The sequence below is a fragment of the Methylobacterium sp. Leaf104 genome (assembly GCF_001422885.1).
GTDB lineage: Bacteria > Pseudomonadota > Alphaproteobacteria > Rhizobiales > Beijerinckiaceae > Methylobacterium.
The window spans coordinates 1-57671 of the sequence record NZ_LMMZ01000008.1; the positions used below are offsets into that span (position 1 = coordinate 1).

Consider the following 57671-nt stretch of genomic DNA (forward strand, 5'->3'; position numbering starts at 1 on the left):
TGTCCGTCGTCAGATGATTTGGGACATTCAGCGGTGTTCAGGAGCGGAGGCTCTGGTCCATCTGGGGTGAGAGGTTAGGCGGCCTGCGCGTGGTGGCGCAAGCGTCGTTCCATGAGGGTCTGGCGCTTGATGCGTTCCCGCTCGGCCAGGATCCCTTCGCCGCGTCCGAAGTAGACGTCAGCGGGCGTGAGGTTGCTCAGGCTCTCATGGGCTCGGTCATGGTTGTAGTGTTCGACGAAGTCGGCAACCTGCGTCTCCAACTCGCCGGGCAAGTAGGCGTGTTCGAGCAGGATGCGGTTCTTGAGCGTCTGATGCCAACGCTCGATCTTGCCCTGCGTTTGCGGATGGCATGGCGCACCGCGGATGTGGGTCATGCCCCGAATGCCGAGCCAGTCAGCCAGGTCGCTGGCGACGTAGCTCGGTCCGTTGTCGGAGAGCAGGCGGGGCCGCGGCATCACCCGCGCCTGATCGAGCCCCGCCGCACCCAGCGCCAGGTCGAGCGTGGCGGTGACGTCGCTGGCCTGCATCGTCGTGCACAGCTTCCAGGCAACGATGTAGCGTGAGAAGTCGTCCAGGACCGTCGACAGGTAGTACCAGCCCCAGCCAACGACCTTCAGGTAGGTGAAGTCCGTCTGCCAAAGCTGGTTGNACGATGTAGCGTGAGAAGTCGTCCAGGACCGTCGACAGGTAGTACCAGCCCCAGCCAACGACCTTCAGGTAGGTGAAGTCCGTCTGCCAAAGCTGGTTGGGCGCGGTGGTCTTATCGCGGAACTCGTCGGCGGCCTTGATGACGATATAGGCCGGGCTTGTGATCAGGTCCTGAGATTTGAGTAACCGGTAGACGGTCGCTTCCGAGACGAAGTAGCGCCGCTCGTCGGTGAAGCGCACCGCCAGCTCACGCGGACTGAGTTCAGGCTGCTCCAAGGCCAGGGCAACGATCTGCTCGCGGATCTCCGCAGGCAGGCGGTTCCAGACCCGGCTCGGCTGCGAAGGATGGTCCTTCAATGCCTCTGGGCCGCCGCGCTGGTAGGCGTCGTACCAGCGGTAAAACGTCGAGCGCGTGATGCCGAGCTTGTCCAGGGTGGCACGCACCGGCAGGTGGGATTGCTCGACCAGCCGGATGATCTCCAGCTTCTCGGGGGCCAGGTACCTCATGCCTCGTCGCCCCCAGCCCCGCTCATACTTTTTTTGAGCAGGCGATTCTCCAGCACGAGATCAGCCACGACCTCTTTGAGCGCCCCCGTCTCGCGGCGCAGATCCCGCACCTCGTCCGTCGTTGCCGCACGCGCCGTGTCGCCGGACAGGCGCTTCTTGCCAGCCTCCAGGAATTCCTTCGACCAGCCGTAGTACATCGAGGCGGCGATCCCCTCGCGCCGGCACAGCTCGGCGATGCTGTCCTCGCCGCGCAAGCCTTCCAGCACCACGCGGATCTTCTCCTCGGACGAGAACTGCCGACGTGTGGCCCGGCGGATGTCCTTGATCACCGCTTCTGCCGGCTTCTTGGCCGGTCCGGATGGCTGCTTCATCTTCGCTCCTCAGGGGCTACGATGAACCAGCCATCCTCCGTTCGGGAAGACCCTCATTCTGTCCCACAGGTGCTGACGTCGGACAGNCGGATGGCTGCTTCATCTTCGCTCCTCAGGGGCTACGATGAACCAGCCATCCTCCGTTCGGGAAGACCCTCATTCTGTCCCACAGGTGCTGACGTCGGACAGGTGCGCTGCGGGCGATCACCGACGACCTGCGCGGCCGGCACGGGCTGCAGGTCTACGCGGTCGGCCGGCCCAGCGGACGGACGAGTGCTGCCTTTCGCCGGCCGTCCGACCCAGTCTGAGAATTGCGGCTCGGGAAGGGGTGCGACCGCCGGCCGCGGCAGGAATCTGCGTCCATCTGTAAATTCGCGAAGGGGCAACGGGAATACCTCTCCTCAGCTCCGCCGGAGCGTCCGCGAGACCCCTTCGTCATGTCCACTCTACCCCGTCATGCTGCCCAGATCCGTCGAGTGCTGCACCTTCACCGGCCCGTGCACTCGATCCCGACCATGATGTGCCTCGGCGTCCTCCTCGCGATTTCGGTGACACCCATACAGGCGAACCCGTCCTTCGAAGGACATTACCAGGGGCGAGGCGAAGGTCGCCTCACCCTCAAAGTATCTTCGGTCCATCAGGCAGGATCGGCTGCCATGTACTCGGTCGCGGCCTTCACCGGCATCCCCAACGCGTGTTCGGGCACCGTCTCGGGCGTTGCCCGCCGGATCAATACCGACACGTTACGGCTCAGCCTGAAGGAAGACGAGGCAGCCTGCGAGCTCACTCTGCGCTTCGGCGCAGACCGTAAGCGCGTGCGGATGGAGGAGCAAGGCTGCGGCGATTTTCATGGGCCTGCCTGTAGCTTCGACGGCGCGCTGACGCGCCGCTGACCGCAAGCCGTGTCGGTCCGCCGCCTTAGCGCCCGGACCACATGCCTTTCCTCTCCCCCTTCGACGGACCACCCCCATGATGCGCGCGATCCTGCCATTGTCCCTCGTTCTTGCCATCTCGCCGGCTTGGGCAAACCCGCCGGTCGACGAGACCAAGACCGGTGGGTGCCTCGAACTCAAGCTCGACGGGAGACCTGCCCCCTGCAACCAGGACTTCCGCTTCGTCGACGACGGGCAGGGCAAGGTGAATTTCGTCACCGGCTACCGGGAGGGGCAGGCGAAGCCGGAGATGGTGGTCAACTTCGCGACCGCCCAGGCGCCAGATATGCAGAACGCCTACGGCTACGCGCTCCGCCTGACTCACGTGACACTGATGACGGTCGGCTCCCCCGACCAGCAGCGGCATTGGCCGGCCAAAGGCCTGTGCTTTCTGGTCAAGCCGAACCCAGTACGGGCCGGCGCGAAGGCGGTGCGGCAGGACATCGTGGTGATGTGCTCCGCGGCCCTCGCCGACGCCGATGCACCGATGCGGCGGATCGACTGGAAGTTCGTGTTCTGACGATGCCCGGCCAAGCCCCCAGAACCGTGATCGGAGTGGCTCCATGCACAGACTGAGAACCGGAAAGCTCGCGACTCTCCTCGCCTGCCTGACCTTGACGCCTGCGACGACCAACGCGGCCGAGTTGATCCCCGGGCGCTGCCACATGGACACCTGCAACTGGTTCAGTATTGAGGAGAAGGATCTGGCCGGCACCGCGAAGGCGGAGGCTTTGTTCAAGGTCGTGCTCAAGCGCTGGCAGTCGCATCACCCGGACGGCAACTACGGCCGCAAGACGCCGCGACAGGGTGGGCAGGCGAGCATCAGCTACGCCTTCTGCTCGAAGACCAAGCCGGCATTGATCGACCGCGATGGACAGGGTCGCTGGACGGCAGAATACCTACCCATCAACGCCGCGTTCGGGCCACCGGGCGCGCTAGAGACGGCGACGACGATCTACTTCGCCGCCTGCCATGCGATCGGCGCCGGAAATCGAGAGAGCGCCACCGACCTCGCCCGCCGCTTCGGCTACCCGGAGCAGGAGGAGGAAGGACCAGCGGACAAGCCGATCACAAGGCCCGAGGACATCCTGAAGCCATGAGTACGACCCGCCTCCCGGAAGAACAACCTATGCACCTCGCGGATGGACGTGGGCTGAAGTGCCCTAAACACGAGCCAGCGACCATGCCGTCGGTCGGCATCTTCTGGGGCGTGCCGGATGGTGAGCACACAGTGCTGGTCACCGACCGCACGACCCTGGCAGAGGCGGAGCCCTACGGCGACTGCCTCACCCACCCGCGCGGGCACCACAAGGTCTGGGAGGCGTGGCGCCGACTCGGGGCGACCGCTCTGCGCCGCCGCGGCCTGCCGCCGGCCATTGCGGGTCACGAGTATGAAACGTTCCCGCGTGGGCGGGTGGTCTACATGCGCGGACCAGCGCTGTTCACCCTCTATGCCGACCGCCGCCTGCAGCGGCCGGACATGATCGCCGAAATGCTGAGGCTGTTCGGCCTGACCGGGGAGCATCACACGGTGCGCTCGGACGCCCACTACCGCACGCTCGCCTGAGACGAAGGACACGCAGCATGGGCGGCTGCTGGGCCGACATCAAGGCGCTGCTGGTCGACGTCACCGACCCGGGCAACCCGACGCCCGGGATGTTGCCGGCGATCTTCTGCGACGTCATTGGGCGGCTTGACGCGGCCAGGCTCGCCTACGCCGTGGTCGGCCGCATCGCCCTGACGCTGCACGAGCAGGCCCGCTTCGTCGGCGAGATCGAGATCGTCGCCGACCTCGGAGCGGATGGGGGCGAGCGCGCCACGGAGTTCGTACGAGCGACGCGGGCTCGCTTCGCAGCACACATGGACCCGCACCAGTGCCGGCGACCCATCACCCTGACGCTGGGGCCCTGCACCGGTGCGACTGAGACGATGCTGCTGGCCGAGGCAATCACCTGCCCATGGTTCGGCGTGCCGACGCGGTTGGCGAGCGCAGAGCACCTGCTTTGGCTATGGTGCTTCACCGAGGCCCCCGACCATGCCATGAACGCCGCGGCGCTGATCGCGGGCGGCACGGTCGACCTCCACCGAGTGCAGAGCCTGCTGCGCAAGACCGACGACATTGAGGAGAGCGGTCAGCGGCGGCTACGGCTGGCAATCGGCGACGCGGTCCTGTCAACAACGTCTTCATTCAGCCGGTTCATGATGGAGCGGAGTGCCCGGCTCGACCCAAACCAAGTGCCGGCCTGGCGCCTGCAACGGGCACAGGCCACGGATGGCGGCGACCGCTGAGAGCGCGGCCGTTCGACATGCCGCAACTCCGTATCGCTGAGTAGGGCGACGGGGTCGACGCCTGCCGCGCGGCCATCACGACCCCTACATCAGAGCGAGAATTACCCCAGCCGGCGGTAGAGAAGGTGGCCCGGCAGGGCCGCCCCCAACTGCTTACGGCGTCCCCACGGTGGGCGCCGCCGAATGCCACGGCGGGCGGATGAGTTACCCCCTGGCCCCGTGACCTGCCACCACGACCATACGGCTGGGTGCCCCTGAGCACTACGCCTCAGCTGACTTCAGCACCGACCACCCGACCCGGACCATCGCCGTTCTCCACACCGATCCTGGCCTTGCCAAGTATTTGAAACTTGGCACCACTCGCCGGGTTAGTTCTGGCCACATGACACCTTCGATCTCGCCTGCGACCTGTAGCTCGCCCCCGCGAGAGAAGCGCATTACCACCCCGCCGAGTTGAGCAAGGCTGACGCGAACTCGTGACCCGTTGCGGACCTCCCGCCCCGCCTATTCAAATGTCCGCTCGGAAGGCGAAGCGGCCCTGGAAGCTGACGCTACGCCTCGGACCAAACGGACCTGTTCTGGAATCGCGGACGGGACCTATGGAGCCACGGGCATGTGCATCACACGCGTCGGCGTGTTCTCGTTGGCCAGGTAGCGCAGGGTCCGCGTGTCCTGGGGCGTCCAGGGTTGCCCGGACTTCGGCGGTGTATTCGCCATCATGCTATCCTGCGTTTCCTTACGCCGCGGCCTTCACGGCTGGCAGCCGGTGGAAGGGTTCGAACTCCGGGGCGACCTCCCCGAAGAAGTGACGGCGTAGGTCGGGAAGCTGCTCGCGCGCCTCGACGACGGCCCGATTCTTCATCTCGGCGATGCGCGAGACGTCATCGAGCGTGTAGCGGTCCAGCGGGACGGTCTGGTCGATCCGCCAGATCGCCTTGCGGTCGTGCACGTCGCCCGTGATGATCTTCGCGGCGCCGAGGGCGCTGTGGGACTGACCGGCCATGAAGAGTCGGGCGAGGTTCGGCGCTGCACCGAGCTTGCCTCCAATCCGGCTAGGTGCCTTCACGTCGTTGGTCGTTCCAATGCTTAGGATCTTGAGCCGGTCACCCGGCCACTGCAGCACACCCACCGCCTCGACCGCTGCGACGCCGATGGGATTGTTTGCCCAAACGCCGCCGTCGACCAGTTCGATCTCCTCCTTCGTAAGATATGGGTCGAGGAAGGTCGGCGCCGCGGCGCTCGCCATTGCAGCGTCGACCGCCGGCTGGCGGTAGTCGGTCTCGAAGCGTGGGTGATGGGCGGTCTTGTAGAGGTAGACGCGCTCCAGAATTGGATGCCAGGCCGGGATGACGAGGCGGGTATGGCTTTCGCCGATCAGGCGACCGCCAATCACCTCGTCCAGCGCCTCTCGAAGGCTGGCGTTGGAATATTTCGTACCCATCCAGTGGCGAGCCGACCGCGCCCGCCTCGTGAACCAGTTCGCGATCGGGCCGCGGTGCTGGTCGAAGATGGCGGGACCCTTTTCCTCGTAGAAGCGAAGGATCTCCCCGGCGCTGAGGCCGAGGCTAAGCCCCGCAGCGATGATCGCGCCGGTGCTGGTGCCGACGATCAGGTCGAAGTAGCGGCCGATGGGCTGGTCGAGATGCTCTTCGAGCTTGGCGAGGAAGGCGGCCGGGAAGACGCCGCGGATGCCGCCGCCGTCGAGGGTGAGGATCTTACGGAATTCGGGAGCGTCGATGCCGGCTTCCATCACGCGGCCTCCTTTTCGGGCTGAGGGACCTCGATGAGGCCGGGATTGTTGGCGATGATCTCGGCCTCGACATCGGGGGAGACATGGACGCCTCCGCCCCGCCACTCTCCGGACGCCAGCCAGTCCTCAAAGTACCAGAGCCAGAGGACCGCCCAGGGCACGATGGTGCGGTCCAGCAGCATTGAGGGCCGCCACTCGTAGGCGCTGGGAAGGTACAGGCAGAGCCGCGCCGGCCGCTCGGAGTAGAGATGCGGAATCCTCGCTCCGCTCGCGAGGGAGGTCAGGTCGGGCTGATCGACGAAGGTGGCCGGCACCCCGTTGACCCGATACATCAGGCGCAGATCGTACATGCGCGAGATAGGCGACGGGGAGGCCTTGAACCGCCATGTCAGCGCGCCGCCCGCGATGCCGCCATCGCCCCGGGTGATGGGGCTGCCTTTGAGGTTGACGTGCTGCTGGGCGAGCGTGAGGCGCCGCGGACGGGAGGGGGCGCTCATCCGCAGTCCCGCCCGAAGAAGGTGTTGTTCCTGACGGGGACTGCGGCCGCGATGGCCGGCGCGGCGGTCAGCCCGACGAGCGGCGCTACCCCCAGCAGACCGGAGCGGCGGGCGCTGGCGATCTCGTTGTCCAGCGCGGTGAAGGCAGCGTCGACCGGACGGGGGCCGAACGACTCGTCCATCCGCTTCCGCACCTGGTCGGCGCCATCGACGTGCGCGAGGTTCTCCATGTCGGCGACCGCCTTGGCGTGCCAGGTGAAGAAGGCATGCGCCTTGTCCGGGTCGTCGTTCCAGCGCTCCGCGAAGTTCTCGTCGACGGTGGTCTCGTTCGGGATGTGCCAGCCCGGGGATCCGTCCGGTAGCGTCCGGCCGATGAAGTCCGGCATCCCCCGCAGCACGGCGATTATGAGGTCGAACTCGGTGTCGTAGACCCCCGCCCTGACGCAGCGCTCGTAGCTCCACGCGATCAGCGTAGTGAGGATGACGGAGATCGGCCAGAGGGCGAGATCCCGAGCCTCGAAGTGGACGTCGCGGTGCCGCTTGGCCACCTGCACGATCCTGCACAGGATGCTGCGGCCACTGGAGGTGACGGGGAACGGCTCAATGTCGGCGCGGCTCTTGATCGATTCGTCGAACGCCTTCGTAAGCATGATGACCGGCACCAGCGCCGCACGCGTCTCGAACGCCTTGCGGTACCCGCGCGGGTTGCTGCCTTTCCACTCCCGCAGGCTCTTGTCGGGGACGAGTTCACCCTGGTTGCGGCAGGCGATGTTCAGGATCGCCGGCGTGATGTCGAGATGGAACTCGTTTGCGTAGACCAGCCGCCAGCACCGGATTTTCTCCTCCAGCAGCCGGGCGTAGGTGGCGTGCGCCTTGAGGCGGTCGCCGATCACCTTCTTGATGTAGGCGGGCGTCCACACGGTGGTCCCCGCGGGCATGAACGCGACGAGATCGACGTCGTGTTCGTTCTTGCCGATGGGACGCACTGACGTCCCGAGGGCGGTGGAGCCCTGCAGGTAGATGGAGAGGTCGTGCAACAGGAAGTGCTCGCCGTCGGCGAGCCACCGGGCGACGCCCTCGTATCGCTCCTTGGCCTGTTGTAGCCGGCTCTCGGTGATGTCGAGCTCGGCGCACATGCGCGCGAGCAGGTTGATGAGGTAGGCCTTGCGGTGGGCCAGGCGGTGATCGAGGAACATGCGCATCTCCATCGAGATGGGCAGCGCGCCAATCTCCATAAGTTAAGCCATTTATGGGGACGCGGCCGAACGTCGTCAAGGGCCCGTTTGCCACGGTCCTCGATGACCTAGGCGATGCGCTGGTAGATGAACTCGACGCCGCCTGTATCGGCGACGCTTTCCCGCCGAAGCAGGAAGCCGCTCGACCAGAGCTGCTTGAGCTTCATGGAGGCGTTCGCCACCGTGACGTGGATAGCGTCCGCAATTTCGGCGGCACGTGCGTGCGACCGTGCCACGACGAAATCAAGGGCAGCCTTCGATCCGGCGCTGGGTTCGGAACCGATGAACCGATGGCCCTTCGCGTCGGCGATGACCAGCGGCTGCTCGACACGCCGGGCGGCCGCGTCGACGTTTTCCTCGATGTAGGGCGTGGCGATCTCGAAAAGGTAGAACCCCTTCTCACCCTTGTAGCGGCGGGCGAGCTGAACGACCGTCTCTGACGCGAAGGAGTAGTCGACCTGCTTCACGCCCTTGAAGGAGATCGGGAAGATCGTCTGATCGGGATTGCGTTCGACATGCTCGACGAGCTTCGAGAAAACCGGTCGACCCATCTCCCGGCCCCAGCCCTCGGACTTGGGCATCATATCGCGAAGCACGATCATCTTAGCACCTGGTTCATGTCCGTCATTTAAGCGGTGATGATGGCGTCAGACAAGAGACAGCTCAAAAGCGATGTGGGTTCCAGCGAGCTCCGGCAACTCCGATGAGAGGATGGCGGTGTTCGGAAGGTACGCCTGCCCCGATGGCACCAGCGTCACCGCTTGCGACCTGAGCCGCACGTCGAGCGTGGCTCGATACTTGATCGCCTTGGTCGCGCACCCCTTCAGCCCATTTCCGTGGGAGGGGTCGTCGAAACGCGACAGGCCATCGCGAAACATCTCCACAAGCAGGTCTACGTCCCGAACGTGGCGATAGCTCGGGTCTCGATCTTCCAAAGGGGGCCGGATGGTTTGCATCAGCCCCCGCCCATTATCGGAGACCACGACACGCGCCTTGTTGGAGGCAGTGTACGATTGGAAGGCTGCATGCCCGGTCGCACCGACACCACCGTGCAGGTACACGTTTCCGATGAGCTCCGAGAGGATCGTCGTCATCGCATCCTCAAATTGCGGAAAATCGGTCCGACCTCCGCAGGTCGCGCCAATGGTCCCCTTCAGCTTGAGGATCAGGTCGTGGGCATCCATCCCCGGGCGGATGGCACAGATTTCTACGAGACCCCGATTGTTGCCCCCGAACACATAAGCGCCGGACACGGCAGGGCGATCCGGCGACACCTCAACCGCAGGCGAGAGGTGATCGAAAAACCCCATCCGGTCGAGGTACCCCATCGCAGGACCGTCTTCGAACAGGAGCCGGACTGGGATGCCTTCCGCGATAAACTGATTCGAATAGGCAAGGAGGCGGACGCAAGCGTCGAGCAGCATCTTGGTCCCGCTCGTCACCTGGAAGGTGACTAGCGCAGGCGAGGCGACGGGATTTCTCGCCGAACGTACCGCCCTGTCGACATCACTCGCCCTGAGCCAATTCCCCCACAGTCGGATCAACATGCTCGACGGCGCTCTCGGAGACGAATCGGCGATGATGCCTGGGCGGCCGGGATGCCGGCAGCTCACCCACGCCACAGCTACAACTAGGCGCTAAGCCCAAGGTTCGTGAGGCTCTCGTCGATCACGAGCCCCTTCTCGGCCGCCCACTTATCTGCGGCCTCGCGCTGCCGGGGGAGGCTTTCGCCACGCATCTGCCCCGGGCGCGGGAAGCGGATGTATGAGTATGCCCTGGCCATGACGGCGACCGTATCGACACCCAAAGGTCAGGGTCAACTTTATGTGGCACGACATGGGGACATTGTGGTCGCCGGACTGACCATTCCATTTCAACGGCAGCTGTCGGACTCCAAGCGGCGATTCAGATGATTTCGCCCGAAGGTCCGCTGATGGCGCATCTCGGAAGGCGCGACGGCGCTTTGACGCACGGTAGCAAGTGCATCCCGGCTATCGAACCCGCTATCTTCGCGAAAACATCAGCCAGACCAAGACGAGGCGTACGCAGCCGGCCGAGCGGTGGCGGTGGTAGTGCACTACCTGCGCCTACCTTCCCTACGCCCCCTGCCGGCATTCTGCCGTACCGCCGCCGACGCGGACGACGGCGACTGCGCCCCCCTGGCGGACTAGCACCTCGACCGGCGACGACGCCCAGGCACCCGCCCGGCTACACCGATGCGCGCCGGCCGTTTGGCAGGAGTCCAAGCCGCACTTCCTCCTCCATCGTTAATCGCGCTGCCCCGTCCGGGAACCCAGTCCAGCCGCACCACCGCGGCCGTGACTCAGGACCACCCCAATGGACATCACCGCCCCCCTGCCGCCCGTTAGCGCCAACGACCCCACGCCCGTCGCGGACGCCGCCCGCGCACTCCTCGACCCCAGCGGCCTCGGACCGATCGAACGCGTGCCCCTCATCCCCGAGGCTCAGCGCCGCCAGCACCATGTCTTCGTCCCCGCCGACCACCGCTTCAAGGCCGCCGCCCGCTTCATGCAGGCGCTCTGGCGCGAGGACCGCGGCCTGGCGATCGGCACTCACTTCGACCGCCGCGAGCCGCATCGCCCCCGCCGTCTCGGCTCACGCATCTCGACCGCAGCTGGCACCCTCGGAGCCAACTTCCTTCATCCGGACATCGTCCCGGTGGTCAACCGGGCGCTCGCCTACCGCGAGCCAGGCGCTGCCTACGACATCGACCGCCTCAGGACCAACCTGCTGTCCTCGCAGCCGCTGGTCTTCAACCTGTTCGGCCTGCTCGCTCGCGACCTGCAACTGGCCACTCGGTTCGTCGCTGAGCTGTTCCCCAAGACTCTGACCGAGGTCCAAGACATCCTATTCGAGCACTCGCCCGGCCGCGGCGACCACCACTTCACCGCCGACCGCACTGCCTACGACGTCGTCCTGCGCGGCCGGGACGCGACCGGGGCGAGGGCGCTACTTTGCGTCGAGATCAAGTACAGCGAAGCCGGTCACGAGCCCGCGCCACCGCCACACCCTCAGCACACACAGATCGCCCGCACCACCCCCGGCCTGTTCGTAAACCCGGACGACCCGACCCTCACAGGCTCTTCCTGCCAGCAACTCTACCGCCAGCACTGCCTCGCGAGCGCCATGCTCACGGCCGGACTCGCAGACACGGCGACGCTGGCCTTCGTTGCCCCGACCCACAACCAGCTCGCGCACTCAGCGGCGGCAACTTACACGCACCAACTCATCGACCCGCAGGCCGGCCCGATCCCGTTCGTCCCGTTGACCCTGGAGCACGCGTTCGCGGCCATAGCGGCAGCCGGCGTCCCGGACCACGCCCGCGCACTGCACCGCCGCTACACCGACCTGTGGCTCGTCGACGGCGAACTCGACCTCGTCGCGGCGACCGCGCCCGCACCCGTGCCCGTCCCCACCCCGGTACCGAGCGCACGGACCATGACCAACATACCCTCCGCCCCATCGCGGCCGACGCGGCCACACGCGACCCGCCACTTCGTCAAGCGGGTCGCTCACGCCGCCTGACACGGCCCGACTATAGCGGTCGCCCGCCCTAAGCGGGCGGGCGACCGCACCCCGCTTCATCCCCGGCACGGCAGACGAACCGCGCCGGGGCTTCCGCAGTGGACCACTGCCACCCGCGCTCACCACAGAAGCATATAGATTTCGGTTCAGGCAGCGAGCTCAGCACAGACCTGCCACAGTCCCCCACCTGGCACAAAACCTCGATAGCTTCATCAGAGTTCTGCGAAGCTGCTCTATATCAAAACGAATCACTGTAGTTTAAAACAGGACCTGTCGATCGACGGCGCCGCACCGGAACCCTGCTGCAGGCACGACTTACCTGATCTGCACTTATACGCCTGTTCACAACGAGCGCCACCTCCTAGCACCCTTACCCAGAACCGTCGCCGCAGTCCCGGTGCGGCGTCCCTTCAGCGGGCGCCCCTTCATGCTCACCCACCACCAAATCTATCACCGCCGCGCCGTCGCGACGTTCACGACGAGCCGCCTGATCGACACCGCCCCACGCCACCTCGCGCGAGCCCTGCAGCATCCATGGCTGTTCAGGCCACCAGCGGCGGAGCCGCAGCGGCCACCCCCGATCGCGATCGACCTCAATCCTGCTCCCGACAGATGCGGCGCACTTACGCTGCACAGTCAGTGCGGCTACATCAGCGAGCGCCGCCCGCTCCGGACCCGGCATGACGCGAGCACCCGCGTCACGGCCGCAGCCGACGACGAGGCGGCCCTTCCTGAGGGGGACGAGACACCCGTCCTGGCGCTCACCATCGATCTGACGCCGCAGATCCAGCCGGGGCCGACGATCTCCACCCGCGCGACCCTGTCCGTCCACTTCGTGCGCTCCGGCGCTTGGCGGAACTGCCGACAGCTTGATGCTGACAAACGTACTGCAGACGGGAGAGGACGCCCAAGTAGGCACCTCGCTGAAGTCGCGCCCTTACGCACCCTGCCAAGTGTTTGAACCTTGGCACGTCTGACCACGGGCATTCTGCCGACAAACCGCCTCGAATGCATCCAACGAGCTACAGCTCGCCCCCGCCGATCCACCGACACAACATCGACGACCCAATCCGTTCGCCGACCCGTGTCTAAATGGCCATAGACAAACTAGGCCGGAATATCGTTCAAGTTCCTCGACGGAGGAAAAAATGGCGGGAACGGCGTCAGCTATGAAGGACGATAGCTCCGGGTCAGTCTTCCAGTCAGATCTGCCCGTAGACGCCAAGGTCGAGCGGGCGCGCGCCGAGCTCCTCGACCTCTCCGCGCGCAACCGTCTGCTCAATATGCCGCGCTCAACCAAGAGCGTGAAATCCCTTGAGATCGTCGACGAGAAGGCGTCCGAGGTGTTTCGGATGCTTCTGCATGATGGCAAGACCTTTACCTTTCTACCCGGCCGCGTCAGCCGGACGAAGGCCGAACCAGACGCTTCTGACATCCCCGAGGCCGAGGCCGAGCCGGACGAAGTCGATGCGCTGCCTCAGCCCGAGACCGACACCCTCAATGAGCGCGGCGTCTACAGTCGCCACGCCGACACCAAACTACAGACCCGCCTGACTTCGGAGGGGCTGCAGAAGCGCCTGCTCGACCTCTACGTTGATGCACGCACGCTCGAAGAGGAGCAGGGCGTCAACGTCCTCTACCTCGCGCTCGGCACGCTGAAGTGGATCGACCCGAATAATGCGGCCAACGTCCGGTACGCGCCCCTGACCCTGCTACCAGTCAGGCTCGAGCGTGGTTCGGCCGCCGAGCGCTTTCGCCTGCGGTGGCGTGGCGAGGAGCAAGCTCCCAACCTCTCGCTCGAAGTCTATCTCGAGCGCGTTCATACGATCCGCTTGCCCGGGATGGAGCTTGGCGAGGACTTCGACCCGACCGCCTACGCCGCCAATGTGGCGCAGGCGGTGGCGCTGAAGCCGGGCTGGGAGGTCTTGCCCGACGACATCGTGCTCGGCTTCTTCTCGTTTGCAAAATTCTTGATGTACCGCGACCTCGACCCGGCCAACTGGCCAGTGGGCGCCCGCTTCACGGATCGCGCGAACATCCGGGCACTTCTGTCCGATGGCTTCCCGGCGGCCGAGGACCTCATCAGCGAGGACGCGTCGATCGACCCGCACATCGGGCCGGCCGACCAACTTCACATCGTCGACTGCGACAGTTCGCAATCGGTGGCGGTGCACGAGGTGCGGCGCGGTCGCGACCTCGTCATCCAGGGACCGCCCGGGACCGGCAAGTCACAGACGATCGCCAACATCATCGCGGCGGCGGTCGCCGACGGGCGCAGCGTGCTGTTCGTCGCCGAGAAGATGGCTGCGCTCGAGGTGGTCAAGCGGCGCCTTGACGGTGCGGGGGTCGGTGACGCCTGTCTCGAATTGCACTCCAACAAGGCCAACAAGCGCGCAATGCTCGACGAGCTGCGCCGCACATGGGAGCTCGGCGCCCCCCAATCGGGTGCCGAGGCGAACCTGATCGCCCGCCTGACGGAGGCGCGCGATGCGCTGAATGCCCATCCGGCGAGGCTCCACCAAGAGCACACCCCCTCAGGTCTCACTCCGTACCAAGTTATTGGGCACCTCACGCGCCTGCGCCAGGATGGCGAACGCCCGTCGGATCTCGAACTGTCCGCGGCGCCGTCCTGGGACGCGGACGGGGTACGCCGGCGCGACGATCTACTGACCGAGCTCGCCCAGCGCGTCTCCGACATCGGCCGGCCGGACGACCACCCCTGGCGCGGTGTGGGCCTCGAGGCGATCCTGCCGACCGACGTCGAGCGGCTGAAGCTCCGCCTCGCCGACCTGCGGGGGACTTTGGCGGCAGCGCGCGACGAGGCTGAGGCTGTATGCGGCCCGCTCGGGCGACCGGGGCTCGCGTCCCTCGGCGACCTTGAGCTCGCCGCCGCGCTGGCCGAGCGCTTCGCCGGGGCACCGACGGTTCTCGGCGACGCAGCCCTCGGCTGCGACGCGTGGAGTACGCATCGACCCGAGCTCGCCACGCTGCTCGAGCGCGGGAGTGCCCACGCCGCGCTCGTCGCCGAACTCTCCGGCGTAGTACGGGCAGAGGCCTACGGGATCGACCTCACAGGCCTGCGCGCCGGGCTCGAGACCCTGCCGAAAGCCTTCCCGGCCGAAGGCTTCGCCCGCGCGGCCGCAATCGAGGCGCAGGTCCCGCGAGTGCTGACCGCCGCCCGCGACCTGAAGGGGCGGCTCGGGTCCGCGGGAGCCACCGAGACCCTAAATGACATCGAGCGGCTTGTTGCCACCGCGCGGCGCGTGGCGGATGCCCCAGACGCGAGCCCCGAGGCCTTCGCCGCGACCGTCTGGGAGCGGGGGATCGATCAGGCAGAAGACCTCGCCAAGGCGGCGGTCACGCTCGCCCAGAACCGTGCGGCGACCGCGGGCGTCCTGACCGAGGCCGCCTGGACGACGGAACTCGCCGTGGTTCGCCAAGTTCTCGCAGCCAAGGGTACGGGCCTCACCCGGTTCCTATCGGGCGAGTGGCGCGCGGCCAACCGCCTCGTGAAGACGGTGCTCGCTTCGCCCAACACCCCGCTGCCCGCTGTGCTCGCCGCCCTCGACGCGCTCCAGGCCGGCAAAACGGCGGTCGCGCTCCTGAAGGCCGAGGACGCCTTTGGACGGGCGGCGTTCGGCGCCGACTGGCGAGCCGAACGGTCCCGGCCCGAGCCACTCCAGGCCCTCGTCGCCTGGATGCGCAGCCTGCGCGGCCTCGGTGCCGAACCGCGCCTGATCGCGAGCCGCCTACCCGACCGTGCCGACCTCGAGGCGCGAGCCTCCGCCCTCGCGCGACTGCACGAGGAGCTCACCCCGCTCGCACTCCGCCACTGGGCGGACCTCGGCGATGCGAACGGTTCGGCCTTCCCGGACGTGACGGGCGTCGACCGGGCTCCCCTCGCGCGGCTGGCCGATCGCGCGGGGGCCGTCGCCGCCCTCGACGTGGGGTGCCGTGCGGTGATGATCGCGGCCGACACGACCGTTGCCCACCGCCTCGCCCTGCTCGCGCGCCTAGCCGCCGCACAGGAGGCCGCCGACGCGCTCGAGGCGGCGGACGCCCTCGGCCGCACCGCATTCGGGCCTGCTTGGCGCGGCCCGAGTTCCGACTGGCCTGCCCTCAAAGCCGCCGCAGCTTGGATCTGGGACAACGCCGAGATTCGCGAGCAAGCCGCCCGCGTCCCGGACCGGGCCGCACTGGCTAGGCAGGCGGAGGCGGCCGCGGCTGAGGCCAACCGCTTGGCCGCCAGCCTCGACGCGCTCTTCGTGGAGCTGAGGCTCGACGTGGTCGCGCTGTTCACCCAGGCAGGTGCTACCACAATCCCGACGGAGGCGCTGGCCGCCGGTCTTGCGCGCTGGAGCGTGGGGATCGAGGGTCTGTCGAAATGGGTCGCCTATCGCGAGCGCGCCAATCGCGCCCGAGAGCTCGGGCTCGGCGAGCTTGTCGACCGACTCGCCGACGGCCGACTCGCGCCGGATACCGCCCGACCCGCCTTCGAGATGGCCTACTTCGAGGCACTGTTTCGCAAGCTCGCGAAGGACGATCCGGCGCTCGTCCGCTTCGACGGCGAGCTGCACGGGCGACTGGCCGCCCAGTTCGCCGATCTGGACCGGCAGCGTATCGCCCTAGCCCGCGTCGAGGTTGCCCGCGCTCACCACCGACGTATTCCGAAGGTCGCAGGCGGGGTCGGGCCGCTCGGTGTCCTGAGGGCCGAGATGGCGCGGAGACGCGGGCACATGCCGATCCGGCAGCTCGTGCAGCGCGCCGCTCCCGCAATCCAGGCGCTCAAGCCTGTCCTGATGATGAGCCCGCTCTCGGTGGCGCAGTTCCTGCCGCCGGGGGTGATCGAGTTCGACCTCCTCGTGATGGACGAGGCGAGCCAGATCCAGCCGGTCGACGCGCTGGGCTCCATCGCCCGCGCGCGCCAAGTCGTCGTGGTCGGTGACGAGAAGCAGCTGCCGCCGACCCGCTTCTTCTCCAAGATGACCGGCGGCGCGGGCGATGAGGACGACGATGGCACTGCCCAGGTCGCTGACGTAGAGAGCGTACTCGGCCTGTTCACCGCCCGCGGGCTGCCCCAGCGCATGCTGCGCTGGCACTATCGCAGCCGACATCAGTCGCTGATCGCCGTCTCGAACAGCCAGTTCTACGAGAACAAGCTGTTCATCGTGCCGAGCCCCTACACCGGCGAAGCTGGGATGGGCCTGCGCTACCACGAAGTGGCCGACGGGGTGTTCGACAGCGGCAACACCGGCACCAACCCGGTGGAGGCGAAGGCCGTGGCCGAGGCCGTGCTCCGGCACGCGCTAGCCCACCCGAAACTCAGCTTGGGCGTCGTGGCGTTCTCGGTGCGTCAGCGCCGCGCCATTCAGGACGAGGTCGAGCGTCTGCGCCGGCTTAACCCAGAGACGGAGGCGTTCTTCCAGGATCACCCGAACGAGCCGTTCTTCGTTAAGAACCTCGAGAACGTACAGGGCGACGAACGCGACGTCGTAATGATCTCGGTGGGCTACGGGCGCAACGCGCAAGGCTACATGGCCATGCGCTTCGGGCCCTTGAGCGCGGAGGGAGGCGAGCGGCGACTTAACGTTCTGATCAGCCGAGCAAAGCGGCGCTGCGAAGTCTACGCCTCGATCACCGATGAGGACATCGACCTCGAACGCGCCAAGGGCCGGGGCGTGCTAGCCTTCAAGCTGTTCCTGCATTACGCCCGTACAGGGCGGCTCGGAGTCGCGCAGACGACGGGGCGAGACCACGACAGCGTGTTCGAGGCGCAGGTCGCACGCGCCCTGCAGGCTCGCGGCTACCAGGTTCACCCACAGGTCGGTCTGGCGGGCTTCTTCATCGACCTCGCCATCGCCGACTCAGAGCGGCCGGGGCGTTATCTCCTGGGCATCGAGTGCGACGGGGCGGCTTATCACGCGTCCCGCTCGGCGCGCGACCGTGACCGGCTGCGCCAAGCCGTGCTCGAGGACCACGGCTGGATCATCCACCGGATCTGGAGCACGGACTGGTTCCAGCGCCCCGAGGAGCAGCTCGAGCGGACGGTCGCGGCGGTCGAGGCTGCCAAGATCGAACTCGACGCACGCCTGGAGTTCGGCGGGGCGCACACCCGAGCCGTCCCTATCGAGGTCGTAACGATCGAGCGGGCCGATGTCATCGAAGTGGGTCTGAGCGAGCGCACAGACGAGCAGCCCAGCCGCCTCTACGTCGAACTGGTGCCCAACGCCCCGCGCGGCCAGCCCGAACTGCACGAGACGCCCACGGGACTGCTGGCCGGCCTCGTTGAGCAGGTTGTGGCGGTCGAAGGGCCGGTACACGTCGACGAAGTGACCGCCCGCGTGCGTCAGGCCTGGGGCCTGCAGCGCAGTGGCCCCCGCATCCAGGCAGCCGTCGAGCGCGGCATCGAGGCGGCGCGCGCGCGCGGGGGAATCGAGCGGGACGGCCCGTTCCTCGCGCTACCAGGCCAGGCGATCACCGTGCGCGACCGCAGCTTGGCGGGGTCCGGCACGCTGCGGCGGCCGGAGATGCTGCCGCCGTTCGAGCTGCGCGCGGCGATCCAGGAAATCGTGGCGGGGAGTTTCGGGGCGAGCGCCGAAGAAATCGTCCCGGCGGTCGCGCGGATGCTCGGGTTCAAGGCGACGAGCGCGCAGCTGCGGGAGATCATTGGAGCGCAAATCGAGGGGCTGACGCGCGACGGCGCGCTCACTGCTCAGGGACCGCTGTTGACGGTAGCGAGCACGTCACCGGCGTCGCGGACGGTGTGAGCGCCGATAGTAATTGGTGAGCCGGAGAGACCATTGATGTCCATAGCTTCCGCGGCCGGAGGAACTGCAGCGCCCTTCACGGGGCTCAGAGCCGAAGCGGCCTTGCACCGGCTCGTTCTCGACGAGTGCCTCGACGACGAGGTGGTCGCCTACTTGCTCCCTCAGGGGCGACCCCACGCATGGGAGGCATGCCTGTGGGATTACAAGCGGGAGCTGCCTTCGACATCCGGGCGCGGAACGCCCGAGCAGAGGGCAGCCGACCAGGACGCTCTCGCTGAACTCGTGAAAGATGTAGTCGCTTTCCACAACTCGTACGGGGGTTACATCGTGGCTGGGATCGACCAGTACGCGCCCGCCGCGGTGGTCGGCTGCCCCAACCTGGGCGCCGAGGGTTTCACGGTCGAGAAGCTGAACGAGCAGCTTCTCGCCTACACTAGGACCAAGATTACCTGTCGCTTCCGTGCCTTGCCTACGGGCCCAGACGGCTCCGGGCCCTCTATCGGCCTCCTATTCATCCCCATGCGCCGCGCCGGAGACCCAGTCCTCAAGATGGCGCGGGGTGCGCCGGAGCGCCCCAAACGGTCGCCCGCGTTCAGGAAGAACGACATCCTGGCCCGGATCGACGACGCGTGCGTGCCGGTGCAGGCGGACCTCCAAGGCCTCCAGTTCGTTTGCTCACAGCGCCGTTTTAAAGACGCGGAGGAGCGAACGCCCTACCTGGAGAACAATCTCCCGGTCAAAGATCCTCATCTGATCAGGTTCGTCGGCCGAGCGGGTTACCTCCTGCAGCTTTGGGGCTGGCTCACGGAGCGGCATACGCCGGTGAAGGTTCTGACGGCGCTAGGCGGGACCGGCAAGACCAGTATTGCGTTCGAGTTCTGCAAGCAGATCCTGTCCGGTCCTCCGTCGTGGCTCTCGAAGGTCGTGTGGCTTACGGCGAAGAAGCAAGCCTATTCGGCGGTCCTGGGCCAGTGGGTGGGCGTCACCCGGACTGACTTCGATACCGTCGACGGCTTCTTCGGAGCGCTCGCGCGAGAACTTGGAGCGACGGCCGAGGAAGTCGAGGAAGCCCACGATCGCACCGAGCTGTTGGACCTGGTGCTCCCCGGCCTGCGTATGTTCCCGCCCCTGGTTGTGATCGACGACATCGACAGCCTTGATTTAGACCAGCAAGCCGACCTGTTCTCGACGGTGCAAGTCCTCGCGGGTCGCGCCTTCGACGCGGGCGCGCGGTTCCTGCTCACCTCCCGGCTTGAGCTTAGTGCCGGTGACGACCAGCGCGTCGTGGTGGGCGGCTTCGACGAAGCGGAATTCGCCGAGTACGCGCGCATGACGGCCCTCGAGCGAGGCCTGCCGCTCGACGACGGCGTCCTGCGTCGCCTCCACCGCGTCTCATTGGGTTCGCCGGTGTTCTGCGCGTCGATCCTGCGGCTGGTCAGCCTTGGAGCCGACATCAACACAGCCATCAATCAGTACAAGGACCAAGCCGGCGAGGACGTTCGCCGCTTCGCTTTCAAACGCGAACTCGACCAACTGACCGACCCGCAAGCGCGCACCCTCTTTGCCCTGTCGGTTCTGGGTGAGACGACGCAACTGGAGCTGAAGCAGGTCTTGCTAGTCGACGACGAGCAGATCACCAGGGATCTAGCGAAGCTGCGGGAGTACCATCTATTCGCCAGTCGAGGTGATCCGAGCACTGGAACGAAGCTGGAGGCGCCGGAACCTCTACGGTTAATGAGTCGCATACTGCGGGACCGCGTCCAGGACCCCGTCCGTATTGAAAAGGAGTGCGCGCGCACGCGGTCTCAGGTCCCGAAGGTTCAGGACAAGGTGGCGGTCGCCATCGCGAGCATCCTGGCTTTGTGGAAGGCCGACGACTATGACGCCGCGCTTTTTAAGGCGCAGCAGTCGCGCAAAGAGAACCCGAAAAGCGGTGACCTGAACTGCGTCCTCGGACAATGCCACCTCAAGGTCAAGCCCGCGAAGCCCGACGAGGCGGATAAGGCGTTCCGGCAGGCACACGCGAACGGTTGCACTCGGCCAGAACTTGTGCCGAATTGGCTCGAGGCGAAGCGCCTCGCGCGGGATTGGAACGGAATCGTCGACCTCACCAATACGGTTCCTCCCCCCGAGATCAGGGGACGTTCAGCCGTGATCGCGGTCGATGCGATGCTGGAACTGGCCCGCCAGGTATCCGGGCGCGGCGACGGTCCGCGTGCTCTTGAGCAGATGCGCGATGCGATGCTCGCGGCAAGCCGTGCGATCGCCCAGGGGCGGGCCGGAGACATGATCGTCGAGTTGCGGGAGAGGTGCCGCTCTGCGGCGCAGTATTACGTTCAGATCGCGGCGACGGTTAACGCACGTCCGGGCGATAAGATCGACGTCTTCAACGCGGTCATTGATGCCTTCCACTGCCACGTGACCGAGACTTGGATGATCCATGTAGCTCTCGACAGCCTGAAGTCCTGGTTCGCAGACGTCGAGAGACGATCCCAGCGGGACGAGTCGGCTCACGACATTCTCGAAAGGCGCCTTCGAGACCTCGCCGAAGTGCGCGATCATGTCGAGAAAGCCGCCCTGCCCCGTCACCAGCTAGCGCAGGATATCGCGGCCGTCGAGACGGGCATGCGAGCGAAGCTGAACCGGTCCTCGGTCCCGCAACGAGTGTGAGCGCGCCCCTCCGGGGCAAGTCGTCGGAGATGGCAGCGCGGCGTCTTTACGGAAGGCAATGCGCCGCCGGATCTACCGCTTGGTCGCGCTTCGTTTGCGGCCGGCATTGTGTGGCAAGTGTCAGATGACCCCCACCTCCGACCGGGGCGTCCCGGCACGCAACATAGTGATGACTACAGCCTCGAGCTTGGTGCCTCTAAGGACTATCTGGCACCGATTACTGCTGTGAACTGCCGCTGCCCTGGGAAACACAGACCGTGGCGCCGATATCCACAACGCCAGCGAGACACCCGTCCTGGCGCTCACCATCGATCTGACGCCGCAGATCCAGCCGGGGCCGACGATCTCCACCCGCGCGACCCTGTCCGTCCACTTCGTGCCGCCCTCGCCGACCTCTGGCTCCGGCGCTTGGCGGAGCCAGGCACACGCGACAGCCCCGGACCACCGGAGCCGTCGGACACAGCACCACCCGACCCGGACCATCGACGTTCTCGCGCCGATCCCGGCCACGCCAAGTGTTTGAAACTTGGCATGTCTGACCACGGGCATTCTGCCGACATGCGGTCTCCGGCGCGGCCCGCGAGGTGCAGCTCGCCCCCGCCGGTCAGACGGCCCTTCCGTCGAGTCCGAACGCGGCCGGCCCTCGACCACGCCCGGACGCGGGCACCCGTATACGGACGCTCTTGCTGGTGGAGAACAGATCGGCGTCCGACTCGAACACTACCTCCAGCTTCTCGCGGAGGAGGGTGGTTTTCAGGCCGCACTTCACGCACTCGATCTTGACCTCTTAGAGGGGCCAGTCGGCGATCCTCACGCTGCACACCCGCAGAGCTGGGTTGGATCACTGACTCTGTCGGACGCTCCCTCGATCCAGAGATCGCCCGGCGATTCCACGGCCCGCCACATTCCCAGGGACGGGCTGTAGAGATCGATGGCGATGCCCTTCTGAAGCATGCTCGCCGAGGCCCAGCGCGCTGGCACGAGCCGGTTGTGTGCGACCACCCGGCTGATGCCCTTCTAGATGATCTTCGAGGCGAAGCTGCAGCACGGCGGCAGGCCGGAGACGTAGAGGGTGTAGCCCTCTAAGCTGTACCCCCCGGCTGTTCAGGGGCGCGTTGCCCTCAGCGTGGACCATCATAGCTGAAGGGAGCCATGACCGTCCGCCCCGGCCGACCGCTACTCAATCAGCTTTGGCCAATTGTACGAGTTCCGTTTCTATACGCGGCAGACCGTATCGCTGCGAAGGGTAACGATCTGTCCTACTGTGTGCGAGCGTCCTGACCGACTATAAAAGTATCACCCCCCTGTACGCACCCACTCCCCCTGTCCGCCCGCACGCCCCCGCTCCAGCTACGGCCACCTGCCGGCCGACACAGATCAGCCGGCCGAGCTCCAAGCCCCCCTGCGGCCGACTCCGCCTACGACCTCGATGACCAAAGCAATGAGTACAACGTGGCCGTATGGGTCCACCTTACAGACGCGCTCGACTGACACCTTGCAGGTGCACGACGAAATTGACCCTCGTTGCCATCCCGAAGGCCCTGCTGCTGATCTAATCGCGTTCAGTTCTTCGTCCCAGACGGGAACCCTGACTTGACCGCAAACCGCGGCCGCATGTCAGGACTTCATTATGGCCACCAATGCCCTCATACCGTTGCCCGCTGCCAGCGACCTCGCTGCTTCATCTGCTGCCCTGGCACTACTCGATCCCAGCAACCTCGGAACACTGCCTTGGGTACCGCTCATCCCCGAGCGTCAGCGCCGCCAGCACCATGTCTTCGTCTCCGCTGATCACCGTTTCAAGGCAGCGGCCCGCTTTCTTCAAGCACTGTGGCGCGAGGACCGTAACCTCGCCATCGGCCGCTATCCCGACAACACCACTAGCCGACGCCGACGCTTAGGCTCACGCATCAGCATGTCTGCCGGCGGGGACGGCGCGAACTTCCTTCATCCCTGCATCATTCCGGTCGTGGCGCAGGCCCTTCACTACCGTGAACCCGGGGCGGTCTATGACGTGGACCGGCTCAAGACAAACCTGCTTTCGTCTCAACCCCTGACGTTCAACCTGTTCGGCTTGCTCGCCCGCGACTTCGACCTTGCTACCCGCTTCATCGCCGACCTTCTGCCAGGGGCCATGGCCGAAGTGACAGACCTTCTCTTCGAGCACAGTCCAAGCCGCGGCGACCCACGCTTCACCGCCGATGGCACTGCCTTCGACCTTGCCATCCGCGGCCGCTCAGCCACAGGAGAGCGCGTCTTCATCGGCATCGAGGTGAAATACAGCGAGAGCGCCTACGAACCAGCCCCGCGTTGCAACGAACGATACGCGACCCTCGCACCGACCACCGACCTATTCATCGACGCAGCCGACCCCGGCCTTGTCTCCAATCCCTGCCAACAACTCTACCGCCAGCACTGCCTCGCCGCCTCGATCCTCGACCAAGGCCTAGCGGACCACGCCATCCTCGCCTTCATCGCGCCAAGCCACAATCACCTGGCCCAAACCGCGGCCACGACCTACGTCCGCCACCTCCACTCAGCCGCGACCGGCCGCATCCCCTTCATTCCCCTGACGTTGGAACGCACAATCGCAGCCTTGGCCACTGCTGGGCTCCCTGACCACGCCCGTGCGCTTCACCGCCGCTACCTCGACTGGTGGCTTGTGGACGGCGAACTTCACCTCGACGACGTCTCGGCCGCGGCCAGCAACCTATTCACCGCCGCTGCTTTCGCCGACCGAGCGACACGGCGGTCCGCACGCGCCGCCTAAGCCGCCCCAACCTCCTTCATTTCAGCAGCACGGTCTCGGCTTAGGCACATCACACCCACCGGGCCGAGGCCACGCGCTGTCGACGCAACCGAGGCTATTGCCATGACCGTTTTGCAGCTCACCGATCACGACCGCGCCCAGCTCCTGGCCCACGGCTGTGCATCCCAACGCGATCCTGATTTCGACCCACCTCCGGTACTGAAGCTATTCATGCCCGACGGTCCCGGCACTTGGCTCCTGACCTAACTCGATCCACACGAGCCCGAACGCGCGTTTGGCCTCTGTGACCTCGGCCATGGCACGCCAGAACTCGGCTATGTCGTGCTCACAGAACTCGCGATGATTCGCGGCTGCTTTCAGCTTCCCATTGAGCGCGACGCCTACTTCGAGCCAAGCGAACCCCTATCTCACTACGCTCGGGAAGCTACGGTAGCCGGCGGTACCACCGCCTGACCACCGGCCCCTCAACGCCATCACTTACCGAGCCGACGCTGCCCCTACGCCGGCCCACCACGCCACCAGACGCTCACCACCCAGATAACCACATCTCAGGATTCTCGCGAAATTGGGCACGGCCAAGTGTTTGAAACTATGGAGCCGTCGACCCAATCCTTCTGCCGACATTCGGCCTTCTTTGCCTCCAGCGAGCTGTAGCTCATCCCACCGAGAAGCCAGCAACAGACCGGGCAAATTGCAGCAAATATGTACCGAGGCCCGCTGCGTGAAATGACCAGACTTAGCTATATAAAAAATACAGCCACTGAGGCCGGTCAGTAACAATGGATCCATATAGCAAATAAGTCTCCGAATAAGATTTAGGTCAGGAAGCAAAGATGAAAAATACGAATAGCACGTTCGTGCCGTTGGAGCCCATCGACGCCGACAGGTACCAGAGGCCTGACCCTTCTATCTTGTTCAGAATAGAACGGAAAATCCATGCTCGGAAATGCGAGGTCTTTCGATCGTGGACTGAGGAAGAGACATTCAAGCGCTGGATCGCGCCTCCCAATCATCAACTGGTTTTCTGCTCTGTCAGATCTAGAGACAAGAGTGTCTGGAAAGTGAAGAGCCAATCTGAAGGCGCCATATGCGTCGAGCACATTTTGGACTGCCAAACAAATCTCGAAAATAATTGTCTTGAGTTTCAGTATTCAATGTCGCAAGTTCCTGACACAGAAAATTCGCACCCTGTTCATATAATGTTCGAATTAGAAGAAATACAGTCGCCTTATAATCAAGAGGCAACTAAATACACAATGGATTTGCATTTTCACACCGCGAAACTATGGAGGCTCACGAGCAGCGTCGACATTCACACCTTTTGGATTGATGCCACCGAACGTATGGCCCTGCTTGTGGAGCGACAGAACATCCTATCGCGCTCATAGGGGCTGTATGCCCTTCCCCGGCGTCGGGCACGTTCGAGCGGCAGGGCACGGATTTACCTGGGTGCCTGAGGATTACGGCAACCGCGACATCAAGTAGACACCTTTCGGGACCAGAAGCTCTGAGGATTAAAACTCCTTCTACCATGGCCTGATTATAGGTAGGCGCCCCAAAGCTCGGACGGACCTTCTATAGGTGTCCGCTTCCGCAAGACTGTTTGCGGAAGCGGACAGGCAGTGAGTCACCCGACTCGCTAGTAGAGCGGGCAGTCCGCGTCCGACCCAAGCTCGTCATAGCGGGCATTCAATCGCATTCTCCAAAGCGGACGCTCTTCGTACCGCCGATCAAACATGCGAAATGTAAGCTCGACCATACGGGGGAACGCTTTACCCTCGTCCAGCCCATAATGCTTCATTGGAAAGATATCCGGTGGCTTAAATAGAAAGTGCTGACGGTCGTTACTCTTCGGTTGCACCGCCCTCGACCATTCCGGACCACCGCACTGAAGCATCCCGGTCGAACTCTGGAGACGTCGCAGCAAAGCTCGTCGTAGGTTCGCGCGCCGAAAACATCATGGATGCTCCGATGGCGACGAGACCTGCCCTCGCTCGGAGATCGTCCCGCTGGCGAGGATCATTCGAGACCGCTTCCGCTTCCCGCTGAAGCCGGAGATTGGACGGCGAACGTCGCCGCCACGATCCGTTTCCAAGACGGTATGGCAATCGCGCTGACGGAGTCTGTCATGGGTCACCCGTGGATCGATGGGACGGCGGCCGTGGCCGCCCTGTAGATATCGGAAGCTTCCATGACCGCACGGCCCTGGCCGCGGCGCGCGACGGCGAGCATGGCGCGGCCGATCACCTCGGTTGTCAGGAGTTGCGAGGGGGCGATGCGGCGCAGCAGATGCAGCACCGGGCCGGCCAACCGGTAGAGAAGACGGTAGGACGTGGTCTTCGAACGTTCGCCGTGCATCGGCAGGATCACGGCCGGCCGGAACATGAAAGCCCCCGCGAACGGCAACGCTTGCAGCGCATTCTCGGTGCGTCCCTTGACACGCGCCCACATGCTCCGCCCGCGTCCGCCACCATCAGTGCCGGCCCCGGACACGTATACGAAGGTCATGTCGGGATCGAGCAGGGCCATCCTCTCCGCCACGGCCAGCGTCAGGTCGTGGGTCAGCCGGACGTACTCGGCCTCGGTCAGGCCGGAGGACGTCACCCCGAGGCAGAAGAAGCAGGCGTCGTATCCCATCATCTCCCGCCATGCCGTCGGTCCGGGATCGAATAGGTCCTGGACGATGGTCTCGTGCAGCTTGGGATGCGCGCGTCCGGTCGGGGTGCGTCCGACCGCCCTGACCTCGGTCACGTCGGAGGCGAGCAGGCATTCGCGTAGGACGCCCGCACCGACCATGCCGGTGGCGCCGAACAGCAGGATTCTCATGGGGCCGATCCTAGTGCAGGGAGCGCCAGCGCGCCGGCGTCGTGCCCTCCAGGCTCCGGAAGGCGCGGTAGAACGAGTTCGTGTCGTCGTAGCCGAGCAGGTAGGCGACCTCGTTCATGTCGAGGGCGGGATCGGCGAGGTATTGGCGCACCAGCTCCCGGCGAACGTCGGCGAGGATTTGTCGGAAGCTGCCGCCCTCCTCGGTGATGCGCCGCTGAAGGGTTCGGGCGGTCAATCCCAGTTCCTGCGCCACCGCGCCGACGTCGGGCGCCTGACCGGCCAGGAGCCGCTTCAGCACCCACTTCACCTGCTCAGTGATCGAGACTTTGGACAGGTGCTCCTGCCTCTGACGTGCGAGATGAGGGTCGAGCACGTCGAGCATCTCGGGATTGTGCGAGACCATCGCCACATCGAGGTCCGACCGGTTCAGGACGAGCACGCTCCGGTCCGCGCCCTGCACCACAGGACAGCCGAGGTATTCCGCATGCCGAGCCACGTCCCGGCCGGTCCCCGACAGTTCGAGGCGACGGGGCCGGATATCCCGGCCCGTCCCACGTCGCCCGAGCTCGACGAACGCGGCGAAGGCCGCGTCGATGAGCACAGGCGGCGCCTCCTCGCTGGCGAGCGGCCAGGCGAGAGTGATGCTGAATGTGTCGCCGTCCTCTTCCAGGATCATCTCCTCGGGCGAGCACAGTGCCTTGAAGCGGGCGACCCGCGTGAGTGCATCGCGGAGGTCGCGCGCGTAGTACGCGGCGAGGAAGGCCGGCGGTAGGGTGCCAGGCTCCATGCCGGTCACCAACCTCAACCCGACGCCGGAATCCGACGACAGCGCCTGCAAGGATCGCCACAGCGAGAAGTATTGCGCTGTGGTGACCTGCGCGCGGGCATCGGCGGCGAGGGTCGCCGGAAGCCGCGCATGTCGTAGTACCGCGGTCGGGGTGAGCCCGACGGCGTCGAGCCCTTGCCAGAAGGCCGGGGCGACCTTGAATCGGTCGGGGGGACACGACGCCATCTCAGGTTTCCCTACTTGGCCTGGAAGCCGCCATCGATGTTCAAGACGTGCCCGGTGACGAAGGACGCCTCGTCGGAGAGCAGCCAAACGATACCGTTGGCGATCTCCTCGGGACGGCCCATCCGGCCCATCGGGTGCATGCCGGAGATCATCGTCTCGTCGTACTGCCCGAGCTCGATCTGCTTCTCGATCAAGTCGGTCTTGATGGCTCCGGGCGCGACGGCGTTGATGCGGATGTTCTTGGTTGCGTAGTCGAGGGCGCCGGACTTCGTCAGTCCGACCACCGCATGCTTGGTCGCGGCGTAGGTGCCGGCCCAGGGAATGCCGTTCAGGCCGGCGATGGACGCCAGGTTCACGATGGCGCCACCGCCCTGTCGCTCCATCTGATGGATCTCCTGCTTCATGCAGAAGTACAGGCCCAGGACGTTGGTCTGCAGCATGCCGTTGAAGGCCTCGGTGTCCGAAGCGCCGATGGTCTTGTTCTCGTTCGAAATACCCGCGTTGTTCACCGCGAGGTCGAGCCTGCCGTAGCGGGAGACGATGTCCGCGATGGTCCGGCCGACGGCCTCCTCGCTGTCCACGTCGCAGGTGACGAAGGAGGCCTCGCCACCGGCGGCCTCGATCTCCTGGACGGCCTGGCGTCCGCGGTCATCGCGACGGCCGGTGAGCACGACTTTGACGCCGCGACGCGCGAGGATCAGCGCCGTCGCCTTGCCGATTCCGGTCGCTCCACCGGTGATGAGCGCGATCTTGTCGGTCATGAATGGGTCCGTTCGTGTCTGAGCCATGGATGCCGCCTCCGAAGTGCCCGGGGCGATCAACCAAGACATCGACGGTTTGCATCGTCTTCGAACTAGCGCGTCATGCCAATCGACTTGCAATAATTGCCATTCGGTATGCGCGATCCGTGGGAGGTCGACGTGGCGCAGGCTGGCTTTCGGGGAAGGCGAGCATCAAAGGCCATTCGGCCGTTCGAAATGGGTCAGATCCCCTTTTGAGCAAATCGCCTCTCGCCGAATGTCTGCTTATCCGTATCGTGATCCGAAAGCAGATCGTCGCAAAACCACCCCGAGCGGTCTCTCGGCTTTCGACCCAACCCAGCCGTCCATCACGGTGCCGCTATCCCTCACCGTTCATGATTCTTAAGTCGTATTCGTCCTGCGTGATGGTTCCAACCGCCGCCACGTTCTCGCGATCAGGCTGCGGCAGGTCCTCCTGCAAAAAGTCCAGCCGCTTCCACTCGGCTACGGGTGCGTTTCCCAGCGCGTCGGGCACGTAGCGCGAGCTGGCATCACGTCGGTAACGGTGAACGTAGCGCGGGCAGTTCAAGAAGATCTGGGTTGGACGGATCCGCATGACGATGTCGGCGCCCGGAATCGGGACGGTCTCTTCCAGCCTGGCAACCCCATGCACCCGCAGACGTCGCGGTGTCTCGAAGTCGATGAAGAGGAGACCCACGCGGACCTCCCCCATGACATTGCCCATCGACAGGAACATGCCGTTTCCATCGTAGCAGGGTAGCAGCAAGTCATCGCCTTGGAGCAACACAAACCCCGGTGCACCGCCCTTGTAGGAAACGGTTGGCTGGCCGGTGGCATCGATGGTCGACAGGAACACCATGTCGCGCGACGCGATGAAGGTCCGGTCGGCCTCCGAGAGCCGGTCGCCGACGATTGCGCGCTCCTGTGCGTCAGCCAGCCGGCGCGTGCCGAAGCGGTCCTGCAACGCCCGGTGTTGGGCCGTGTAGAAGCTGCCCATGACGGTTCTTCTCAGGCTACGACCGGTTGGGCTTGGGAGCCGACGCCCATCCGACCGTCCCTCCTGGCCCGAACGATGGCGAACAGGTCCTCGATCCGCTGTCGTTCCTCGACCGAGTGCGGAAGTAGATAGGCGCAAGAGACGTAGACGATCAGATTGACGACCAAGCCGAAGCAGCCGGAGGTCAGGCCGAAGCCGAAGGGCAATTGACCACCATGGATGACCTCCAGCCCGACCGCTGTGACGAAGCCCAGGATCATGCCGGCGAACGCACCCTGCCGGTTCCCGCGCTTCCAGAAGATGCCAAGAAACTGCGGGACCGAGAGCTGGATGATGCCCTGGTAGGCCAGTACCGCCAGCGAGAAGAGCGCCGGCAAGGTCAGGGTCGCCAACCAGGACGCCAGGAGTGTCAGAAGGAGCATGCCGACCTTGGCGATGACGATCATCCGCTTCTGGTCGAGTTCGACGTAGTTGCCGACGAGGTCGTTGGCGAGTTGCGCGCCGTAGGCCTGGATGTTGCCGTCCGTGTGCCCCATCGAAGCGGCGAGCAGCACGACGCCGGCGAGGCCCAGCAACACGAGACCGCCAGCCTGTTGGGAGACGATGAACCAGACGTCGTCGGGCTTGGCCACCGCTTCCGGCACCTTGGAGGCGAGCATGCCGAAGATCAGGAGCGCCACCCCGAACAGGAACGTCAGCGGCACGGCGAGGGCGGCCGATTTCTTCAGGCTGTGCACGCCATCAGCCGTGAACAGCCGCACGAAGATGTAAGGCCAGCACCAGCCACCGAGCGCGCCGGTGAACATCAGCGCGAACAGGTAGAGCGGGCCTTCCTTGGAGCCGAAGCTCGGGATCGCGAACATCTTCGGATCGAGGGTGGCGAGCGTGCTGCCTTTGACGACCACGAGCCAGACGATCAATCCGAGGAGCATCAGACCACCGCCGATATAGGCGACGATGCCCTGGAGGTAGTCGGAGATCACCACGCCGCGCATGCCCATGCGCACCGTCCAGATCTGACGGATCGCGATGACGAGGACGCCCACGACGACGGAACTGGAGAAGGACAGGGCACCCAGCGACATCGCCTGAAAGAGGTTGCCCAGGGCCTGCATCCCGAGCACCAGCCAGGGTAGGCCGGACACGATGCCGATCAGTGCCGCAACCGTCCGGATGTGGCGTGAGCCGTAGCGCAGCGCGAACAGGTCGCCCTGCGTGCGTAGGTCGTAGGCCTTGCCCCAGACCCAGACCGGCCGGGCCAGCACGAAGAGCAGCACGACGGTCAGGAGCGAGTAGGACAGGACGTAGAAAGACATCACGCCGGCCGTCACCGAGAGGGCGCCGAAGGCGGTGAACATCGAGCCCGGATACCAGGTGTTGAGGAACGACATCGCTTGGTAGCGGGCTCCGAACGAGCGGCCACCCACGGCATAATCGGTGAAGGACTGATCGACGGTACGATTGTGCTGGAGTACCCAGACGACGGCGGCGAAGAACAGGGCGAGCAGACCGAAGGTGATGATCATGCCGCGCTCCCCTCGTCAGCCACGTCGAGCAGGTAGGCGGCGATCAAGCTTGTGGTGATGCACAGACTGACGGCCAGGAAGTAGAACAACGCGATCGGAATCCCGGCAATCGGGGCCGTTTGGCCGTCGGCTGCCCAGTAGAGCGGCGGGGCCAGCGCGACGATGGCGTCGAGCACGAACCACAGTTTGACGATCCCGCGCCGGAATGGCGCAGGTGAGCCTTGTTGCAGCATGGCGTTTCCTCGTTTTCTTGTTCAGTGGAGAAGGGGGGCGAGCTTGTCGAAGCAGCTCGGCCAATCCTCCTCGTAGGCCTTCCGGATGTCCGCGCGGGCGATCCGCTTGTGGGTCAGGCGCATCTCGCTTGTGCCGTCATCCCGTGGGATGAAGTCGATCTGCAGAAGCGTCTCCTCCCCGCGCAGGAGGTCGAGGGGGCCGTCGTAGGTCCACGTTTGGACGATACGTCGACCAGGTTCGAGCTCTCGGTAGCAGCCGCTGATGCGATGTTCGGCTCCGTCAGGCCCACGGGTCTGCAACCGGAAGCGACCACCCACTCGAAGATCGGTTTCGGCTTGCTCGACCACGTTCTGACCAGGCGCGAGCCAACGCTGGATCATCACCGGGTCGGTCCAGGCCTGGTAGAGCTTGTCGCAGGTCGCCTGAAATGTTCGGACGAGGACGACGGCGGGTTCAGTTTCGGTCATCATCGTGCTCGTCGTTCAGCAGATCATCGAGAGCATCGAGCCGCTCGTCCCAGAAAGCGGTGTAGGTGCGCAGCCAGGAGAGGGCCTGAACAAGGGGCTGCCGTTCAAGCGAGCAGCGATGCACCCGCCCTTCGACCGCGCGCCTCAGAAGGCCCGCTTCTTCGAGAACACGGACGTGTTTGGAGGCGGCAGCCAGGGACATGGCGTGGGGCGCGGCCAGTTCGGAAACCGTGCGTTGTCCAGATGCAAGCTGATCGACCATGGCCCTGCGGGTTCGGTCCGCGAGGGCATGGAAGACGCCATCAAGCTTCTGGGGCGAATGCTCAACCATTTGGTTGATCATTGCAGGTCGGTCTGGCCAGCGCAAGAGGTCACCACGAAAGGGTATGCGCGGCCGGAAGGAGCGAACTCTGCTTCGATGGCCCGATCACGCGGAAGCGAACGGAGTGCTATCCGCCCGGCCCGGATCAGGTCGGCCTCCACCAAGCTGCCGGGAAGCGGACCTTCCGAGGGTCTGCATAGAGCCGTGCACGGGCGCGACGGCATAGTCTGCTTCTGCAAACTCCCGCCCGCAAACGGACTGTCGCAAATCCACCCGATTCAGCCGTAGAACGGACAGGCGGGCCCCGACCTATTAAGGCCATCCAGGCTCGGTGGGGGGGGGGTTCAAACTGCGGACATACTGCTGTTCGCAGCCAACGTCGGCCCAGCCGCTGAAATGCCGGCAGCTAACGTTGGCTTACGAAGCGCTCAGGTCGCCGCCAGCCGGTAAGTACGGAACTCTTCCACGATGGAGTGGCGCGATGGATGCCAGCCGAGTTGGCGTTCTGCCTTCTCCCCAGAAACTACCGTATCGCTCGCGATTGCGTCCGCGAACGCCCACAGTACCAAGCGTGCCTCCTCCAGGGGCCACGCCTCCACCTTGCCTCCGGCACCAGCCGCCTCGCTTGCCGCGCGTGCAATCTCCACGAGGGGGATCGCCGCTCCGTGGACACCGTTGAAGATCGAACCTGCCGGTGCCCTTTCGAGCGCGAGCACGTAGAGGTCAGCAAGGTCCTCGGCGTGCACGGTCGTCCAGCGGTTCCGTCCGTCGCCGATGTAGCGCGCTGCACCGCCTTCCTTGGCTGCGCCATACATCATCATCGCGGTGCCGCCCTGGTTGCCATAGACCCAGCCCGGTCGGATCACGATGGGGTGGACACCATCGGACCTGGAGGCCAGGATCTCGGCTTCCAGCGCCTCGCGGAAGCGTACAAGGTCGACGGGGTTCAGCGTAGCGTCCTCAGTCACCGGCATGTCGCCGGTCGGTCCATAGATTAGGCAACCACTCGTGTAGATGAACCGCTTTGAGGTACCGCGAAGCGCAACGATGATCGCACGCGTCGCCGTCTCGTCGTAGGCCGCCGTATTCTGGTCGTTCGGCGAAGCGGCATGCACGACAGCATCGACGCTGCGCGCGGCTTCTGCGACGCTCGCAGGATCGGCGAGGTTGCCATGAACCACCGTGAAGCCTGCGCCCCTCAGCTTGGTGGCGCTCGTATCGGAACGAACGAGCGCCACGACTTCGTGCCCGTTCTCACGCAATCGGCGGGCTACGGCGCCTCCGATCAGACCCGTAGCTCCGGTCATCAAAACCCGCATGTCCATCTCCCCTTCGATCTTCGGTGAGGCCGTTGAAGCGGACTGGCGTTTCGAAGGGAAATCGTGCGTTCTGATTAGGCGACATCGCTCACGCTGATGCCATTAGGCCCCGGCGGAAACCTCGGCGATGATATCGCGCAGCCAGATCGTGGCCGCGTGCTCATCCGCGCGTCGGTGCCACATCAGCGCGAGCGGCCAATCCGACAGGGCGACAGGCGTTTCATGCACGGCGATGCCAATGTCCATGGCCGCGAACCGGTGAGCGACGCGGGCGGCCAGTGTCGCGATAAGGTCGGTTTCGGCGACGACGAAAGGCGCAACCAAGAACTGCGGTAAGCTCAGCACCACGCGGCGTTCGAGCCCGAGCTTAGCGAGCTTGTGGTCAACCAGTCCCACGCGGTCACCCTCGGGAGAGACCAGAAGGTGTGGGACGGCCAGGAAGGCTTCAAGGTTGATGCCATCAACGAAGGCGGGGTGCCCGCGCCGCGCGATGCAGGAAAAGCCTTCCCTGAGCAGCGGACGTGTGATGATGCGTGCCGATGCTTCGACCGGAACGCCGACCACGAGGTTCGCCTCGCCGCTGTCGAGGAGGTCCACAGCCTCGCCTCGGCTGAACATCCCGCAGACACGCAAGTCGATGCCGGGTGCCTCGACGCCAAGGCGTGCGAGCAGCGGCGGCAAAAGGACAAACGCGGCGTAGTCGCTCATCGCGACCGTGAAGGCACGCTCGGCGGTCGCGGGATCGAAGCCATCAGCCCGCAGCACGCCGCGAACCAAGCGTAGGACCTCGGAGACGGGACCAGCAACGTCGTCGGCACGGGCTGTAGGCTGCATGCCCAACGGTGTCCGGACGAACAGTTCATCCGCAAGCAACTCGCGCAGGCGGGTGAGCGCTCCGCTCATTGCCGATTGGCTGAGACCGATGCGCAGACCTGCGCGCGTCACGTGGCGCTCGGCATAGAGCGCGTCGAACGCCTTCAGCAAGTTAAGATCGAAGCTGCCTATGTCCATCCGGAAGACACTAGGCTGTTTGCTCAACGTCCGCTTCAGTGATTTCCGCCTCGGGAGCCGACCGGCAGAAATCCACCCAGAGCGGACCGGTGGTTGTCGACCCAACCCTGTCGTTCAGGCTGCGAAATCAGATGCTCGGAAGCAGACGTTGATGTGGCTTCGACGCCAATGTGCTGAGCCATCCTCGCCCCCTGCTAGACCGTAAGGTCTCTCAGCCTTTCGGCCAGGCTTGCCGAGGCAAGGTCGCCGCGATTGAGGATCTGGCTCGCGCCGCGAAGCTTACTCCGGTCGTCCGCCGAGAACTCTCGACCCGTCAGCACGATCACCGGGATGTCCGCGCTTCCGGGCACGGCTCGAACGCCTTCCAAGAAGCCGAAGCCGTCCAGGATGGGCATGTTCAAGTCTACGATCACCACGTCCGGCTTGTTATCGATCACCTGCTGCAAGCCCTCCTGGCCGTTCGAGGCCTCCACGACCGACCAGCCGTCCTCCTCCAGGGTGGAGCGCATCGCCATGCGGGTCATGGCCTCGTCTTCGACCAAGAGCACGGTGCCGCGCCGGTCCGGCTCCGCCAGCCTGAACTGGTTCACGATCTTGCCGAACCGAGCCCAGTTGACCGGCTTCAGCATGTAGTCCGAGGCGCCGAGGGACGCCGCCAGCTTGCGTTGGTCGACGGATGTCACCATCACGACCGGGATTGGCGCCAGCAACGCGTCCGACTTGATCTGGCTCAGCACCGACCATCCATCCACGCCCGGCATCATCACGTCCAGCAGGATGGCTCGCGGCCTCAGCTTCCGGGCAAGGTCAAGCCCGCTCCTGCCGTTCGTGGCCGTCCGGACCTGGAAGCCCTCGCGGTAGAGGAACCGCGTCGTGAGGGCGAGCTGATCTGTATCGTCGTCGATGACCAGGATGATGTCACCCTCCGCCCCGCCATCGCCGATGACGTCCGGATCGGAGGAGGCCTGCTCGTCGACGGGTGGAACATAGATCGCCGGCACGGTGAACGTGAAGGTGCTGCCCTGGCCGGGCACGCTGAACACCGTGATGGTCCCGAAAAGGATGTCGGCGAAGGCACGCGTGAGCGAAAGACCAAGGCCGGTCCCGCCGAAGTTGCGCGTCGTGGAGGAATCGGCTTGCTCGAAGCGCCGGAACAGACGCGACACCTGCTCGGCCGTCATGCCTATTCCCGAGTCCGAGACGGAGAACGATAGCTGGTCTCCACCCGAGGGGTCCGTGATGCGGGAGGCGGCAACCGTGATGGTCCCCTTGTCCGTGAACTTGGCTGCGTTACTCAGGAAGTTGAACAGCACCTGCCGCGTCTTGATCAGATCTGAATGCATCCGGCCCAGCCCGGGGGCGAACTGCATTTCAAGGCTGTTGCCCTTCTTGCCAACCAACGTCGCGACAGAACCCGCGACGTCGCGGAGCATGTCCTCCACCGCGAAATCCTCGGCATAGACATCCATCTTGCCGCTCTCGACCTTGGAGAGGTCCAGCACGTCGTTGATGAGCCCGAGCAGGTGGCGGGCGTTGCGCTCGACCTTGCCAATGTCGGCCACGAGGTCCGACGCCGCACAGCCGTCCGCGATCTCCTCTCCCATCATCTCGCTGTAACCGATGATTGCGGAAAGCGGGGTGCGGAGTTCATGGCTCATGTTCGCGAGGAAGTCGCTCTTCGCCGCGTTGGCTTGCTCGGCCGCTTCCTTGGCGGTCTTCGCCACGGCGTTGGCGTCGGTCAACGCCGTTTCCCTGTCAACGAGGACGTGGTTCGCGGCGTTGAGCCTCTCCAGTGTGGCTTCGTTCTGCACGACGGATCGACGCAGGGCATGGCAGATCCACACCATGGTCGCGCCGACCGTCGCGTACTGGCATAGCAGGGCGACGTCGACACTGCCGAGCATCCCATCGCGGGTGTAGAACCACGCGGCGATCAGGGTGGACAAAGACAGTGCCATCGTCCCGGCACTCCAGCCGAAAGCCAGGGTGACAACGAGCAGGACGGGAATATACAGCAGGAACGGTGCGACATGGGCCGGGGCCAGGAACCGGACGAACGTCATGGCCCCCACGAGCAGCAACGTGACGCCGTAATCGGTAACCGGTGAATGACGTCGGCGGGCGACGGTCCCGATCAGTTTGTGCAAGCTGCTCATGGAAGGGGAGTGTCACGGCCCGGGGGCTTTGGAAAGCGAACGATTCCCGCTGCCGGTTGCTTCCAAACGAAATGACCGTCGTTGCAGAATGCGGGTTTAGCAGTCCAGCCTGAACAGGCCGGACGAATGGTTTCGGCACAAGGTCGCCAAGGGTCATTCCTAAAAAAACGCCCGGCCTTTTGCTTTTATCGCCCTCGAAGCGAGGCAGTGAAATCTACCCTTTGCCGACAGGACCGGGGGCTACCAAGTGCTGGGGCTAGCCTCCTGCGGTAGATTTTAATGAGCAGTGGCGAGTGGGCTAAGATGTGCTCGACTTAACTCAGTCAACGGAACTTCCATGCCGACACGTAAGCCCTTCTCCGCGTAATCGAGGGTGACCTTGCCGTCGAGTTCGCGCTCAATGCTCATCGTGATCAAGCGCGTGCCAAAACCGCGACGTTCGGGAGAAGCTGCCGGTGGACCCCGAGCCTCAATCCAATCAAGGAGCAGGTGCCGCTCGCTGCGCCCAGTGCCGGCAATCGACCAGGCGACACGCACTTCGCCCCCCGGCACGGAAAGCGCGCCGTACTTGGCTGCGTTGGTGACGAGCTCATGCAGTGTCATGCCGAGCGATAGGACGTGACGGGGCGGCAGGTCGACGTCGGGTCCCTCGATCACGAAGGTGCAATCGCCGCCCCGGTATGGCCCAATCTCATTCTCCAGCACCGCGCGAAGGGGGGCGCTCGACCAATCGTCCTGCGTCAGCAGGTCGTGGGTCTTTGATAACGCCAGGATACGGGCCTCCAGCCGCTCCCCGGGTGCGTCGCCGCCCCGGGTCGACTGCCGCGCCAATGCCTGGACCGTGGCGAGTGTGTTCTTCACGCGGTGATTCAACTCGTGCAGCATCGTCACCTGCCGTTCCTGCATCGCCCGGCCGTTGCGGATCTCCTCTCGCAGCTCCGCCTCGTTGCGTTGCAGGCTTCCCGCCATGGCATCCAGCTTGCGCCCGAGCCTGCCGAACTCATCTCCCCCCTCAAGCCCGTTGCGGGCGGCGAAATCGCCGGCCTGCCACCGGGACGCCGTCCGAAGCAGGCGACCGAAGGGACGCCGGATGAAGAAGCGCCCGGCAAAAAGCGCGGCCACGACCGCCATGATGGCACCTAGCGCGATCAGGACCACTCCCCGACGTGTCGCCGCATCGACGTCGGCGTAGGCAAGGTCGCGGTCGCGGCCGACGGTGACCCAGGCCGCCGAGGTCGGGCCGGAAGGTTGGGTGTTTGCCAGGACCCTTTCGCGTCCGTCGATCCCGAGATCGACACGGACACCTTCGCCCCGTTCAATAAGGATGCGTAGTCGCTCAGGCGGGATCGGCTTTCCGATCCAACCATCGCCGTCCGGGTAGCGGACCAGGATCACATGGTTCTCGTCGGCGACGGTGACCGAGGTGCTCGACAGACGCAGGTTGCGCCGCAGATATTTAGCGAGCCAGTCGAGGTCTATGGCGGCGGCCAGGACGCCGACCGTCTGGCCGTCTACACCGTGAAGGGGCTGCGCGAAGTGTAGTGAGTCCTTCCGCGAGGCGTTGCCTCGGGCATAGGTGCCCATGACGAACGTGTCTTCAGCGACCGCACGACGCTGGTAGCTGCGGTCGGGCACCGCATACGAGCCGGCGGGCGATCCCACGCTGTTGCATACGACGGTCCCGTCGATCCGCGTCAGCGCGAGGACCGCGAGATGAGTATTGTCCGTCGCGGCACGGCGAAGGTACTCGGTGCAACCTGCGGGTTCCATGGAGCGCACGGAGGGGTCCTGCGCCACGAAGTTTAGCGCTTGGCGTGCCGTCTCGGCGACCTGCGAGAGGTCTTCAGCCACGGTCCGGGCGGTGGCCATGGCATCGGCGCGCACCGCCTCGTCGCGCGAGGTACGCAGGGCGTATTCGTTATATCCTTGAATCGCGAGGGCCGGCGTGAGCGCGAGCATCACCAGCAGCAGTATGCGGGTCGTCAGGGTCACGGCCGGCTCCGACCCGCGGTCACTCCGCCGCGGCTGACTTAGGATCGAGGAGAACGATCCGCATCCACCGCACTATCGAAACAAGGTTAATATCCGGCATCGCGCACCTCTAACGCTGGGCGACGGAATCCTGCAGGGGCCGCTAACCCTTCGAGGTTCGTGGAAGATGCGGCATAGCGATGTGGATCCAACCGTCGCGATCAGGCAGGACCTTCCGACGCTTCTTGACCGCAGCGCTCCCCGGCTTAGAACCGCGAAGTCTACTTCCGAGCCTTCCTCACCCTTGCGTCCGGCAAGAGGGACGGTCGAACGCAGGTGATCCGTCCATGGCGCTGGTGAAGAGGACGCGGCTCGCGCCGCAGGGAGAGGCCGCGGATGCCGGCGCGACCGTTCCGAACCCTTCGCCCGTCGCGCCCATCCCAGCCGGACGTTCGCGCGAACGGTCCCGCGCCAGACGGGAGAAGGCATCCGAACGGCTTGCGGCGGCGACGGAGGAACTCGCCGCCGGGGTGATCGAGGCTTCGTCGGCCGCAGAGGAACTGCGACGCTCGATGGAGCAGATCGCTTCCGGTGCCGAGGAAGCCGCCGGCGCCGCTCAGGAGTCCCTCGGTGCCATCGCCGGAATTTCCAGTCGCCTTTCCGAGGCCCGAGGGCGGGCGGACGCCTCGCGCCAGTCGACCACGGCATTCCAGACGCTGCTCACGGAGACCGGGGTCCATATCACCACGTCGGTCGCCGCCGTACAGGCCAATTCCGAACGGCAATCCGCCTCGGTCACGCTGATCGACGAGCTCGACCGCGCGGCCACGAGCATCGGCGAGATCACCGGCACGGTCGAGCACGTTTCCGACCAGACCAACCTTCTGGCCCTGAACGCCGCCATCGAGGCAGCGCGGGCGGGCGAGGACGGCCGGGGCTTCGCTGTCGTCGCCGATGAGGTGCGGGCTCTCGCCGAGACATCCGAGGCGAGCGCGGCCGAGGTCCGGACGCTGGCCGAGGCGATCCGCACCGAGGTCCGGGGCATTGGGGAGATCATCCGCGCTGCAGCCCGCACGGCGACGGCCGAGGCCGAGGCAGGCGCGCAGGTGACCGAGCGGTTGGAGGCGGCGCGGTCGGAGCTCGGCACGGTGTCGAACGGCGCACAGGCGATCCTCGCCGCAGCAATCGAGGCCGAGACGGCCATCAGGGAGGCGCAACGTGGCGCCGAACAGATCGCCGCCGCGGCCGAGGAACAGGCGGCGGCCGCTGGCCAGGCTCAGCAGGCGGTGGCGCAGCAGACTCAATCCCTCGACCAATCCCAGACGACGGCTCAGGCGTTGGCGGGCCTTGCCGACGACCTGACGGGTAGCGGGTCGGTTCAGGGGCAGGCCGAGGAGGTCGCCTCGGCTGCCGAGGAACTCTCCGCCACGGTCCAGGAGCTTTCCGGGGCGGCGAGCGAGATCCTCGCCGCCATCGACCAGATCAGCCGCGGCACCGGCATCCAGAGCGCCGCCGCACATCAGTCCAGCGTGGCGATGGAACAGGTCGAGCGCAGCGCCGCGGTCTTCAAGGCGAACGCGACGGTTGCCCGGGAGACGGTCGCGGGCATCGCCGCAACCCTGGCGGACGTGCGGGTCGGGGTGGGCTCACTTGTCGACGGGGTGGCGCGCTCGCTCGACGAGACCCGCGCCTGCCTAGGACGCGTCGGTGCACTGGAAGCCAGCAATCGCCGCATCGAGAAGATCATCGGGTCAATCGCCCTCGTCTCCGTGCAGGTGAACATGCTCGCGGTCAGCGGCGCCATCGAGGCTGCGCGTGCCGGCGAAGGGGGTCGAGGCTTCGCCGTCGTGTCGAACGACATCCGCGCCTTGGCCCGCGACGCCTCGGAGAACGCCGACCGCATCCGCGACACCGTCCGCGACATCCAGGACGGGGTCGGCGGTGTCCGCAGGGCACTTGAGCAGGTCGTCGCGGCGTCCGAGACGGAGATGCAACGCAATCGAGTGCTTTTCGCCACCCTCGCCGGCGTAGAGGGGGACGTCGTACGTTTGGAGGCAGGCAACACCGATATCCTGGCCGCCGCAGACGTTATTGTCGTCGCAGCCCGAGAGGGACTAAAGGGCTCGCAGCAGATCGCCGCCGCGGCGGAGCAGGCCGACCGTGCCTCCGGCGAGGCCGCCACCGCCGCACGCCAGCAGTCGAAGGGCGCCGAGGATCTCGCGGCGAGCATCGAGGAAATCGCATCGCTCGCCGACGAGCTGCAGGCCACGGATGCCTGAGGCAGACGGCACGGGCGACAGGCGCTACCTCGTCTTCACGCTGGGCACAGACGATTACGCCCTCGATGCGGGCCTCGTCCGCGAACTGCTTCGTCCGCCTCGGCTGACGCGGGTGCCCGGCGCCCCGTCCGCCTTGGCCGGGCTCGCCAACCTTCGCGGCACCGCCCTTCCGGTGCTCGACCTCCGTCGCGTTGTCCGCCCCGATCTGGAGCCCCCCACGGAACCAACCCGGGTCGTTGTGGCGGAGGCGGGCGAGGCGGTCGGGCTGATGGTCGACCGTGTCGTGTCATTCTTGGGGGGAACGGAATCGTTCGAGGGGGACGAGGCATCCAAGACCCGGCATCTCACCACCGCGGTCGGGTCGGGGCAGATTCGCGTGCTCGATCTCGGGACATTGATCACCGCCGCATTTCCCCGACGCCGGGCCGGAACGCCAGCGGTAGCTGGCGTTCGGCCCTCACGAGAGGAGTTTTCGGGCGCGGCGGAGGCGGAGCGCGTCGCGTTGGTTTCGTTCACGGCGGGTGGGCGATCCTATGCCCTGCCGTTGGAGCGGGTCGCGGAAGTTCTGGCGCTGCCGCCGGACGTCGTGCCGGTGCCGGGTGCCCAGACCGCCGCCCTGGGCATCATGGCGTTGCGAGGCGGAGTGCTGCCGTTGCTGAGCCTGCCGGTCCTGCTCGGCCTGGCCGCTCCCCCGCCAGGGGCGGAGGCGCGCATCGTCGTCGCGCGGATGGGGGGAACGGAGATCGGCCTCGTCGTCGATGCGCTGGGTCCGATCCTGCGGCTGGCGCCCGATGCTGTCGATCCGGTGCCGGCGGCGCTGGGTCGAGGCGGAACGACCGCAATCGACGCGATCTGCCGCATCGACCAGGCAGGTACGCTGATCTCCGTGCTCTCCGCCGACCGTTTGATCGAAGGAACGACCGTGACCGCCTCGCCTGCACGTTCCTCCGACGCCAGGACCGAGAACGCCGAGGCGGCGGGAGCGACGGAACAGTTCGTCGTCTTCGACGTCGCGGGTGAGAGCTACGGCGTCTCGGTCGGGTCGGTGCGCGAGGTGCTGCGCGTACCCGAGGTGATGACGCGTCTGCCCCGGTCGCCGCATATCGTCGTAGGCGCCATCGACGTGCGCGGCACTGTGCTCGCCGTGGTTGACCAGCGCCGGAGCTTCGGCCTTCCGCCCGGCGAGGCAAGTCCGCGGCGACGCATCGTCGTGCTCGAAGCCGGGGCCAATGTCGCCGGCCTGTTGGTCGACGGCGTCTCGCGGATGCTGCGCCTCGAAGCGGACGCCATCCGGCCGACGCCCGATTTTTCCGGCGACGCTGGGAACGGGGTCGACCGGGTCGCGACCCTGGATGACGGCAGCCTCCTGCCCATCGTTGACGCATCGGCCCTGCTTGCCGGGACCGAGCGGAGGGTGCGCGCGACGAATAAGCGGTCGGGCGTGCGAGAGGCCGGGACGGATACCGCGGAATGATCCGCCTCCTGGTCGTCGACGACTCCGCGCTGATGCGTAAGCTGCTTGGCGGCGTGTTCGCGCAAGAGGCGGATTTCGAGGTGGCCTTCGCCCGTGACGGCGAACAGGCGCTGGCCGAGCATGCCAGCTTCCGCCCCGACGTCATCACGCTCGACATCAACATGCCGGGCCTGGACGGTCTCGCCTGCCTCGACCGCATCATGCTGGATCGACCGACCCCGGTGGTGATGCTGTCGTCCCTGACCGCGGACGGCGCGGAAGTCACCCTCGATGCGTTGGAGCGCGGTGCCGTCGACTTTGTCGCCAAGCCCGGCGGAGCGGTTTCCCTGGAGATGGACCGTCTCGGCCCGCTAATCGTGCAAAGGGTACGGGCGGCTGCACGCGCCCGCCTTCGTCCAACTCTGCGCCTCGCCGAGCGCATCCGGGCCAGGAGCGCTACTTCGGCACGCGGTGCGGTGACACGTGCGCCGAGGCCGAAGTCCCTACCTTCGCCCGGCCCGACGTCCGACCCGTCTCCCACGCCCGGGCGCATCGAGGGCATCGTACTGGTCGGGACATCCACGGGCGGGCCGCCTGCGCTCGATGCCTTGCTGTCGCGTCTGCCCGCGGATTTCTCGTGGCCGGTCGTGATCGCCCAGCATATGCCCGGCAACTTCACGGGTCCCCTGTCACGCCGGCTCGACGGCCTGTGCGCCCTGAAAGTGCAGGAAGCCTCGCGGCCGATGCCGCTGACCCCGGGCAACGTCTACGTCGGCAAGGGAGACGCGGACATGACGCTCGCGCGCCGGCCCTCCGGATTGGTCGTGCAGCCGGTGCCGGCCCATGCCGACTATCCCTGGCACCCGAGCGCCGACCGTCTCGTCGCCAGTGCCCTCGAACTGGTCGAGCCCTCACGGCTGATCGGTATTCTCATGACGGGCATGGGTCGGGACGGCGCGGCGACGATGGCGGAGTTGCGGGCGAAGGGCGGCCGCACCATCGCCGAGAGCGAGGAGACGGCGGTGGTCTGGGGCATGCCGGGCGAACTCGTCAAGGCCGGCGGCGCAACGGTCGTCGTCCCGCTCGACGGCATCGCCGACGCACTCCTCAATATGGTGCTCTGATGCCGCTCGTCCGCCGAGATCCAACTTCTCCGACGATTTCCGCGACCGCGTCCACGCCTGACCTACAAAGGGATGCGGACGATCTCGGCTTCGACCTCGGAACAGAAAAAGACCCGCGCGCCCGCGAAACCCTGCTTGCGACGCTAGTGGCCATCGCCGATCCATCCGCTGCCGTCGCGCTCGCCCGGCACCTGCGCTCGGAGGATGCCGGGCTGCGCAACGCGTGTATCGAGGCGCTTCAGTCGATGCCCGCCGCAGCGGGCTCGGTGCTTCCGGGATTACTCTCCGATCCCGACCCCGACGTCCGAATCCTCGCAACCGAGATCGTGAGGACGCAGCGGACCGGACTCGCAAACGAATGGCTGGCGGGCCTGCTCGACGTCGAGACGCACCCGAACGTCTGCGGCGCGGCGGTCGAGGTCTTGGCCGAGGTCGGGACGCCGGACGCGATATCGGCGTTGCTGGCCGCCCGGACACGGTTCGCCTCGGAGGCATTCCTGCCATTGGCCATCGATACCGTGCTCGCGCGCCTCGACAAGGGTCGTTGAGCGCGTGGTCGATACCCCATCGACGGTCACCGACGCCGACTTCGCGCGCTTCTGCGAGTTCCTCTACCGGCGCACCGGCATCCTGTTCACGCCGGCCAAGCGCTACTTCGTTGACCGCCGGCTCGCCGAGCGCATGCAGGCGACCGCGTCCCGCTCGTTCACGGTATATCTCGCCCGCCTGCGCGCCGACCTGGACGGCGAGGTCGAGAACCTCATCAACGCCTTCACCATCAACGAGACCTACTTCTACCGCGAGGACCACCAACTCCGCTGCCTGACGTCCTCCTTGCTACCGGAACTCGTCGCCCACCGACCGGAAGGATCGACCGTGCGGATCTGGTCGATGCCCTGCTCGACCGGGGAGGAGCCGTACTCGGTGGCGCTCTGGCTGCTGGAGAACTGGCCGGAGGTCGACCGCTACGACATCGAGATCGTCGGATCGGACATCGATACCCGCGCGCTCGCCGCGGCCGAGGCAGGTCTGTACGGTGAGCGCGCTCTGATGCGGTTGAGCCCGGAACTCGTCGCCCGCTATTTCGTGCGCGAGGAGACGCGGCTCGGCCCGGCATGGCGCATCCTAGCGGACTTGCGCGGCTCGGTGCGCTTCACCCCTTGCAACCTGACCGATGCGACGACGATGGCTGTCCACGGCCGCTTCGACGTCGTGTTCTGCCGCAACGTGCTGATCTACTTCGACGACGCCTCCCGGCGGCTCGCGGCGGACAACATCTACGATGCCCTGGTTCCGGGCGGCTTCGTCTGCCTCGGTCATACCGAGAGCATGAGCCGGATTTCCCCGTTGTTCAGGGTCTGCCGCTACGACGACGCCATCGTCTACCGGCGGCCGCGTGAGGGCGAGCATGTCTGACACCGGTTCCCTACGCGTTGAGGCGCCACGCGTGCTCGTCGTCGACGACGGAGCTCTCGTGCGGATGTACTATCGCGGCATCCTTGAGCGGGCGGGTTTCGTGGTGGACGAGGCGCTCAACGGCATCGAGGGGCTGGAGCGCGTGTTGGGCGCGACCTACGACCTCCTCGTCGTGGACGTGAACATGCCGAAGATGGATGGATACAGCTTTCTTCGCGCCGTGCGTGGTCGCGAGCCCCCGATACGTTCGATCCCGTCCTTGATGACCAGCACGGAGGCCGCCGATGGCGACCGGGAAGCGGCGCGGATCGCGGGCGCGAACTTCTACCTGGTGAAGCCTTTGTCCGAGGACGTGCTGGTCGCGCATGCCAGGGCGCTTGTAGGCTCCCGTCCGTGAACGACCTGCTCGAACAGTTCCTCGACGAGACGCGCGAGCTCGTCCAGTCGGCCACCGAGGACCTGTTGGCGCTGGAGGCGGCGCCGGATGATACCGAGGCGGTAAACCGGGTGTTCCGCGCCTTCCACACGCTCAAGGGGTCCGTCGGGCTCTTCGATTTCCCGCCATGGTTCTCGCTCCTGCACGCCGCCGAGGACGGTCTGTCCGCAGCACGGGCCGGGACCCTCGCCGTCGATGCCGCGCTGATTGATCTCTCGCTGGAGACCCTCGACGCGACCGGACGTTGGGCCGACGCCGTCGAGACCGAAGGGACACTACCGGGGACTGCCGACGCCGAGGGAAGCGTCCTTGCCGGACGATACCGTTCCCTTCTCTCGTCAGGACCGGAGGCTCGCGCGATGGACGCCTCGGCGCTACCGGGCTGGGCGTCACGCCTCGCAGAGCCCCTGCGCGGTGTCGAGGGAAGGCCGCGGATCGCGGTGCGGTACCAGCCTCGCAGTGATTGCTTCTTCTCCGGTGATGATCCCCTCGGCCTCGTCCGGAAGGTCCCCGGCCTGCTCGCTGTCTCGGTCGAGCCGGCGGCGCCGTGGTCCCCGGACGAGGAGTTCGACGCCTTCGCCTGCAACCTCGCCATCGCGCTGATTTCGGATGCGCCTCGCGCCGAGATCGAGGCCGTTTTCCGTCTGGTGGGCGATCAGGTCACGGTCGTGGACTTGCCGACCGCAACCGACCAGCGAAACGCGTCGGGCGGGACGATATCGGCTAGCGCACCCGCGATGGAGCCAGTCGTTGCCGCGATACTCGCGGAACAGGTCCGGGTGCTGGCCGCAGCGGGAGAGGCGCAAACCGACGCGGGCCGTTTGGAAGCCTGCGCGCGCTCGGTGATGAATACCCTGCGGTCGGCCGGGCGATCCGGTGACGCCGACCGCTGTGGACAGGCACTCGGAAGCGGTCCGGATGCGCTTCGAGCGACCATCGAAGCCATCCTGACCGACCGGTCGAACGCCGCGTCGCCAACGGATGGCGAGGAGGATCATGGAGCGTCCGAGCCGCTCGGCGGTGACGCGGTCCGCACCCTGCGGGTAGACGCGGCTCGGGTCGACGCCCTCGTCGCGCTGGTCGGCGAGCTCGTCGTCGCGCGCAACGGCCTGGGCTATCTCGCCGCCCGGGCCGAGGCCGGCGAGGATGCGGGCATGCTGGCCCGGGCGATCCGGGAAGCGGATGCGAACATCGGACGCCTCTCGACGTCGTTGCACCGGAGCGCGATCTCACTCCGGCTCACGCCGCTGTCGAGTGTGTTCCGCCGATTCGGGCGCCAGGTGCGGGACGCAGCGCGCGGCCTCGGCAAGGATGTCGTCCTCGTAGTCGAAGGCGAGGCCGCGGAAGCGGACAAAGGCATCGTCGAGAACCTGTTCGAGCCGCTCCTGCACGTCGTGCGGAACGCGATCGATCACGGGCTTGAGGACGCGGTGAACCGGCGTCAGGTCGGCAAGCCCGAAGCTGGACGCATCTGCCTTGCCGCCGAGCAGGATGGCAACGGCATCGTCGTGTCGGTCTCCGACGACGGGCGGGGGATCGACCCGGCCTTCATCCGGCGCCGGGTCGTCGATCGCGGGCTTCTCCAGCCCGAAGCCGTCGCGAGCATGGATGATGCCGCCGTCACAGAGCTAATCTTCGCCCCCGGTTTCTCGACCGCCGAGAGCGTGGGGGCGCTGTCGGGGCGCGGTGTCGGCATGGATGCGGTACGGGCGGCGGCGGCGCGCATGGGGGGACGCGTCTCGGTCGAAAGCCGCGTCGGCCTCGGTACCACGATCCGCCTGCACCTGCCTCAAACCATCGCCCTGGCACGCATCATGGTCGTCGGTGCGGGCACGGAATCGTATGGCATCGCGATGGACGCCGTCGTGGAGGTCGTACGCAGGCCCCGGACGTGCATCCACGCAGTCGCAGGCGGGAACGCGACGGTCCTGCGAGGCCGGACGGTTCCGGTGTTCCGGCTCGTCGAGTTGCTTGGTCGGAGAGATCGTCCCCTCGACGGCGACGATGCGCTACTCTTGGTCGTCCGAGCGAACGGGGAGACGATCGCCGTTGAGGTCGACCGCTTCGAGGACCACATCGACACCGTGGTCCGGCCGCCTGCGGGCCTCGTCGGGTCCGTGGCGGGCGTGGGGGGGACGACCCTGCTCAGCGACGGCCGCGTGTTGCTCGTGCTTGACCCTGGCGGCATCCTCGCGGACGCGTCAGTACCCGCCAGGGCGGAGGATAGGTGATGGCCGTCGTTCGTCGAGTCGATGCCGGGCCGGGGACGCCGGTACGATTGGAAGGCGTCTGCCCGGTCGAGGACGCCGAGACGCTCGCCTCCCTCATCCTGGAAGACCCGAGTGCACCGGTGGACTGGACCGCCTGCACGCGCATGCACACGGCGGTGTACCAAGTCCTGCTTCGGCTGCGGCCCACCATCCTCGGTACCAGTGGCGATCCGTTCGTCGGCCGCTGGCTGACCCCGCCCAGCCCAGGATAACCCAACGCCACCGATACTTACGGCTTTGACTGGGGATGGTCCCGACGCATAGTGCCCGGCATCCTCATGCCTTCAAGCGAAATCAGGGCACCATCGCCTTTCATGCCGACCACAGTCCTCATCGTCGACGACAGCAAGCTCGCCCGCCTTGTCGGCGCCAAGCTCCTGCGCCAGCTCAAGCCGGACTGGGAGGTGGCGGAGGCGGCCAACGCCGATGCGGCGATGGCCGTCATGGACGAACGTCAGGTTGACGTGGCGCTGCTCGACTTCAACATGCCGGGAAAGGACGGCCTCGAATTGGCCGCCGACCTGCGGGCATCCAGACTCCACATGCCCATCGCCGTGGTCTCGGCGAACATTCAGGACGAGATCATCGCACGGGCCCGAAGCGTCGATGCCACCTTCCTGCCGAAGCCCCTCACCGAGGAGGCGCTCGCGGGCTTCCTGTCGGGTGCCGCGCTCAGGTTGCGCAGGACGGCCTCGTGACGACGGCCACCGTCGACCTCACGGAACTGCAGCGCGACGCCTTCACCGAGCTCGTGAACATCGGGGTTAGCAAGGCCGCCGCGAGCCTGCGAAAGATGATCGGCGTCCAGGTGCTCCTCTCTGTGCCGGCCGTGGAGATCGTGTCGCAGGCTCAGGCCGCGCGCATGATCGGCGAGCGCGAGGCGTCCGAACTCGTCGTGGTCCAACAGGACTTCACGGGCGCCTTCGCCGGACGCGCCCTCCTGATCTTCCCTCAGGAGAACGGGCGTGAGCTCGTGCGTGCGGTGGCCGGGGAGGAACTCACACCGGAGGAGGTGGCGGAGCTTGAGGACGAGGCCCTCACCGAGACTGGCAACGTCATCCTCAACGGATGCCTCGCCACGATGGCGAACCTGCTGCAGCGAACCCTGACGATGTCGCTGCCGGAGGTCATGCGGGGCGACGGACCCCGGATCTTCCGGACGGTCGGCCACGACGGGACCGACGCGCTTGTCCTGTTCCTCTACATCAACTTCGCGGTGCGGGAGCGCGACATCCGTGGCTACATCGCCATGCTCATGGACCTGCCCTCGCTGGAAAGCCTCAAGGTGTTGATCGACGAATTCGTCGAACGTGCAATCGGTGAGACGGAAGCGTGACGGAAGACCCGGGAGGCGCAGGCATCGAACCGCATCGATCCGAGGAGCTTGGTTCGCTTCGCCAAGCAACGAATGAGATGCGTCGCTTGGCTGGCCCGTTCATCGCCGCGCTGGAACTCATCCGCCAGCCGATGGTGGTCACGGACCCGCGCCTTCCGGACAATCCCATCGTCTTCGCAAACCGCTCCTTCCTGTCGTTGACAGGGTACGACTCAACCGAGGTCCTTGGACGCAACTGCCGATTTCTCCAGGGTCCCGACACGGACCCGGCTTCCGTGGCGCTCGTTCGAAGCGCGGTCGCAGGGCACAGGGAAATCAAGGTCCAGATCCTCAACTACCGCAAGGACGGCGGTACGTTCTGGAACGAGCTCTATCTCAGCCCGGTCTTCGACGAGACCGGTAGGCTCATGTACTTTTTCGCCTCCCAGGTGGACGTCACGCCCTCGCGCCAGGGGGCGGTCGCGCGAGAGCGACTGGCTAGTATCGAGCGGCGCTTGGCCGAAGCGCAGCGTCAACTCAAGATCACCGTCGCGGCGGCGGGTATCGCCGGGACCTGGGCTTGGGACATTCCGGGAAAGCGCCTCCACGTCGACGAACGCTTCGCCCTGCTCAACGGGATCGAACAAGATGTAGGCACCGATGGCGTTCCAACCGGCGCCTTCTTCAACCGCATCCATTCGCAGGACCTACCGAGGGTGCGCCTGGCGGTCAGCGGCATCCTGAATGGCGCCGAGGTCTTCGACAGGGAATATCGCCTCCAGGCACCGGACGGAGCGATCCGCTGGGTCCACGCCCGCGGACGGTGCGATTATGACGCCGACGGCAACCCCTTACGCTTCACCGGCGCCCTCGTCGAGATCACCGAACAGAAGCGGGTCGTCGAGCGATTGCGCATCGCCCAGACCGCCGGCCGCATCGGGACGTTCGAGTTCGTACCGGGGTTCGCCACCGTCGAAGTCTCTCCCCAGTTCTGCGCCCTCCTTGGCGTCGTCCCAGCGGTCAATCTGTCGGTTAGCGCAGTCAACGCCCTTGTCATCGACGGTGGTCCCTTGCTGGATCCGGGCCTCCGCGAGGCCGGGGAGCTTCCCTACGCCGAGATGCGTATCCGGCTGGCGGACATGGGCGAGACGCGCTGGCTCGCCCGGCGTGGCGAGGCCGTTCGCGACGACGAATCCTCCGAATTGCGACACGTCGGCGTGATCTACGACGTGACCGCGACGAAGGCGTCCGAGGTCGCCTTGCGAGAGATGAACGACACCTTGGAGGCCCGCGTCCAAGAGGCCATCGCCGAACGCGAGCAGGCCGAGGAACAGTTGCGCCAGTCCCAGAAGATGGAGGCCGTCGGACAGCTGACCGGGGGGATCGCGCACGATTTTAACAACCTGCTCACCGGCATCGTCGGGTCACTCGACCTGATGCAGACCCGCATTAACGAGGGCCGCACCGAAAATCTGTCACGCTACTCCAACCTCGCCATGGCCTCGGCGCAACGGGCCGCAGCGCTCACCCATCGCCTTCTCGCGTTCTCGCGCCAGCAACCGCTTGAGGCGAAGGCCGTCGACGTGAACCGGCTCGTTGGGTCCATGGACGACCTGCTGCGCCGCACGCTCGGTGAGCGCGTCCGCCTTGAGGTCGTGGTCTCGGGTGGCCTTTGGCTGACTCTCTGCGACCCCAACCAGTTGGAGAACGCCCTCCTGAACCTTGCCATCAACGCCCGTGACGCGATGCCGGAAGGGGGCAGGCTCATCATCGAGACGGTGAACAGCTTCCTCGACGACGCCTACGCCGCACGCGAGATCGGGGTCCGAGCCGGGCAGTACGTATGCGTCTGCGTGACCGATACGGGCACGGGTATGCCTCCGGACGTCATCGCCAAGGCGTTCGATCCGTTCTTCACAACGAAGCCCATCGGGCAGGGCACCGGCCTCGGACTGAGCATGATCTACGGATTCGCCAAGCAGTCAGAGGGCAACGTCAAGATCTACTCGGAGGCCGATAAAGGGACCTCGGTGAAGCTCTACCTGCCACGGTTTTTCGGTGAGTTCGAAGAGCCTGGCACTACCAGGGGCGAGACGCCCCGTGCCGAACTTGGCGAGACGGTCTTGGTTGTCGAGGACGACGATACGGTACGAACCCTCGTCGTCGAGGTGCTAGGTGAACTCGGCTACGCCACCCGGGAAGCGCCCGACGGACCTTCCGGTCTCCGCATCCTGCAGTCGGACGCGCGCATCGACCTCCTGGTCACGGATGTCGGTCTGCCTGGGCTCAACGGCCGACAGCTCGCGGACCAGGCCCGAACCGGGCGGCCGGACCTGAAGGTGCTGTTCATGACAGGCTACGCGGAGAACGCCGCCTTCGGTGCAGGCCACCTCGCACCCGGTATGCAGATGATCACCAAGCCTTTTCCGGTCGAAGGACTTGCGAGCAAGATCCGCTCGATCATCGAAGCATAAAGGTCCCCTGGTTACCCAGATACGCTTGACGCCAAAAATCGAGCTTGTAGGCGCCAATGGACATACGGGTTAATCAATCGTCCATGGCAGAACGTCAGCTTTCCGCGTCCTACGAACAGTAAGCAGACAGACTGAAAACCACCCCAAGCAGCCACTCCGCCTCCGACCCAATATAGTCGTACATGTTGTTGCGAGCGTCACCCGATAGCGGACATAGACCCAGCCTTTGCCGAACAGCAAAAAATGGCCCCTTACAAATTGTCGACATAATTCCATCGAAGGTCTGCTTCGAGTTCCAAAGCGGAAGTGACGTCGGCACCGGTGATCCGCTCGCGAAGGTCTTGATGTTCTCCGGTGCAATGATCCGTTTTTGTGATCAAAGCCCCGTTTCGAGGCATTTTCTTCACACGGGATAGTTGCCGGACGTCAGGCGAGGCTGCTTTCGAGGGAAAGCAGCCTCGCTGTCACTCACGTCTCATGTCGTGCCAGGATCGATGCCGCGAGCATGACGCCATAGGTGCCGACCGCCTCGCGGCGTCGGACATCGCCAACAATGTCAGGTAGCGACGCCTCCATTCGCGTGATTTGCGAACGGATGAACGCGCTCAATTTTGAGGGTTCTAAAAGTACGGGCGACCTAGAGTATCAATAACTTCCGCCCTCTTGGTCGACGTCAGGCCAGCGGCTGACCAAGCCACCCCGCTACGATCCGACGTCATGCCCGGCAGTCATCCCGTCCCTGTCGTGCGCGGCGCCGGCAACGTCCGACCGTGACGGGAGTTTCCAGTGCATCGAGGCGCCGGACGCGCCTTTGCCAGCCCCGAGCCCCAAGGAACATCATGTCCCGCGAGACCAGCATCCAGGCGACCGAGAAGTTCGGCGAACTCGTCAACGGCGGTCGGTTCGATGCCTTCCCCGAGGTCGTCGCCCCGGATTGCCACGATCACGACCCTGCGCCGGGCCAGCACATGGGTCCCGAGGGATACAAGGCTTTCTTCACGCAGCTCCGTTCCGCCTTCCCCGACATGCAGGTCGAGGTGAAGAAGCTCGTCGCCGACGGAGACAGCGTCGCCTTCGCCTACACGCTCACCGGCACACACCAGGGCGACTTCAACGGCCACAAGCCGACCGGGAAGGCCATCAAGGTCCGTGGCATGCAGATCGGCCGTTTCGTCGACGGCAAGATGGTTGAGCGGTGGGGCTCATCCGACGAGCTCGGCATCCTCAAGCAGATCGGCGCCATCGAGGGCTGATGGAGGCTTCGGCGAGGGCGTCCCGGCCACGGGACATCGTCAAGGCTCAGCCCGGGGCGGCCGATGGACCGCCCCGGACGCTCACGGACCGATCGCTGGCTACCCGACCCCTCAGGCGCTCCGGGCTTGGCCGGGATGACGGCCCTCCCCGAACTCCTCAATGATCTTGGCGCAGAAGGCCGGCAGGTCCTTGGGCGTGCGGCTCGTGACGAGCCCCTTGTCGCAAACGACCTCCTCATCGACCCATGTGCCACCGGCGTTCTCGATGTCGCGCCGGACCGTAGGATAGGAGGTCAGCGTCCGCCCTTTCACGACGTCGGCCTCAATCAGCGTCCATGGCCCGTGGCAGATGACCCCGACCGGCTTGCCCGCAGCGAAGAAGTCCCGGACGAACGCCACGATATCCTTGCTCGCCCGGAGCTTGTCGGCGCCGACGCAGCCGCCGGGGATGACGAGCCCGTCGTAGTCCGCGGCCGAGGCCCCATCGATGGTCCGGTCCACCTTGTAGCGGCCGGCGGGATCGAGGTCGTTGTTGACCGTCTCGGCCTCGCCGGGCTCCAGACCGATGACCGTCACTGTCGCCCCGGCCTGCTTCACCGCCTCATGGGGCTTAGCGAACTCTGGCTCCTCGGTGCCGCGCGGTGCGATCAGGATCGCGATCTTCTTACCCTGTAAGCTCATGTCATCGTCTTTCTGGATGTCAGGTTTCAACGGAGGCGCAGGTCGCGCCGTTCCTCACGCCGGGATGCGGTCGATGCCGGCGGTATCCTCGGCCGCCACGCCGTTCTCGCGGTGGCGGAAGTCGCTCAGCGCCCGGTAGACCTGGAGGCGCGCCCGCATCACCGAACCGAGCGGCCGGTGCGCCGCGAGGCTGTGTGCTGGACGGAAGGTCATGACCTCGTCGAAGTAGCGCACCCGCTCCGGCGAGTAGGCGTCCTGGCGCGGCAGGCGGAGCGTCGCCACGGTGCGGTAGGGGCTGACCGAGACCGGCCAGTCCACCGAGGCGTCCTCGATGGGTTGCCGCTCGGCATCGGCCCAGAGCTGCGCCTTGATCTCGAACACCACGTCGTTGTCTCGGAAGAACGCGACGGTGGCGTGCCGGAAGCCATCCTCGTCCTGATGCGGGTCGAGCCGCCACTCGGACAGCGCGCGCTGGGCCTCGGCCGTCGGCACGGCCCCGAGCTTGGCCACGTGGTAGCCGAAGCGCACGGGCGCCTGGCTAAAATAGCTGTCGGCCAGCGGGTGGCTGTAGGGATGGCCGAAGAAGTCGGCGAGCGCGCTCTCGGTGCCGAAGGCATGCAGCGCCTTGTTGAGGTTGCGCATGGTGGAGGACACCGCGCTCTTCACGCCCTCCGGCAGACCGGTCGACTTGCCGATGACCGTTCCGTCGCGCAGGAAGCCCGCCGCCGTACCGGAGGGAAAGGTGGTCCCGGTCGCAAGAACGAAATCCTGGGTGTCGGCCGCGTGGCCGGGCAGCTTCTCGCCGGGGACGTCGAACACCTTGATCGACATGCCGCGATGGGTCGACACACGATCGCCTAGGGTCTCGCCTGGCCCCTGAGCGAAGCGAACCGCAACTGGATGGGTACCTGGCGTGGCGAACAATCCCTGCGCCAGTTCGGGCGGCAGGCCGGCGCAAATCGTCAACTCGCCGGTGACGCAGGCCGAACTTTTTGCGTGGCTAGCCCGCACCGCATGGTGCTCGCGTGCCTCGACCGTCTCCGATTGCTGCGTCATGCCGGCAATTATGCCGTCAATCGTCTTCTGCTCGTCCACGGCGGGCTTCTCGATGTCGGGGGCGTATCGAAGGTAGGTCATGATCGTCCTCACGGTGATCGGGGAACTGAGGCGGACCGCGGCAGGAGAAAGCGCTGCGGACTCGGGGGTCGACGTATTGAGTCGGAAACGGGATCCTGTTCCGAACATCGAGGGGGCAGCGGGCCGTTCTTGGGAACTTCGCGACCGTCGAAAGTCTGCCTGAGTTCGGCTGCGCTATGGGTCGGCTTCGAAGCGCCGCTTCGTCTTCGCAGCAACAGAAGACTGGGCCATGGACTGGTTGCGGGGCGAAGGAGGCAAGCTCGGACGGTATGCTAGACGTCCCGTGGACGAGCGCGGGCTCGGGCGTGCGACAAGCCGTTTCAGGGCGCATCCTTCCCGACCGTTTCAAGGATAACGCGCGCAGTCTCGGCAGGCCGATCCCAATGCGGGAAGTGGCCGCAGCGCTCGAACCAGTGCAGCTGGGCCGTTGGGAAAGCTTTCTGGGCGCGGGTAGCCTGGCGTGGCAGCAGCAAATGGTCCTGGCGACCCCAGCCTATGGTGACCCGGCCGGGGGGCGTTGCCGAACCCTGCTGCAACGGACCGCGTGCCAGCTCACGCAGCATCGCATCGAACACCGGTGTGGCCGCCAGGCTCTGCAACTCCTTCTCGACAAGCTGTGGTGGCAGCACCGACGGACGGGCAGACAGTTGGGCCAGCAACAGGGTGCGGGTGATGGCGTGGCGCGACAGCCCGGCATGGAAGGGCCGCAGCAACCGCACCAGGCGTATCGATGCCGCGAGCGACCAGTGTAACCAGCGCGTCTCCCACCCTTGCCAGAAACCTCCGGGATCGAGCGCCACGCAGTGCCGACCGACGCCGCGCCGCGCCAACTCCAGAACCAGCCGGCCCCCCACCGAACTGCCGACAAGGTCCGCTGTCGTCAGGTCTTGCGACTGCACGAAGCCGGCAAGGGCGTCCGCATGGGCCTCCACCGTCTGCCGGCCCGCGAGTGGTGCCGAGCTGCCATGTCCCGGTAGGTCGACCAAGATCAGTTCGCGTGAGTCGCGCAATGCGGGCAAGAGCGGGTCCCAGGTGCGGAGATTGGACCCCAGCCCGTGGACCATGAGTAGCGGCCTGCCGTTGCCGAGGCGTTCAAAATGTAGGGACATGACGACATTGCCCTTCAGTATTCGCGCTGCGGTCCGAACATCGGTCCGTCGCAGATTTCGTCAGGCCGGGCGTGCCGGTCTAGTCCGCGGGCCGCTCAAATCGGACGCTTCGAGGCCGCGTCGCCGGTCTGATAGCCACCTACATGGCGCGGGGCCGAACCCACTCCGCAGTTTGCGAGCGCCGGATGTCACCGGGAAAACCCCACCGGAGTTCGCCAAGAGAGGGTGGCGCTTTGAATGCTCGCAGTGACGTAGACGTCACGTCCACGCCAACTCAGATGCCGGCGTACCAGGCATAGCCCTGGTCCTCCCAATAGCCGCCCTTGCCATCGCCGATGTGGGCGAAGCTCTCGACCACCTCGATGCGCATCACGTATTTCGCTTGCTTGTAGCCGAGGTTGCGCTCCACGCGCAGCCGCAGCGGTGCGCCGTTCGACACGGGAAGCGCCTCCCCGTTCATGTCGTAGGCCAGGATGGTCTGCGGGTGGAACGCGTCGACAAGGTCGATGCTCTCGTAGAACCGAACCGGCGTTCCGCCGCTCGCCTCATCGTCCTCCGTCGCCTGTTGGCCGCCGGAATCCTTCCTGCTCTCGTCGCCGCCCGACTGCTTCGTCATGCTCGGGTTGGCGTTGCCGGCGGGGACCTCGTCGGTCTCCTCACCGTCTCCTCCGCCTTCGAGAGCATTGCCCTGGTCCATGGTGTCGGCGCAGTGGAACACCACGTAGCGCGCCTGCGGCTTTAGCTTGGCCCGGGACAGCAGGTCGGCGAGTGGCACCCCGGTCCATTTCCCGATGGCGCTCCAGCCCTCAACACAATCGTGCCGGGTGATCTGGGTTCGGGCGGGAAGCTTGCGGAGTTCGGCCAGGGAAAGCTTGAGGGGCATTTCGACGAGGCCATCGACCTCCAGGTGGTACTTGGCGAACTTAGCCTTTGCCAGAACCTTATATGCCTTGTCCGGCGGGTCCTCGGTGCCGTTCGGCTTGAACCACGGCGAGATGTCCGCCTCGGCATATTCTGGGGCCAGCGCCCGGTCGGTGAGCAGCAGGCGCTGGACGAACAGGTTGGCGTCCTCGCCGGTCTTGAGCGTGCGCTTGAACCACTCGGCGTTGCCGAGGCGGTCACACCCGCCGAGCATGGCCGCCGCGGCCATGGCGGACGCTCCCGTCAGGAGGGCCCGTCGGCTGGGAAGGCGGCTCATGCCCGGGTCTCCCCGGTGACCGGTGCCGGCTCGACCTTGCGCTCGATCACGAACCAGCCGGTGACCATGCCGCGCATGTTGTTCCAAAAGCCGGAGAGGACGACGAGGGCGACGTGCACGACCACGAACAGGACGAGCAGGGCCGCCACGACGAAATGGATCGTGCGGGCCGACTGGCGCCCATCGAATAGCGTCAGCAAGAACGGGAAGGCCGCGTCCATCGCCGGAGACATCGCGAGGCCGGCCAGGACCTGCACCGGCAGGAGCACGAACAGCACCACAAGATAGGTGAGCTTCTGGATGACGTTGTAACGCTTGGCCTCGTCGCCCTGCGGGAAGCGCAGCGTCAGGTGCTCCCAAATCGAAGTGCCGAAATGCCGGATCTGGTCGCGCGACGGGATCACGCGGAACCGAAGCTGTCCGCTGACCAGTCCGTAGAGCAGGTAGGCAAGGCCGTTCAGGACGAAGGCCCAGGCGAAGAAAAAGTGCCAGGAGCGACCGCCGGTGAGGTCCTGGTCGCTCGGCAGTGTCGCCCAGACCGGGAAACCGCGGTCGGCCGCCTCGCCGTTGGAGCCAACAGAGGAGCCGAGCCAACCCGTGGTGTCGAAGACGTGACCGAACACCGTCGTCGTGCCCTTGGGCGGGTCGTCTTCGGTGGAGGACATCGCCATCAGCGGCGTGTCGAAGGTCGAGACCTTCCCCCAATATAAGGCTGGGTGAGCGTTGAAGATCTGCAAGCCGCTCATCAGCAGCACCAGGAGGCAGATCGCGTTGATCCAGTGGGTGACACGGATCACGATTGGGTGCCGGAACATCCATCGGCGGCGCTCGACCTCACCCGTGTCGGGCGCGGAACGCGTCAGGTAGGTACGGGGCACGCGGTCTCCCTCACGATGCTTGTCGTCCAGGGCGGAGGCCCCCGTAACGGGGCCTCCGAAAGCG

Annotated in this window: 45 protein-coding genes and 3 pseudogenes; 23 read left to right on the forward strand and 25 right to left on the reverse strand. The window is 65.8% G+C overall.

Going from position 1 to position 57671, the window contains the following annotated elements:
• Positions 1-74 precede the first annotated feature (74 nt).
• Both ASF49_RS24410 and ASF49_RS24415 read right to left on the reverse strand, forming a co-directional pair.
• Positions 75-566, reverse strand: a pseudogene (locus tag ASF49_RS24410) (transposase); the annotation flags it as partial.
• A gap of 83 nt (positions 567-649) precedes the next feature.
• A pseudogene (locus tag ASF49_RS24415) lies at positions 650-1526 on the reverse strand (helix-turn-helix domain-containing protein); the annotation flags it as partial.
• Between the two features lie 476 nt (positions 1527-2002).
• On the opposite strand from ASF49_RS24415, the gene ASF49_RS23555 reads away from it, so the two are divergent.
• From ASF49_RS23555 to ASF49_RS08325, 5 genes are all read left to right on the forward strand, one after another.
• On the forward strand, positions 2003-2419 hold the full coding sequence (locus ASF49_RS23555; RefSeq protein ID WP_162240960.1) for a hypothetical protein: 417 nt from the start codon (positions 2003-2005) through the stop codon (positions 2417-2419).
• A 76-nt stretch (positions 2420-2495) separates the two neighbouring features.
• Complete coding sequence (locus ASF49_RS08310) at positions 2496-2978, forward strand: hypothetical protein (protein WP_056470596.1); 483 nt, start codon at positions 2496-2498, stop codon at positions 2976-2978.
• 43 nt (positions 2979-3021) lie between these two features.
• Positions 3022-3558, forward strand: coding sequence for a hypothetical protein (locus ASF49_RS08315; RefSeq protein ID WP_156652937.1), 537 nt, complete (start codon positions 3022-3024; stop codon positions 3556-3558).
• A 131-nt stretch (positions 3559-3689) separates the two neighbouring features.
• Positions 3690-4025 (forward strand): hypothetical protein, encoded by a 336-nt coding sequence (locus ASF49_RS08320; RefSeq protein WP_243214860.1) that lies wholly within the window; start codon positions 3690-3692, stop codon positions 4023-4025.
• A gap of 17 nt (positions 4026-4042) precedes the next feature.
• A complete protein-coding gene (locus ASF49_RS08325) occupies positions 4043-4747 on the forward strand; it encodes a hypothetical protein (RefSeq protein WP_056470607.1) in 705 nt (234 codons plus the stop codon).
• 597 nt (positions 4748-5344) lie between these two features.
• On the opposite strand, the gene ASF49_RS24705 is transcribed toward ASF49_RS08325, so the two are convergent.
• From ASF49_RS24705 to ASF49_RS08350, 6 genes are all read right to left on the reverse strand, one after another.
• Positions 5345-5467, reverse strand: a complete 123-nt coding sequence (locus ASF49_RS24705) for a hypothetical protein (protein ID WP_272481497.1) — start codon at positions 5465-5467, stop codon at positions 5345-5347.
• 16 nt (positions 5468-5483) lie between these two features.
• Positions 5484-6497, reverse strand: a complete 1014-nt coding sequence (locus ASF49_RS08330; RefSeq protein ID WP_056470609.1) for a CBASS cGAMP-activated phospholipase — start codon at positions 6495-6497, stop codon at positions 5484-5486.
• On the reverse strand, positions 6497-6994 hold the full coding sequence (locus ASF49_RS08335) for a hypothetical protein (protein ID WP_200930027.1): 498 nt from the start codon (positions 6992-6994) through the stop codon (positions 6497-6499). Before ASF49_RS08335 ends, ASF49_RS08330 begins: the two co-directional genes overlap by 1 nt.
• Positions 6991-8190, reverse strand: a complete 1200-nt coding sequence (locus ASF49_RS08340; protein WP_056470798.1) for a nucleotidyltransferase domain-containing protein — start codon at positions 8188-8190, stop codon at positions 6991-6993. Before ASF49_RS08340 ends, ASF49_RS08335 begins: the two co-directional genes overlap by 4 nt.
• Before the next feature lie 107 nt (positions 8191-8297).
• On the reverse strand, positions 8298-8831 hold the full coding sequence (locus tag ASF49_RS08345; RefSeq protein WP_056470611.1) for a hypothetical protein: 534 nt from the start codon (positions 8829-8831) through the stop codon (positions 8298-8300).
• A gap of 45 nt (positions 8832-8876) precedes the next feature.
• Positions 8877-9653, reverse strand: a complete 777-nt coding sequence (locus ASF49_RS08350) for a hypothetical protein (RefSeq protein WP_056470614.1) — start codon at positions 9651-9653, stop codon at positions 8877-8879.
• 913 nt (positions 9654-10566) lie between these two features.
• On the opposite strand from ASF49_RS08350, the gene ASF49_RS08355 reads away from it, so the two are divergent.
• From ASF49_RS08355 to ASF49_RS22985, 6 genes and pseudogenes are all read left to right on the forward strand, one after another.
• Positions 10567-11775 carry a PGN_0703 family putative restriction endonuclease gene (locus tag ASF49_RS08355; RefSeq protein ID WP_056470616.1) on the forward strand — a complete coding sequence of 403 codons (1209 nt, stop codon included), beginning with the start codon at positions 10567-10569 and terminating at the stop codon, positions 11773-11775.
• Between the two features lie 427 nt (positions 11776-12202).
• Positions 12203-12736, forward strand: a complete 534-nt coding sequence (locus tag ASF49_RS23560) for a hypothetical protein (RefSeq protein WP_156652938.1) — start codon at positions 12203-12205, stop codon at positions 12734-12736.
• A gap of 187 nt (positions 12737-12923) precedes the next feature.
• Positions 12924-18542, forward strand: coding sequence for a DUF3320 domain-containing protein (locus ASF49_RS08360; protein WP_056470618.1), 5619 nt, complete (start codon positions 12924-12926; stop codon positions 18540-18542).
• Positions 18543-18578: 36 nt separating this feature from the next.
• Positions 18579-21212 carry a hypothetical protein gene (locus tag ASF49_RS08365; protein ID WP_156652939.1) on the forward strand — a complete coding sequence of 878 codons (2634 nt, stop codon included), beginning with the start codon at positions 18579-18581 and terminating at the stop codon, positions 21210-21212.
• Positions 21213-22842: 1630 nt separating this feature from the next.
• Positions 22843-23982, forward strand: coding sequence for a PGN_0703 family putative restriction endonuclease (locus ASF49_RS08375; protein WP_056470629.1), 1140 nt, complete (start codon positions 22843-22845; stop codon positions 23980-23982).
• Between the two features lie 102 nt (positions 23983-24084).
• A pseudogene (locus tag ASF49_RS22985) lies at positions 24085-24435 on the forward strand (DUF2958 domain-containing protein).
• Between the two features lie 1680 nt (positions 24436-26115).
• On the opposite strand, the gene ASF49_RS08380 reads toward ASF49_RS22985, so the two are convergent.
• The 12 genes from ASF49_RS08380 to ASF49_RS08435 form a co-directional block, all read right to left on the reverse strand.
• Positions 26116-26808 carry an epimerase gene (locus ASF49_RS08380; RefSeq protein ID WP_055885140.1) on the reverse strand — a complete coding sequence of 231 codons (693 nt, stop codon included), beginning with the start codon at positions 26806-26808 and terminating at the stop codon, positions 26116-26118.
• A gap of 10 nt (positions 26809-26818) precedes the next feature.
• Entirely contained in the window at positions 26819-27820 is a 1002-nt protein-coding gene (locus ASF49_RS08385; RefSeq protein WP_055885144.1) for an AraC family transcriptional regulator, read from the reverse strand.
• Positions 27821-27831: 11 nt separating this feature from the next.
• Positions 27832-28581, reverse strand: coding sequence for an SDR family NAD(P)-dependent oxidoreductase (locus ASF49_RS08390; RefSeq protein ID WP_055885148.1), 750 nt, complete (start codon positions 28579-28581; stop codon positions 27832-27834).
• 358 nt (positions 28582-28939) lie between these two features.
• A complete protein-coding gene (locus tag ASF49_RS08395) occupies positions 28940-29578 on the reverse strand; it encodes a pyridoxamine 5'-phosphate oxidase family protein (protein ID WP_056470633.1) in 639 nt (212 codons plus the stop codon).
• 11 nt (positions 29579-29589) lie between these two features.
• Complete coding sequence (locus ASF49_RS08400) at positions 29590-31104, reverse strand: sodium:solute symporter family protein (protein WP_056470635.1); 1515 nt, start codon at positions 31102-31104, stop codon at positions 29590-29592.
• On the reverse strand, positions 31101-31337 hold the full coding sequence (locus tag ASF49_RS08405; RefSeq protein ID WP_056470638.1) for a hypothetical protein: 237 nt from the start codon (positions 31335-31337) through the stop codon (positions 31101-31103). Before ASF49_RS08405 ends, ASF49_RS08400 begins: the two co-directional genes overlap by 4 nt.
• Before the next feature lie 21 nt (positions 31338-31358).
• Positions 31359-31808, reverse strand: coding sequence for an SRPBCC family protein (locus ASF49_RS08410; protein ID WP_243214863.1), 450 nt, complete (start codon positions 31806-31808; stop codon positions 31359-31361).
• Positions 31792-32148 (reverse strand): ArsR/SmtB family transcription factor, encoded by a 357-nt coding sequence (locus tag ASF49_RS08415; protein WP_082511012.1) that lies wholly within the window; start codon positions 32146-32148, stop codon positions 31792-31794. The genes ASF49_RS08410 and ASF49_RS08415 overlap by 17 nt, the downstream gene beginning before the upstream one ends.
• A gap of 407 nt (positions 32149-32555) precedes the next feature.
• Positions 32556-33446 carry an NAD-dependent epimerase/dehydratase family protein gene (locus ASF49_RS08420; protein ID WP_162240961.1) on the reverse strand — a complete coding sequence of 297 codons (891 nt, stop codon included), beginning with the start codon at positions 33444-33446 and terminating at the stop codon, positions 32556-32558.
• Positions 33447-33548: 102 nt separating this feature from the next.
• A complete protein-coding gene (locus tag ASF49_RS08425) occupies positions 33549-34430 on the reverse strand; it encodes a LysR family transcriptional regulator (RefSeq protein WP_210166542.1) in 882 nt (293 codons plus the stop codon).
• Positions 34431-34651: 221 nt separating this feature from the next.
• Positions 34652-36613 (reverse strand): response regulator, encoded by a 1962-nt coding sequence (locus tag ASF49_RS08430; protein ID WP_082511014.1) that lies wholly within the window; start codon positions 36611-36613, stop codon positions 34652-34654.
• 276 nt (positions 36614-36889) lie between these two features.
• Positions 36890-38605 carry a sensor histidine kinase gene (locus ASF49_RS08435; protein ID WP_056470654.1) on the reverse strand — a complete coding sequence of 572 codons (1716 nt, stop codon included), beginning with the start codon at positions 38603-38605 and terminating at the stop codon, positions 36890-36892.
• A gap of 326 nt (positions 38606-38931) precedes the next feature.
• Between ASF49_RS08435 and ASF49_RS08440 the strand changes: the two genes are divergently transcribed.
• The 12 genes from ASF49_RS08440 (at position 38932) to ASF49_RS08495 (ending at position 52604) form a co-directional block, all read left to right on the forward strand.
• Positions 38932-40863 (forward strand): methyl-accepting chemotaxis protein, encoded by a 1932-nt coding sequence (locus ASF49_RS08440; protein WP_056470657.1) that lies wholly within the window; start codon positions 38932-38934, stop codon positions 40861-40863.
• Positions 40856-42337, forward strand: a complete 1482-nt coding sequence (locus tag ASF49_RS08445; RefSeq protein WP_056470660.1) for a chemotaxis protein CheW — start codon at positions 40856-40858, stop codon at positions 42335-42337. Before ASF49_RS08440 ends, ASF49_RS08445 begins: the two co-directional genes overlap by 8 nt.
• Positions 42334-43440 carry a chemotaxis-specific protein-glutamate methyltransferase CheB gene (gene cheB / locus ASF49_RS08450; RefSeq protein WP_056470663.1) on the forward strand — a complete coding sequence of 369 codons (1107 nt, stop codon included), beginning with the start codon at positions 42334-42336 and terminating at the stop codon, positions 43438-43440. Before ASF49_RS08445 ends, cheB begins: the two co-directional genes overlap by 4 nt.
• Complete coding sequence (locus tag ASF49_RS08455) at positions 43440-43988, forward strand: HEAT repeat domain-containing protein (protein ID WP_082511016.1); 549 nt, start codon at positions 43440-43442, stop codon at positions 43986-43988. The genes cheB and ASF49_RS08455 overlap by 1 nt, the downstream gene beginning before the upstream one ends.
• Positions 43989-43992: 4 nt before the next feature.
• Entirely contained in the window at positions 43993-44856 is an 864-nt protein-coding gene (locus tag ASF49_RS08460) for a CheR family methyltransferase (RefSeq protein WP_056470669.1), read from the forward strand.
• Positions 44849-45253 carry a response regulator gene (locus ASF49_RS08465; protein WP_056470672.1) on the forward strand — a complete coding sequence of 135 codons (405 nt, stop codon included), beginning with the start codon at positions 44849-44851 and terminating at the stop codon, positions 45251-45253. The genes ASF49_RS08460 and ASF49_RS08465 overlap by 8 nt, the downstream gene beginning before the upstream one ends.
• Positions 45250-47523, forward strand: coding sequence for a chemotaxis protein CheA (locus ASF49_RS08470; RefSeq protein WP_056470677.1), 2274 nt, complete (start codon positions 45250-45252; stop codon positions 47521-47523). The genes ASF49_RS08465 and ASF49_RS08470 overlap by 4 nt, the downstream gene beginning before the upstream one ends.
• Entirely contained in the window at positions 47523-47774 is a 252-nt protein-coding gene (locus ASF49_RS08475) for a hypothetical protein (RefSeq protein ID WP_056350766.1), read from the forward strand. The genes ASF49_RS08470 and ASF49_RS08475 overlap by 1 nt, the downstream gene beginning before the upstream one ends.
• 102 nt (positions 47775-47876) lie before the next feature.
• Positions 47877-48260 carry a response regulator gene (locus ASF49_RS08480; protein WP_056470679.1) on the forward strand — a complete coding sequence of 128 codons (384 nt, stop codon included), beginning with the start codon at positions 47877-47879 and terminating at the stop codon, positions 48258-48260.
• On the forward strand, positions 48257-48898 hold the full coding sequence (locus ASF49_RS08485; protein WP_056350763.1) for a chemotaxis protein CheX: 642 nt from the start codon (positions 48257-48259) through the stop codon (positions 48896-48898). Before ASF49_RS08480 ends, ASF49_RS08485 begins: the two co-directional genes overlap by 4 nt.
• 77 nt (positions 48899-48975) lie before the next feature.
• Positions 48976-51351 carry a PAS domain-containing protein gene (locus ASF49_RS08490; protein WP_056350761.1) on the forward strand — a complete coding sequence of 792 codons (2376 nt, stop codon included), beginning with the start codon at positions 48976-48978 and terminating at the stop codon, positions 51349-51351.
• 839 nt (positions 51352-52190) lie between these two features.
• A complete protein-coding gene (locus ASF49_RS08495; RefSeq protein WP_056470681.1) occupies positions 52191-52604 on the forward strand; it encodes an ester cyclase in 414 nt (137 codons plus the stop codon).
• A gap of 111 nt (positions 52605-52715) precedes the next feature.
• Here ASF49_RS08495 and ASF49_RS08500 read toward each other — a convergent pair whose 3' ends face one another.
• From ASF49_RS08500 to ASF49_RS08520, 5 genes are all read right to left on the reverse strand, one after another.
• Positions 52716-53285, reverse strand: a complete 570-nt coding sequence (locus ASF49_RS08500) for a type 1 glutamine amidotransferase domain-containing protein (protein ID WP_056470683.1) — start codon at positions 53283-53285, stop codon at positions 52716-52718.
• 54 nt (positions 53286-53339) lie between these two features.
• The gene (locus tag ASF49_RS08505) at positions 53340-54422 is read right to left on the reverse strand and encodes a catalase family protein (protein ID WP_056470686.1); all 1083 of its coding nucleotides are present in this window, start codon (positions 54420-54422) and stop codon (positions 53340-53342) included.
• Positions 54423-54742: 320 nt separating this feature from the next.
• A complete protein-coding gene (locus ASF49_RS08510; protein WP_056470689.1) occupies positions 54743-55531 on the reverse strand; it encodes an alpha/beta fold hydrolase in 789 nt (262 codons plus the stop codon).
• A 274-nt stretch (positions 55532-55805) separates the two neighbouring features.
• A complete protein-coding gene (locus ASF49_RS08515; RefSeq protein WP_056470692.1) occupies positions 55806-56729 on the reverse strand; it encodes a molybdopterin-binding protein in 924 nt (307 codons plus the stop codon).
• Entirely contained in the window at positions 56726-57544 is an 819-nt protein-coding gene (locus ASF49_RS08520; protein WP_056470695.1) for a cytochrome b/b6 domain-containing protein, read from the reverse strand. The genes ASF49_RS08515 and ASF49_RS08520 overlap by 4 nt, the downstream gene beginning before the upstream one ends.
• Positions 57545-57671: the final 127 nt, after the last annotated feature.

Coding starts and splice junctions, on each gene's coding strand:
- ASF49_RS08310 (WP_056470596.1), top strand. CDS start 2,496: ATGATGCGCGCGATCCTGCCATTGTCCCTCGTTCTTGCCATCTCGCCG.
- ASF49_RS08315 (WP_156652937.1), top strand. CDS start 3,022: ATGCACAGACTGAGAACCGGAAAGCTCGCGACTCTCCTCGCCTGCCTG.
- ASF49_RS08325 (WP_056470607.1), top strand. CDS start 4,043: ATGGGCGGCTGCTGGGCCGACATCAAGGCGCTGCTGGTCGACGTCACC.
- ASF49_RS24705 (WP_272481497.1), bottom strand. CDS start 5,467: ATGATGGCGAATACACCGCCGAAGTCCGGGCAACCCTGGACGCCCCAG.
- ASF49_RS08330 (WP_056470609.1), bottom strand. CDS start 6,497: ATGGAAGCCGGCATCGACGCTCCCGAATTCCGTAAGATCCTCACCCTC.
- ASF49_RS08335 (WP_200930027.1), bottom strand. CDS start 6,994: ATGAGCGCCCCCTCCCGTCCGCGGCGCCTCACGCTCGCCCAGCAGCAC.
- ASF49_RS08340 (WP_056470798.1), bottom strand. CDS start 8,190: ATGTTCCTCGATCACCGCCTGGCCCACCGCAAGGCCTACCTCATCAAC.
- ASF49_RS08345 (WP_056470611.1), bottom strand. CDS start 8,831: ATGATCGTGCTTCGCGATATGATGCCCAAGTCCGAGGGCTGGGGCCGG.
- ASF49_RS08350 (WP_056470614.1), bottom strand. CDS start 9,653: ATGCTGCTCGACGCTTGCGTCCGCCTCCTTGCCTATTCGAATCAGTTT.
- ASF49_RS08355 (WP_056470616.1), top strand. CDS start 10,567: ATGGACATCACCGCCCCCCTGCCGCCCGTTAGCGCCAACGACCCCACG.
- ASF49_RS23560 (WP_156652938.1), top strand. CDS start 12,203: ATGCTCACCCACCACCAAATCTATCACCGCCGCGCCGTCGCGACGTTC.
- ASF49_RS08360 (WP_056470618.1), top strand. CDS start 12,924: ATGGCGGGAACGGCGTCAGCTATGAAGGACGATAGCTCCGGGTCAGTC.
- ASF49_RS08365 (WP_156652939.1), top strand. CDS start 18,579: ATGTCCATAGCTTCCGCGGCCGGAGGAACTGCAGCGCCCTTCACGGGG.
- ASF49_RS08375 (WP_056470629.1), top strand. CDS start 22,843: ATGGCCACCAATGCCCTCATACCGTTGCCCGCTGCCAGCGACCTCGCT.
- ASF49_RS08380 (WP_055885140.1), bottom strand. CDS start 26,808: ATGAGAATCCTGCTGTTCGGCGCCACCGGCATGGTCGGTGCGGGCGTC.
- ASF49_RS08385 (WP_055885144.1), bottom strand. CDS start 27,820: ATGGCGTCGTGTCCCCCCGACCGATTCAAGGTCGCCCCGGCCTTCTGG.
- ASF49_RS08390 (WP_055885148.1), bottom strand. CDS start 28,581: ATGACCGACAAGATCGCGCTCATCACCGGTGGAGCGACCGGAATCGGC.
- ASF49_RS08395 (WP_056470633.1), bottom strand. CDS start 29,578: ATGGGCAGCTTCTACACGGCCCAACACCGGGCGTTGCAGGACCGCTTC.
- ASF49_RS08400 (WP_056470635.1), bottom strand. CDS start 31,104: ATGATCATCACCTTCGGTCTGCTCGCCCTGTTCTTCGCCGCCGTCGTC.
- ASF49_RS08405 (WP_056470638.1), bottom strand. CDS start 31,337: ATGCTGCAACAAGGCTCACCTGCGCCATTCCGGCGCGGGATCGTCAAA.
- ASF49_RS08410 (WP_243214863.1), bottom strand. CDS start 31,808: ATGATGACCGAAACTGAACCCGCCGTCGTCCTCGTCCGAACATTTCAG.
- ASF49_RS08415 (WP_082511012.1), bottom strand. CDS start 32,148: ATGATCAACCAAATGGTTGAGCATTCGCCCCAGAAGCTTGATGGCGTC.
- ASF49_RS08420 (WP_162240961.1), bottom strand. CDS start 33,446: ATGCGGGTTTTGATGACCGGAGCTACGGGTCTGATCGGAGGCGCCGTA.
- ASF49_RS08430 (WP_082511014.1), bottom strand. CDS start 36,613: ATGAGCAGCTTGCACAAACTGATCGGGACCGTCGCCCGCCGACGTCAT.
- ASF49_RS08440 (WP_056470657.1), top strand. CDS start 38,932: ATGGCGCTGGTGAAGAGGACGCGGCTCGCGCCGCAGGGAGAGGCCGCG.
- ASF49_RS08445 (WP_056470660.1), top strand. CDS start 40,856: ATGCCTGAGGCAGACGGCACGGGCGACAGGCGCTACCTCGTCTTCACG.
- cheB (WP_056470663.1), top strand. CDS start 42,334: ATGATCCGCCTCCTGGTCGTCGACGACTCCGCGCTGATGCGTAAGCTG.
- ASF49_RS08455 (WP_082511016.1), top strand. CDS start 43,440: ATGCCGCTCGTCCGCCGAGATCCAACTTCTCCGACGATTTCCGCGACC.
- ASF49_RS08465 (WP_056470672.1), top strand. CDS start 44,849: ATGTCTGACACCGGTTCCCTACGCGTTGAGGCGCCACGCGTGCTCGTC.
- ASF49_RS08475 (WP_056350766.1), top strand. CDS start 47,523: ATGGCCGTCGTTCGTCGAGTCGATGCCGGGCCGGGGACGCCGGTACGA.
- ASF49_RS08480 (WP_056470679.1), top strand. CDS start 47,877: ATGCCGACCACAGTCCTCATCGTCGACGACAGCAAGCTCGCCCGCCTT.
- ASF49_RS08490 (WP_056350761.1), top strand. CDS start 48,976: ATGCGTCGCTTGGCTGGCCCGTTCATCGCCGCGCTGGAACTCATCCGC.
- ASF49_RS08495 (WP_056470681.1), top strand. CDS start 52,191: ATGTCCCGCGAGACCAGCATCCAGGCGACCGAGAAGTTCGGCGAACTC.
- ASF49_RS08500 (WP_056470683.1), bottom strand. CDS start 53,285: ATGAGCTTACAGGGTAAGAAGATCGCGATCCTGATCGCACCGCGCGGC.
- ASF49_RS08505 (WP_056470686.1), bottom strand. CDS start 54,422: ATGACCTACCTTCGATACGCCCCCGACATCGAGAAGCCCGCCGTGGAC.
- ASF49_RS08510 (WP_056470689.1), bottom strand. CDS start 55,531: ATGTCCCTACATTTTGAACGCCTCGGCAACGGCAGGCCGCTACTCATG.
- ASF49_RS08515 (WP_056470692.1), bottom strand. CDS start 56,729: ATGAGCCGCCTTCCCAGCCGACGGGCCCTCCTGACGGGAGCGTCCGCC.
- ASF49_RS08520 (WP_056470695.1), bottom strand. CDS start 57,544: ATGTTCCGGCACCCAATCGTGATCCGTGTCACCCACTGGATCAACGCG.